The organism is Allobosea sp. 2KB_26 (genome assembly GCF_052115715.1).
In the GTDB taxonomy this organism is placed as follows: Bacteria; Pseudomonadota; Alphaproteobacteria; order Rhizobiales; family Beijerinckiaceae; genus Allobosea.
This window is the reverse complement of sequence record NZ_JBFRHE010000004.1, coordinates 396,819-454,489: the sequence shown is the minus strand read 5'-3', so window position 1 is coordinate 454,489 and position 57,671 is coordinate 396,819. Positions and strand designations below refer to the sequence as shown.

Annotated in this window: 49 protein-coding genes (2 of these 49 cut by a window edge); 37 read left to right on the top strand and 12 right to left on the bottom strand. The window is 65.5% G+C overall.

From position 1 onward, the window contains the following. Both AB4099_RS15555 and AB4099_RS15550 read right to left on the bottom strand, forming a co-directional pair. A protein-coding gene (locus AB4099_RS15555; protein ID WP_113517018.1) for an HlyD family type I secretion periplasmic adaptor subunit crosses the window boundary here: on the bottom strand, positions 1-138 show its 5' portion. The gene continues 1,218 nt to the left of window position 1, outside the view; 138 of the gene's 1,356 nt are visible here — the first part of the coding sequence; its start codon is at positions 136-138; its stop codon lies off the left edge, out of view. Beyond that, a complete protein-coding gene (locus tag AB4099_RS15550; RefSeq protein WP_441478708.1) occupies positions 135-1,883 on the bottom strand; it encodes a type I secretion system permease/ATPase in 1,749 nt (582 codons plus the stop codon). Before AB4099_RS15550 ends, AB4099_RS15555 begins: the two co-directional genes overlap by 4 nt. A gap of 339 nt (positions 1,884-2,222) precedes the next feature. Between AB4099_RS15550 and AB4099_RS15545 the strand changes: the two genes are divergently transcribed. Together AB4099_RS15545 and AB4099_RS15540 are read left to right on the top strand one after the other, a co-directional pair. Further along, a complete protein-coding gene (locus AB4099_RS15545; protein ID WP_113517016.1) occupies positions 2,223-2,843 on the top strand; it encodes a MarR family winged helix-turn-helix transcriptional regulator in 621 nt (206 codons plus the stop codon). Between the two features lie 29 nt (positions 2,844-2,872). Continuing rightward, entirely contained in the window at positions 2,873-4,030 is a 1,158-nt protein-coding gene (locus AB4099_RS15540; RefSeq protein ID WP_441478707.1) for a glycosyltransferase, read from the top strand. A 7-nt stretch (positions 4,031-4,037) separates the two neighbouring features. Here the strand turns inward: AB4099_RS15540 and AB4099_RS15535 are convergent, their stop codons facing one another. Then, positions 4,038-4,346 (bottom strand): hypothetical protein, encoded by a 309-nt coding sequence (locus tag AB4099_RS15535; protein ID WP_113517014.1) that lies wholly within the window; start codon positions 4,344-4,346, stop codon positions 4,038-4,040. Between the two features lie 325 nt (positions 4,347-4,671). Next, positions 4,672-5,823 carry an amidohydrolase/deacetylase family metallohydrolase gene (locus AB4099_RS15530; protein WP_441478706.1) on the bottom strand — a complete coding sequence of 384 codons (1,152 nt, stop codon included), beginning with the start codon at positions 5,821-5,823 and terminating at the stop codon, positions 4,672-4,674. Positions 5,824-6,003: 180 nt separating this feature from the next. Here AB4099_RS15530 and AB4099_RS15525 point away from each other — a divergent pair, with 180 nt between their 5' ends. The 6 genes from AB4099_RS15525 to AB4099_RS15500 all read left to right on the top strand — a co-directional run bounded on the left by AB4099_RS15525 (position 6,004) and on the right by AB4099_RS15500 (position 12,386). Further along, the gene (locus tag AB4099_RS15525) at positions 6,004-7,569 is read left to right on the top strand and encodes an ABC transporter substrate-binding protein (RefSeq protein ID WP_441478705.1); all 1,566 of its coding nucleotides are present in this window, start codon (positions 6,004-6,006) and stop codon (positions 7,567-7,569) included. 79 nt (positions 7,570-7,648) lie between these two features. Beyond that, complete coding sequence (locus AB4099_RS15520) at positions 7,649-8,590, top strand: ABC transporter permease (protein ID WP_069878112.1); 942 nt, start codon at positions 7,649-7,651, stop codon at positions 8,588-8,590. Next, positions 8,587-9,447, top strand: a complete 861-nt coding sequence (locus tag AB4099_RS15515; RefSeq protein ID WP_113517011.1) for an ABC transporter permease — start codon at positions 8,587-8,589, stop codon at positions 9,445-9,447. Before AB4099_RS15520 ends, AB4099_RS15515 begins: the two co-directional genes overlap by 4 nt. Position 9,448: 1 nt before the next feature. Further along, positions 9,449-10,441, top strand: coding sequence for an ABC transporter ATP-binding protein (locus AB4099_RS15510; RefSeq protein ID WP_441478704.1), 993 nt, complete (start codon positions 9,449-9,451; stop codon positions 10,439-10,441). Beyond that, positions 10,438-11,406, top strand: a complete 969-nt coding sequence (locus AB4099_RS15505) for an ABC transporter ATP-binding protein (protein WP_441478703.1) — start codon at positions 10,438-10,440, stop codon at positions 11,404-11,406. The genes AB4099_RS15510 and AB4099_RS15505 overlap by 4 nt, the downstream gene beginning before the upstream one ends. A 71-nt stretch (positions 11,407-11,477) precedes the next feature. Beyond that, positions 11,478-12,386 carry a MurR/RpiR family transcriptional regulator gene (locus AB4099_RS15500; RefSeq protein WP_441478702.1) on the top strand — a complete coding sequence of 303 codons (909 nt, stop codon included), beginning with the start codon at positions 11,478-11,480 and terminating at the stop codon, positions 12,384-12,386. A 137-nt stretch (positions 12,387-12,523) separates the two neighbouring features. Here the strand turns inward: AB4099_RS15500 and AB4099_RS15495 are convergent, their stop codons facing one another. Then, positions 12,524-12,808, bottom strand: coding sequence for an acylphosphatase (locus AB4099_RS15495; protein WP_441478701.1), 285 nt, complete (start codon positions 12,806-12,808; stop codon positions 12,524-12,526). A 207-nt stretch (positions 12,809-13,015) separates the two neighbouring features. Here AB4099_RS15495 and AB4099_RS15490 point away from each other — a divergent pair, with 207 nt between their 5' ends. Genes AB4099_RS15490 through AB4099_RS15465 form a run of 6 tightly spaced genes read left to right on the top strand, consistent with a single transcriptional unit; the run spans position 13,016 to position 19,012 of the window. Continuing rightward, positions 13,016-13,804, top strand: coding sequence for a FadR/GntR family transcriptional regulator (locus AB4099_RS15490; protein ID WP_113517007.1), 789 nt, complete (start codon positions 13,016-13,018; stop codon positions 13,802-13,804). Then, positions 13,764-14,309, top strand: a complete 546-nt coding sequence (locus AB4099_RS15485; RefSeq protein ID WP_441478700.1) for a TRAP transporter small permease — start codon at positions 13,764-13,766, stop codon at positions 14,307-14,309. The genes AB4099_RS15490 and AB4099_RS15485 overlap by 41 nt, the downstream gene beginning before the upstream one ends. Then, positions 14,306-15,589, top strand: a complete 1,284-nt coding sequence (locus tag AB4099_RS15480; protein ID WP_113517006.1) for a TRAP transporter large permease — start codon at positions 14,306-14,308, stop codon at positions 15,587-15,589. The genes AB4099_RS15485 and AB4099_RS15480 overlap by 4 nt, the downstream gene beginning before the upstream one ends. 32 nt (positions 15,590-15,621) lie before the next feature. After that, positions 15,622-16,635 carry a TRAP transporter substrate-binding protein gene (locus tag AB4099_RS15475; RefSeq protein ID WP_113517005.1) on the top strand — a complete coding sequence of 338 codons (1,014 nt, stop codon included), beginning with the start codon at positions 15,622-15,624 and terminating at the stop codon, positions 16,633-16,635. Between the two features lie 44 nt (positions 16,636-16,679). Continuing rightward, positions 16,680-17,798: a mandelate racemase/muconate lactonizing enzyme family protein gene (locus tag AB4099_RS15470; RefSeq protein ID WP_441478699.1), complete on the top strand. Its 1,119-nt coding sequence runs from the start codon at positions 16,680-16,682 to the stop codon at positions 17,796-17,798. 8 nt (positions 17,799-17,806) lie between these two features. Next, positions 17,807-19,012 carry a mandelate racemase/muconate lactonizing enzyme family protein gene (locus tag AB4099_RS15465; RefSeq protein ID WP_441478698.1) on the top strand — a complete coding sequence of 402 codons (1,206 nt, stop codon included), beginning with the start codon at positions 17,807-17,809 and terminating at the stop codon, positions 19,010-19,012. Positions 19,013-19,106: 94 nt separating this feature from the next. Here AB4099_RS15465 and AB4099_RS15460 read toward each other — a convergent pair whose 3' ends face one another. Together AB4099_RS15460 and AB4099_RS15455 are read right to left on the bottom strand one after the other, a co-directional pair. After that, positions 19,107-19,883 (bottom strand): SDR family oxidoreductase, encoded by a 777-nt coding sequence (locus tag AB4099_RS15460; RefSeq protein WP_441478697.1) that lies wholly within the window; start codon positions 19,881-19,883, stop codon positions 19,107-19,109. Between the two features lie 57 nt (positions 19,884-19,940). Then, positions 19,941-20,705: a GntR family transcriptional regulator gene (locus AB4099_RS15455; RefSeq protein WP_441478696.1), complete on the bottom strand. Its 765-nt coding sequence runs from the start codon at positions 20,703-20,705 to the stop codon at positions 19,941-19,943. A 118-nt stretch (positions 20,706-20,823) separates the two neighbouring features. Between AB4099_RS15455 and AB4099_RS15450 the strand changes: the two genes are divergently transcribed. From AB4099_RS15450 to kce, 5 genes are all read left to right on the top strand, one after another. Further along, entirely contained in the window at positions 20,824-22,089 is a 1,266-nt protein-coding gene (locus tag AB4099_RS15450; RefSeq protein ID WP_441478695.1) for an ABC transporter substrate-binding protein, read from the top strand. A gap of 198 nt (positions 22,090-22,287) precedes the next feature. Beyond that, the gene (locus AB4099_RS15445; protein WP_441478752.1) at positions 22,288-23,169 is read left to right on the top strand and encodes a branched-chain amino acid ABC transporter permease; all 882 of its coding nucleotides are present in this window, start codon (positions 22,288-22,290) and stop codon (positions 23,167-23,169) included. A gap of 7 nt (positions 23,170-23,176) precedes the next feature. Further along, a complete protein-coding gene (locus AB4099_RS15440; protein ID WP_441478694.1) occupies positions 23,177-25,702 on the top strand; it encodes a branched-chain amino acid ABC transporter ATP-binding protein/permease in 2,526 nt (841 codons plus the stop codon). 56 nt (positions 25,703-25,758) lie between these two features. After that, positions 25,759-26,697, top strand: a complete 939-nt coding sequence (locus AB4099_RS15435) for a 3-hydroxyacyl-CoA dehydrogenase (protein WP_113516997.1) — start codon at positions 25,759-25,761, stop codon at positions 26,695-26,697. A gap of 34 nt (positions 26,698-26,731) precedes the next feature. Next, positions 26,732-27,664 carry a 3,5-dioxohexanoate:acetyl-CoA acetone transferase gene (gene kce, locus AB4099_RS15430; RefSeq protein WP_441478693.1) on the top strand — a complete coding sequence of 311 codons (933 nt, stop codon included), beginning with the start codon at positions 26,732-26,734 and terminating at the stop codon, positions 27,662-27,664. Positions 27,665-27,787: 123 nt separating this feature from the next. Here kce and AB4099_RS15425 read toward each other — a convergent pair whose 3' ends face one another. The 4 genes from AB4099_RS15425 to AB4099_RS15410 form a co-directional block, all read right to left on the bottom strand. Then, a complete protein-coding gene (locus AB4099_RS15425) occupies positions 27,788-29,005 on the bottom strand; it encodes an MFS transporter (protein WP_441478692.1) in 1,218 nt (405 codons plus the stop codon). Positions 29,006-29,947: 942 nt separating this feature from the next. Then, on the bottom strand, positions 29,948-31,783 hold the full coding sequence (locus AB4099_RS15420) for an SLC13 family permease (protein ID WP_441478691.1): 1,836 nt from the start codon (positions 31,781-31,783) through the stop codon (positions 29,948-29,950). A gap of 100 nt (positions 31,784-31,883) precedes the next feature. Beyond that, positions 31,884-33,089: a M20/M25/M40 family metallo-hydrolase gene (locus tag AB4099_RS15415; RefSeq protein ID WP_441478690.1), complete on the bottom strand. Its 1,206-nt coding sequence runs from the start codon at positions 33,087-33,089 to the stop codon at positions 31,884-31,886. A 54-nt stretch (positions 33,090-33,143) separates the two neighbouring features. Further along, positions 33,144-34,694, bottom strand: a complete 1,551-nt coding sequence (locus AB4099_RS15410) for an AbgT family transporter (protein ID WP_441478689.1) — start codon at positions 34,692-34,694, stop codon at positions 33,144-33,146. 385 nt (positions 34,695-35,079) lie between these two features. On the opposite strand from AB4099_RS15410, the gene AB4099_RS15405 reads away from it, so the two are divergent. The 11 genes from AB4099_RS15405 to AB4099_RS15355 all read left to right on the top strand — a co-directional run bounded on the left by AB4099_RS15405 (position 35,080) and on the right by AB4099_RS15355 (position 50,506). Further along, positions 35,080-36,231, top strand: a complete 1,152-nt coding sequence (locus AB4099_RS15405) for an alpha/beta hydrolase (protein WP_441478688.1) — start codon at positions 35,080-35,082, stop codon at positions 36,229-36,231. A gap of 178 nt (positions 36,232-36,409) precedes the next feature. Beyond that, positions 36,410-37,492 (top strand): helix-turn-helix transcriptional regulator, encoded by a 1,083-nt coding sequence (locus AB4099_RS15400; RefSeq protein WP_441478687.1) that lies wholly within the window; start codon positions 36,410-36,412, stop codon positions 37,490-37,492. Positions 37,493-37,515: 23 nt separating this feature from the next. Beyond that, positions 37,516-38,724 (top strand): MFS transporter, encoded by a 1,209-nt coding sequence (locus AB4099_RS15395; protein ID WP_441478686.1) that lies wholly within the window; start codon positions 37,516-37,518, stop codon positions 38,722-38,724. Between the two features lie 251 nt (positions 38,725-38,975). Continuing rightward, positions 38,976-40,079, top strand: a complete 1,104-nt coding sequence (locus AB4099_RS15390) for an efflux RND transporter periplasmic adaptor subunit (RefSeq protein ID WP_441478685.1) — start codon at positions 38,976-38,978, stop codon at positions 40,077-40,079. Beyond that, on the top strand, positions 40,076-43,165 hold the full coding sequence (locus AB4099_RS15385) for an efflux RND transporter permease subunit (RefSeq protein ID WP_441478684.1): 3,090 nt from the start codon (positions 40,076-40,078) through the stop codon (positions 43,163-43,165). The genes AB4099_RS15390 and AB4099_RS15385 overlap by 4 nt, the downstream gene beginning before the upstream one ends. Then, the gene (locus tag AB4099_RS15380) at positions 43,162-44,331 is read left to right on the top strand and encodes an efflux RND transporter periplasmic adaptor subunit (protein WP_441478683.1); all 1,170 of its coding nucleotides are present in this window, start codon (positions 43,162-43,164) and stop codon (positions 44,329-44,331) included. Before AB4099_RS15385 ends, AB4099_RS15380 begins: the two co-directional genes overlap by 4 nt. A gap of 113 nt (positions 44,332-44,444) precedes the next feature. Next, positions 44,445-45,998, top strand: a complete 1,554-nt coding sequence (locus AB4099_RS15375) for a leucyl aminopeptidase (protein WP_441478682.1) — start codon at positions 44,445-44,447, stop codon at positions 45,996-45,998. Then, a complete protein-coding gene (locus tag AB4099_RS15370; protein ID WP_113516986.1) occupies positions 45,995-46,519 on the top strand; it encodes a DUF1269 domain-containing protein in 525 nt (174 codons plus the stop codon). Before AB4099_RS15375 ends, AB4099_RS15370 begins: the two co-directional genes overlap by 4 nt. After that, the gene (locus AB4099_RS15365; protein ID WP_113516985.1) at positions 46,516-48,252 is read left to right on the top strand and encodes a hypothetical protein; all 1,737 of its coding nucleotides are present in this window, start codon (positions 46,516-46,518) and stop codon (positions 48,250-48,252) included. The genes AB4099_RS15370 and AB4099_RS15365 overlap by 4 nt, the downstream gene beginning before the upstream one ends. Positions 48,253-48,289: 37 nt before the next feature. Further along, positions 48,290-49,375, top strand: coding sequence for a patatin-like phospholipase family protein (locus AB4099_RS15360; RefSeq protein ID WP_441478681.1), 1,086 nt, complete (start codon positions 48,290-48,292; stop codon positions 49,373-49,375). A 63-nt stretch (positions 49,376-49,438) separates the two neighbouring features. Next, positions 49,439-50,506: an AI-2E family transporter gene (locus AB4099_RS15355; RefSeq protein WP_441478680.1), complete on the top strand. Its 1,068-nt coding sequence runs from the start codon at positions 49,439-49,441 to the stop codon at positions 50,504-50,506. Here the strand turns inward: AB4099_RS15355 and AB4099_RS15350 are convergent. Further along, complete coding sequence (locus tag AB4099_RS15350; RefSeq protein ID WP_441478679.1) at positions 50,496-52,247, bottom strand: metallophosphoesterase family protein; 1,752 nt, start codon at positions 52,245-52,247, stop codon at positions 50,496-50,498. The genes AB4099_RS15355 and AB4099_RS15350 overlap by 11 nt on opposite strands. Before the next feature lie 571 nt (positions 52,248-52,818). Here AB4099_RS15350 and AB4099_RS15345 point away from each other — a divergent pair. The 7 genes in view from AB4099_RS15345 to AB4099_RS15315 are tightly spaced (each overlapping or abutting the next) and all read left to right on the top strand, a layout consistent with a single transcriptional unit that may run on beyond the window. After that, positions 52,819-53,322, top strand: coding sequence for a Na+/H+ antiporter subunit E (locus tag AB4099_RS15345; RefSeq protein WP_441478678.1), 504 nt, complete (start codon positions 52,819-52,821; stop codon positions 53,320-53,322). Continuing rightward, complete coding sequence (locus AB4099_RS15340) at positions 53,315-53,605, top strand: monovalent cation/H+ antiporter complex subunit F (RefSeq protein ID WP_113516981.1); 291 nt, start codon at positions 53,315-53,317, stop codon at positions 53,603-53,605. The genes AB4099_RS15345 and AB4099_RS15340 overlap by 8 nt, the downstream gene beginning before the upstream one ends. Further along, entirely contained in the window at positions 53,602-53,895 is a 294-nt protein-coding gene (locus AB4099_RS15335; protein ID WP_113516980.1) for a monovalent cation/H(+) antiporter subunit G, read from the top strand. Before AB4099_RS15340 ends, AB4099_RS15335 begins: the two co-directional genes overlap by 4 nt. Continuing rightward, positions 53,892-54,824, top strand: a complete 933-nt coding sequence (locus AB4099_RS15330; protein WP_441478677.1) for a hydrogenase subunit MbhD domain-containing protein — start codon at positions 53,892-53,894, stop codon at positions 54,822-54,824. Before AB4099_RS15335 ends, AB4099_RS15330 begins: the two co-directional genes overlap by 4 nt. Next, complete coding sequence (locus AB4099_RS15325; RefSeq protein ID WP_441478676.1) at positions 54,821-55,171, top strand: NADH-quinone oxidoreductase subunit K; 351 nt, start codon at positions 54,821-54,823, stop codon at positions 55,169-55,171. Before AB4099_RS15330 ends, AB4099_RS15325 begins: the two co-directional genes overlap by 4 nt. Further along, the gene (locus tag AB4099_RS15320; protein WP_441478675.1) at positions 55,168-56,703 is read left to right on the top strand and encodes a complex I subunit 5 family protein; all 1,536 of its coding nucleotides are present in this window, start codon (positions 55,168-55,170) and stop codon (positions 56,701-56,703) included. Before AB4099_RS15325 ends, AB4099_RS15320 begins: the two co-directional genes overlap by 4 nt. Then, positions 56,700-57,671, top strand: the 5' portion of a protein-coding gene (locus tag AB4099_RS15315) for a complex I subunit 5 family protein (RefSeq protein ID WP_441478674.1). Its footprint extends 657 nt past the window's final position; the window shows 972 of its 1,629 coding nt (coding positions 1-972); its start codon is at positions 56,700-56,702; its stop codon lies off the right edge, out of view. Before AB4099_RS15320 ends, AB4099_RS15315 begins: the two co-directional genes overlap by 4 nt.

Here is a 57,671-nt window from a genome sequence, read left to right as displayed (position 1 = left end):
GCCGAAGCCGATGGCGATCGCACTGACACCGGCCAGCACGAGATTGCGCAGCGAGGGCATCCGCTCCTCCGGCTCCTCGACGGGGGTGACCGGAACGAGCGCGCGGCTCGCGCTCAGGGGGGCTGGAAGCTTGCTCATGCCATCACCTCGCGGGGCTTGCTCGCACCGGTCTGCGGCTTGGGTTCGATCTCGACGAGGCCACCAGGCGTGATCATGCCGGCGATCGCCGAACGCGGTCCGAACTGGGCGATCCTGCCTTCGCGCAGCACCAGGATCTTGTCGACGATCTGCATCACGGAGGGGCGATGCGCGATCAGGATGACCATGGCGCCGCCCTCGCGCGCGGCGTTGATGGCGCGAATCAGGCTCTGTTCGCCTTCCGCATCAAGATTGGCATTGGGCTCGTCCAGCACCAGCAGGCGCGGCGCGCCGTATAGCGCCCGGGCAAGGCCGATACGCTGGCGCTGGCCGCCCGAGAGCTTGAAGTCGCCGTCATTGACGTTCGTGTCGTAGCCGAGCGGCATGCGCCCGATCAGTTCATGCACGCCGGCAGTCCGGGCGGCCTCGAGAATGGCCTGCGGCTCCGGAACACGCATCCGGGCGATATTGTCGGCGATGGTACCGTTCAGCAGCGAGACCGATTGCGGCAGATAGCCCACCATGGCTCCGAAGGAGGCGCGCTCCCAGAGATAGACATTGTGGCCGTCGAGATAGACGCCGCCGACATTCGGCTTCAGGACCCCGACGAGCAGTCGCGCCAGGGTTGATTTGCCGGCTCCGGACGGACCGACGATGCCAAGCACCTCGCCCGGCGACAATGAGAACGAGACACTCTTGATGACCGTCTGCTCGGCCCCGGCCGGAGCGTAGACGACGCGGTCGATCACCAGATCGCCCTGGGTCGGTGGATTGGCGGTGGTCTGGCGCCGTGACGAGCCGAGCAGCAGCAGATCGCGCACGCGCTTCCAAGCGGCGGCCGCGAGAACCCATTGCCGCCAGTCGGAGATCATCGAATCAAAGGGTGCCAGCAGGCGGCCGAGCAGGATGCTCGCCGCCATCAGCGTGCCCACCGAGACTTCGTTCTTGATGATCAGCGTGGCACCGGTCGCATAGATCGCGAGCTGCATCGTCATGCGCGAGGCGCGGGTCACGGCTGCAATCAGTTTGCCGCGGCGCGTGCCGAGATCGAGCAGCTCGATCATCGCCACCTGCTTGCCGCGCCAGCGCCTGGCCAGAGCCGGCAGCATGCCCATGGCCTCGATCGTCTCGGCGTGGCGCAGGCTGGCGCCGACATCATTGATGCTGGCGACGCCTTCTTCGTTGGCCTCCTTCAGCACACGGCGCGTCAGCACGTCGGAGAGCACGCCGAGCATCAGCAATATGACCAGCGAAATCGCGCCGACGAGCCCGTAAACCGGGTGGAAGGCAAAGAGCACGGCAAGGAAGATCGGAGACCAGGCCGCTTCGAGCGGCGTCGCGATGGCCGAGCTCGCGATGAAATAGCGGATATCGTTCAAGTCGCGAATCGCCTGGGTGGCCTGGGCCGAGCCCTGTTCGAGCGAAGCACTGACCGCCGCTTCCAGGGCCGGCAGATTGAGGCGCCGGGCAAAGCCGCTCGCCATGGTCTGGAAGGTCAGGGATCGAATGAACTCGATGACACCGTAGAGCACGAGACCACCGAACGCGATCACCAGCAGCATGGTGAGCGTGTCGAAGCTGCGGCTGACGATAACGCGGTCCTGCACCTGCACCATGAACATCGGCACGGTCAGCAGCAGGATGTTGACGCAGAAACTCAGGAAGGCCGCATAGGCAAGGCCACCGGCAAAGGAGCGCTGCAGTTCACGGATCAAACCATCGGGCGCCGAGGCTGCGACCTTCATTCATATCTCCGTTGCATAGGGGTCTGGATCGGCTGGGGTGACGGCCAACCATCAACCACGAAATATCGCTAGAAGGGACACGATCGATTACTAGCATGTTGCGCTAGGAGTGTCGTTATGATGACAGACTAAGAATCGAATATCTTCGATTATTAAAGAGGAATATGGCCAAAAAACGCAATACTTTGAATTTTGAAACAGTTTATACATATCAAAAAATTGCTACAATCTTAGTTTCCACATATCGTCGATGGCATGTGCTTTGCGTATAGGCTATTCCACTCCAGAAGGGGTTTTCTTCGGGCGGGGTGCCCATTTTCAAACCAGGCGGAGTAGAGAATGCATTCGAAACCGCAATACGGCGCCCAGTTCCTGGGTGCCGCAGTCAACGGCCAGCCCGGCCGGCCAGAGCGGAGAACTGATTCGGACAATGGAATTTCGCGGAGCACCGTCACCCAGCTCGACCTCGCCCGCCTGATCGACAGGGTCCACCGGCGCTTTCTCGACTATCTGCGCCTGGAGCTGACCAGGCTGGGCGTCGATGATGTTTCGCCCTCGCAGGTGATGGTGCTGCTGACGATCGGCACTGGGGAGATCGCGGTGCGCGACCTGCTCGACCGCGGCTATTATCTCGGCTCGAACGCCTCCTATAACCTCAAGCAGCTGGTCGAGAGCGGCTATCTCGAGCGCGGCGCCTCGCCGCGTGACCGGCGGCTTGCCCGAATCTCGCTGTCCCCCAAGGGCCAGCTTCTGGTCGAACGACTCAAGCAGCTCGATGAGAGCAATCAGTTCGGCCCGAGCCAGGATCTCGATGTCGAGCCGGATATGCGGACGACCTACGACACCTTGCGGCGTCTCGAGCAGCTCTGGAGCGACGCCCTGCGCTATGGAGGGGTTCTGCTGGCGTCATGCGCGTCTTATTCGTTCATCGTTCAGGATCTGGTCAATTCGCTCACCTGATCGGACGCCTCCTCGGCGAAGGCGCCGAGGTGACGCTGGTCACGGAACATGCGGAGGCCGTCCGTCCCGGACTGCGCCAGCTTCTCTACACAGTCAGCGGACCCGTGACGGCGAGCCCCAGCCTCGCCGCGACGGAGTATCACGTCAGGACGGGCGAAGCCGTGGCTTCCGTCCTACGGCGACTGCCACGCCATGAACGACCGGACGTCATCATCGGCCATACCGGCTGGGGTGGGCTACTCTTCGCGAAGGACGCGCTGCCAGCCACGCCGGTGCTCGGCTATTGCGAGTATTACTACAACGATCGGGACTCGGATTTTGATTTCGAACCCGCGGACGAAGCGACGGACGCGGAGCGCATGCGGCTGAGAATGCGCAATGCCGCGCAACTCCTGACCCTGCAGGCCATTGACGCCGCCTATACCCCGACGCGCTGGCAGCACCGGCAATACCCTGCCAGCATCCGGGACCGGATCGCGATCTGCCATGACGGCATCGATACGCAGCAATGCCGGCCGAATGCGGAGGCCCGTTTCACGCTGCCCGATGGCAACGTGATTCGCGCCGGCGACGAGATCGTCACCTTCGCTGCCCGCGACCTCGATCCCTATCGCGGCTATCCGCAATTCATGCGCGCCGCCGCGCTGGTCGCACAGGCAAGACCCGAGGCCCGCTTCATCGTCGTCGGCGGGGACGGCGCCGGCTATGGCCGTCCGCGCCCGGATGGGCGGCTCTGGCGAGATGCGATGCTGCAGGAAACCCGCCTTGGCGAGCGCCTCGTTCACATCTCCTGGCTGGCACATCAGGAGTTGCGGCAGCTGTTCCAGGTCTCAGCGGCTCATGCCTATCTGACTGTGCCCTTCGTGCTCTCCTGGTCCCTGCTGGAAGCGATGGCTTGCGGCTGCCTGGTCGTCGGCTCGCGCACACCGCCGGTCCAGGAGGTGATCACCGACCGCCGCAACGGGCTGCTCGCTGCGTTTCACGACGTGCCGGCCCTGGCCGCCACGATCGTACAGGCGCTTGAACGGCAGGGCGAGTTCGAGGGCCTGCGCCGCGCGGCACGCGCTACGGTGCAGGCGAGGTTCGAACTCGAAAGCTGCCTCGACCGCCAGATGCGCCTGATCGAGAGATTGGTGGCACAGGGCGATCCCACGGGGACGGAGATGCCCTGGGTCGAGGCCAGCTGAAGCGAGGCTATTGGACCATCTGGTCAGGGCCGCGCTGGAAGGTCATGGCCTCGGTGATCAGGCGCCCACGCCGCATTGGCTTCACGCCGGCCTCCTGCCAGCCATCGGCCATCATCAGTCGCGCCACCATCCTGTGAATGCGCTTGAGATGGGTATCGGGGTCGCAGGATAACCAAGTTGCGCAGGTTTCTTCGATGAGTGTGACCAAAGGCTCGAGAGGAGGATCTCCCTGCTCGGCTGCGTATTGCAGGGCCGCATAGCCGGCTGGAGAGGAAATGATCTCCCAGACTTCGAGCGGTTCAGTTCCTCTCATCATGGCTGCCGGCCTTTCCGTCTGGCCGGCAGAACCGGACCTATTACTACCGCGAGTAGAAAATCCTGCATCCGGCCGCCATCGGATGCAGAATGCAGAACTATACTACCGTTTCATTGAGGAAAGAAAGTGCCGGGCGTCATTCCGCAAGCCCCTTGGCTCGCCAGAGCCGGAAAGGCCTCGCGATCAACCTCCTGGGAAGCATAGGCGATGGACCGCCGCGGGCCTGTCGCCCGCGGCATCAGGCCAGCGGCGCGACTCAGCAGCGCCAGCTCACCCGCAAACAGCCCGAAGGCCGGGGCCGTGCCCCATCTCGAGGCGTGATGCCTCAACCCGCCTGCCTCGCCCCTTCGGAAGCCTCCAAGAAGCGGCCGCCGATCACGATTCCCGCCGCCGTCAGGCGCTCAGTGCCCTGCAGGATCGCACCGGTCGAATCGATATAGTCGAAGGCCCCGGCCTCCAGCGACAGGATCGAGATGTCGGCGATCGTCCCCGGGGCGAGCGTACCCAACTCCGGACGCTCAATCGCCTGCGCCGCATTGACCGTCACGCGCCTGATGACCTCGCCCAGCGGCATGCCGAGGCAGAGGAACTTTGACATCGTCGTCGTCAGATCGAAGGCCGGCCCCTCAATACACAAGGCGTGGACGTCGCTGGAGATCGTGTCCGGCGCAAAGCCATTGGCGAGCATCGTGCGGGCGACGTCGAAGGAGAACGAGCCCATGCCATGGCCGATATCGAAGATGATGCCGCGCTCGCGCGCCGCGCTGACGGCCGGCAGCACGCCGCCATCCCGCGTCACGGGCGAGTTCGGGAAAGGCCGGAAGCAATGGGTCAGCACATCGCCGGGACGCATCAGGGCGAGTACCTGCTCAAGAGTCGGAGGAGGATGATCGATATGCACCATCATGCGCATGTCGAGGCGCTCTGCCGTCTGGCGCGCGATTTCGAGCGGGACGAGGCCGGCAGAGCCTGAGGCGTGATGGCCGACGCGCACCTTCAGACCTGCAAGCACATCGCGATTGGCCTCGGCGACTGCGAGGGTGTCGATCGGAGCCAGCAGTCGCTGGTCACCGCTCTCACCGACCATGATGGTCTTCGAGAACGCGTAGATGCCGGCGAAGGAGATGTTGAGATAGGCGATGATCCGCACAGGGCAGGTGTCGATGACATGCCTGCGGAAGCCATCGAAATTTCCGGCCCCGGCACTGCCGGTGTCGACGAGCGTGGTGCAGCCGCGGCGCGCGAGGATCAGCGGGTCGACACCCAGCGACGTCCCGCCCCAATAGACATGGGTGTGCAGGTCGATCAGGCCGGGTGTGACGATCCGGCCGGAAACATCGTGGATCTGCGGCGCGTCCAGGCGCGGTGCCAAGGCTGCAATGCGCCCGTCCGCGATACCGATATCGAGAACCGCATCGATGCCCTGGCCGGGGTCGGCAACCCGCCCGCCGCGCAGAACCAGATCGAGAGAGGACATTGGTTACCCCTGGGTCATATGGAATTTAATTACAGGGCCAGATAGAAACATCAATCGCTTCGGCGCAAATTCATCCACATATTGCTATGCAGCATGAAATTTGACGATTGACAGATGCTATTTGCGTAATAAATTTTCACCACCCTCACAATAGGCAACGCGAACGGCAGGGAGAGGCCAATGCGGAACCGCGATCACAATCAGAATTCTGTCACCCGGCGCGGACTGGGCATCCTGGCAGCGGCCCTTGGTGCCTCGGCCGCGCTGATGCCGATGGCGGCCATGGCCCAGAGCGCATCCAGCGCCAATCTCGCCATGGTCGGCGAGCCGCAGTCGCTCGATCCGATGGCGTCGACCGCGGATCTGGTCGGAACGATCATGCAGCATGTCTACGAGCCGCTGTTCACCTTCGATGCGAACTGGGCGACCCAGCCGATGCTGGCGGCGGCACTGCCGACGGTGTCCGCGGACGGCAAGACCTACACGATCGAGCTGCGCAAGGGCGTGAAGCTGCATAACGGCCGCGACCTGGATTCCGAGGACGTCGTCGCCTCCCTGAAGCGCTGGCTCGAGATGACGCCGCGCGGCAAGGGCCTGGCGAAGAGCATCACGAGCCTGACCGCCAAGAGCCCGTCGACCGTCGAGATCCAGCTCAGCAAGGTCGAGCCGGCACTGCTCGCCCATCTGGCGCTGCCCTCAGGATTTGCCGCGATCATGGCGAAGGAATCGATCGCCACCCCGCTGACCGAATTCATCGGCACCGGCCCCTACAAATTCCGCGAGCGCAAGCCGGACCAGTTCGTCGTGCTGGTGAAGCATGATGGCTACGCCTCGCGCAGCGAGCCGGCCTCCGGCTATGCCGGCAAGCGTGAAGCCAAGATCGACGAGTTGCGCTTCATCCCGGTGCCGAGCGCCAATACCCGCGTCGAAGGCGCCATCGCCGGCCAGTATCACTTCGCCGACCAGCTGCCGGTCGAGAGCTACAAGAAGGTCTCGGCCGCGAGCGGCACGCGCCCCGTGCTGACCATGCCCTTCGGCTTCCCGTATTTTCCGACCAACACCAAGCAGGGGCCGATGGCTGACCGGAAGGTCCGCCAGGCCTTCCAGATGGCGCTCGACCTCGAAGAGGTGATGATGGCCGGGTTTGGCGAGCCGAAGTTCTTCGCGCTTGCGGCCGAGCATTTCCCGAAGGGCTCGCCGTTCTATTCGGAGGCCGGCAAGGACAAGTACAGCAAGCCGGACGTCGCCGGCGCCAAGAAGCTGCTGGCCGATGCCAAATATGACGGAACGCCGATCCGTATCCTCAACTCGAAGCAGTATGATTTCCATCACCGCATGGCGCTGGTGATGGCCGAGCAGCTCAAGGCGGCCGGTTTCAAGGTCCAGCTCGATGTCGTGGACTGGGCCACCTTGGTCCAGCGCCGCGGCGACCCGGCGCTGTGGGACATCTACATCACCCACTCGGCCTTCCTGCCCGAGCCGATGCTGTCTCCGCCACAGCTCGGCGAAGGCGCTCCGGGGTGGTGGTCGAGCCCGGCCAAGGAGGCCGCACTCAACGCCTTCAACAACGAGCCCGATCCGGCGAAGCGCGGCGCGCTCTGGGGCAAGGTCCAGCAGGTCGTCTATGACGAGGTGCCCTATATCCGTGCCGGCAACTTCGCCGCACTGGCAGGCGCCTCGCCGAAGATGTCCGGCTATGCGGCGATGCCGTGGCCGTCCTTCTGGAACGTCGCTCTCGCCAAGTAATGCGCAAGGCTGATGTGGCGGGGTGCGTTCGCGCGCCCCGCCACAGTCTTATCCGCTTCCCGCGAAAGGAGCGCATCCGGTGCTCGCACATATCGGACGTCGCCTCGCCGGCCTGCTGCTGGTCCTCTTTCTCGTTGCCGCGCTGGTCTTTTTCCTGACGCGGCTGGCGCCCGGCGACCCCGCGGCCCTGATGCTCGGCGATCAGGCGACGCCGGAGGATGTGGCGCGCCTGCGCGAGGCTTACGGGCTCGACAAGCCGCTCCTGCTGCAATTCGTGCTCTGGCTGAAGGAATGTGCGACCGGCAATCTCGGCCAGTCGATCTTCCTGCAGCAGCCCGTGACCCAGGCGCTGCTGCAGCGCGCCGAGCCGACTTTCTTCCTCGCGATGTTCTCGCTCGCCATCGCCGCGGCGATCGGCATCCCGGCCGGCATCGCCTCTGCGGTCTGGCGTGGCCGCCCCATCGACCAGGCGGTCAGCGGGCTTGCCATGCTTGCCGCCAATATCCCGAGCTTCTGGCTCGGCCTGATCTTCATCCAGCTCTTCGCCGTGCGTTTCGGCTGGTTCCCCGTTGCCGGCTATGGCGCGCCCGACGCCTCCTTCTTCGAGCGGCTCCAGCATCTGTTTCTGCCATCGGCCGTGCTCGGCGTCGTCAACTCCGCTCTCATCACGCGCTTCACCCGCGCCAGCATGCTCGATGTGCTCGATGCCGATTTCGTGCGGACGGCACGGGCGAAGGGCATCTCGGAACTGCGCGTGGTGCTGCGCCACGCCTTCGGCAATGCGCTCGTCCCGATCATCACCGTGCTCGGCCTGACGCTTGCCCTGCTGATCGGCGGCGCGATCGTCACCGAAACCGTGTTCGGCCTGCCCGGCGTCGGCAATCTCGTCGTGTCGGCGGTGCTGCGCCGCGATTATCCCGTGATCCAGGGCGCGCTTCTGGCGGTCGCGGCGATCTACGCACTGATCAACCTGGCGATCGATGTGATCTACACCCTCGTCGACCCGCGGGTGCGCCAATGAGCTCCGTCGTGACCTCAGCTCCGACACTTCTGTTCCTGCGCCGGCTCTTCCGCCGCAAGCTGGTGCTGCTTGCAGCCGTGATCCTTGTGATTGCCTTCGCGCTCGCCTTGCTGGCGCCCTGGCTATCCCCGTTCGATCCTGCCTCGATGCGCATGGCCAGGCGCTTGCGCCCGCCCGGCGAGGTGAACTGGTTCGGCACCGACGAACTCGGCCGCGACGTCTTCTCGCGGGTGATCTGGGGAGCCCGCGCCTCGCTGGGAATCGGGCTTGCGGTCGTCGTGATCTCGATCTCGATCGGCGCTGCTCTCGGCCTCGTCGCCGGCTATTTCAAGCGCGCCGATGCCGTGATCATGCGCCTGGTCGATGCGCTGATGTCGCTGCCCGACATCCTGCTCGCCATCTTCCTCGTCGCGGTGCTCGGGGCCTCTGCGGGAAATGTCGTGCTGGCGCTCGCCATCGTCTACACGCCGCGCGTCGTCCGCGTGATCCGCGCCTCGACGCTGGTGGTGCGAGAACTGCCCTTCGTCGAGGCGGCCCGCGCGCTCGGCGTCTCGATCTGGCGCATCCTCTTCGTGCATGTGCTGCTCAACGTCGCGTCGCCCCTCCTGGTGCAGGCGACCTTCATCTTCGCCTATGCGGTCCTTGCCGAGGCCGGGCTGTCCTTCCTCGGCGCTGGCGTGCCGCCGGAGACGCCGACCTGGGGCACGATGATCGCGTCGGGCCAGCAATATGCCGAAGACGCATTCTGGGTCGTCGGATTTCCCGGTGTCGCGATCGTGCTGGTCGCACTCTCGCTGCAAATCGTCGGCGACGGCCTGCGCGACATGCTCGACCCCAAGCTCAGAAAGGCGCTGTGAGATGACCGCGCCCCTTCTCGCCATCGAAGATCTCGCCGTCTCCTTCCGCACCGAGGAGGGCGAGGTGACGCCGGTGCGCGGCGTGTCACTGCAGATCTCGGAGAACGAAACCGTCGCCGTGGTCGGCGAGTCCGGCTCCGGCAAGTCAGTGACGAGTTTCGCTACCATGGGCCTGCTGCCGCGCCCGGCGGGGCGGGTCTCGCAGGGCCGCATCCTGTTCCGCCGCCGCTCCGGCGATACGATCGATCTCGCGACCGCGCCCCGGGCGACCATGCAGGCGCTGCGCGGCGCCGAGATCGCGATGATCTTCCAGGAGCCGATGACCAGCCTGAACCCCGTGCTGACCGTCGGCGAGCAGATCGCCGAGGCAGTGCGGCTGCATCTCGGCTATGACCGGCGCAAGGCCTGGGCGCACGCCGTCGAGATGCTTGGCCTCGTCGAAATCCCGGATGCCGCGCGCCGCGCCTCGGACTATCCGCATCACATGTCGGGCGGCATGCGTCAGCGCGTCATGATCGCGCTCGCGCTCTCCTGCCGGCCCGCCCTGCTGATCGCCGACGAGCCGACCACGGCGCTCGACGTCACCATCCAGGCACAGGTGCTGACGCTGCTCGACCGGCTGCGGCGCGAGCTTGGAATGGGCGTGCTCTTCATCACGCATAATCTCGGCGTCGTCGCCGAGATCGCCGACCGCGTGACGGTGATGTATGCGGGCGAAGTGGTCGAAAGCGCGCCGGTTCGGGACCTCTTCAACGCCCCGCGCCACCCCTATACGCGTGCCCTGCTCGAGTGCATGCCGTCGCGCGCGATCCAGGACGCAAGCGGTCGGCGCGTCGTGCGCTCGATTCCGGGCCAGGTCTCGCGCGTCGAGCGCGGTTGCGCCTTTGCGCCGCGCTGCACTGATGCAACGTCTGCCTGCTCCGTCGAGGCACCCATGCTGGAGAGTGATGCGGGGCGGCAAACACGCTGCCTGCGCTGGAGGGAGCTTGCATGAGCACGGAACCGCTCCTCACCATTGCAGGTCTTTCCAAGAATTTCGGCAAGGCGCCCCACCTGGTGCGCGCCGTCAACGATGTCAGCTTCTCGCTGGGGCGCGGCGAAGCGCTCGGGCTGGTCGGCGAATCCGGATCAGGCAAGAGCACGATCGGCCGGCTTGCGCTGCGCCTGATCGATGCGTCGGCAGGTCAGATCCGCTTCGAAGGACAGGACATCACGGCAGCGCCGGAACGCCGTTTGGGGCAGTTCCGCCGCCAGGCGCAGATGGTGTTCCAGGACCCCTATGCCAGCCTCAATCCACGGCTGCGGGTCAGCAGCATCGTCGGCGAGGCGCTCGATGCCCACGGCCTTGCGCGCGGGGCCGCACGCAAAGCCCGAATTGCCGAACTACTCGAACTCGTCGGCCTTCCCGCCGCACATATGGAGCGCTACCCCCACGAGTTTTCCGGCGGGCAGCGGCAGCGCATCGGCATCGCGCGGGCGCTCGCCGTCGAGCCGAGGCTGATCATCGCCGACGAGCCGGTCTCGGCCCTTGATGTCTCGGTGCAGGCGCAAGTGCTGAACCTGATGCAGGACCTGCGGCGCCGGCTCGGCCTGGCCATGCTGTTCATCTCGCATGATCTCGACGTCGTCGAGTTGATGTGCGACCGGATCGCCGTGCTCTATCTCGGCCGCATCATGGAAATCGGCACGACGGAGCAGGTCGCCCGCCATCCGCGCCATCCCTATACGCGGGCGCTGATCGCCGCCTCGCCGAGGCCCGACCCGGACGCACCACCGCGGGAGCGCATGCTGACCGGCGACATCCCGTCCCCACTCGCACCGCCCTCGGGCTGCGTCTTCCGCACCCGCTGCCTGCACGCGACGGAGCGTTGCGCCAAGGAGGTCCCGGCCTTGCGCGAGACAGGGCCAGAACATCAGTTTGCCTGTCATTTCGATATCAGCCACAGTCCGAGCGCATGACAGACATCGTCCCTGCTGACGCAGCCGGCCGCCCCAGCGGCCCTGACGATTCGATTGGCGCCTCCGACATCATGAGCTCCATTCGGCAGGGGCTCGGCGCGATGTCCGAGAGTCAGCAGAGAGTGGCGCGCCTGTTCCTCGACGAAGTCGAATGGGTGGTGAAGGCGAATGTCGAGGATATCGCGGCACGCGCCGGAGTGAGTGCGCCGACAATCGTGCGCTTTGCCCGGCTGGTCGGCTGCCAGGGCCTGAGGGACCTCAAGCTGAAGCTCGCCGGTGCGGTGGCGCTGGGCGCGCCATTCCTGCATCGCTCCGTGCGGATGGGGGAGACGGCGAGCGACGTACTGCGCAACGTCACGGGCAGCATCACGACCGTGCTCGCCGAATGGCAACGCCGCATCGACCCGCTCGATCTCGACCGCGCCGCGGCGGCGATCAGCAAGGCGCGGCGGATCGATTGCCTCGGCACCGGCGCTACATCGCATTTCCTGGCGCAGGATCTGCAGGCGCGGCTGTTCCGCCTCGGCCTGAACGCCAATGCCTTCTCCGACGCGCATTTCCAGCTCGTCGCGGCGGCAACGCTGACCTCGGAGGATGTGCTGGTCGCAATCTCCTTCGTCGGCCGTATGCCGGCATTGCTGCGCGCCGTCGAGGTCGGCAAGGCCCGCGGCGCAACGATCATCGCGCTCGCGCAAGGCGGCACGCCGCTTGCTCAACTCGCCGATGTCGCGCTGCCCCTGGATGTTCCGCACGACACCGCAATGCTGGTCGGGACGGATGCCTATGTGGTCCAGCTCATCGCCATCGAAGTGCTGATGATCCTCGTCGGCCTGCGTGAGGGCCCGCAGTTGATCGGCCGCATGAACGACGTGCAGCACGTCCTGCGCCATTACAGCGTCGACCGTGAAGACCCGTCAGTGCTGCATGCGGGCTGGCGCCAGATGCTGGACTCCGACCCGAACGCCGGTCCACAGGACTGATCGAGGGGGCCGGGGCGAGCTCTGCCAGGGCCGGCCTCTTCGAGTCCGATCCCCCAATGGCGGGCGACCGGCGCGGGAGCCCCGCCCGTCGCCGGGCCTGACCTCGTTCTCCTCCTGGCACCTTGCCCATCGCCCGTTCAGATGCTGGGTGCGATGGCGAAGCCCCGGCCGGGAACGCCGAGGTGCGAGGCATCAGCCTCGCTCCGATCGATGTGACGGACGCCGGCTCCAGGCGGTCCAACAAAGGCATCCGCGGCTAGCATCTCAATGATGTCGGACGGCCCCGAGACCACGGCCTCCACCGTGCCGTCGGCCCGGTTTCTCACCCAGCCGACCGCACCCGCAGCGCGTGCACGCTCACAGAACCACTGCCGATAGCCAACGCCCTGAACGCGGCCCGAGATGATCAGGTGAAGCTTCATGTCCCTTCCCGTGCCTTGCGCCCCCGCGATCACCGCGCGGGTACCGCACCGCTCAAAGATCGCTCCCGCAGGCTGGCCATCGCAGCCGGGCGAACGGACATGCCCATACTACCGGACGCCCTTCGACGACGCATCCTCGCAATGCCGTTGCGGGCTCGCGACCGATGGCTTGCGCGTCAATCAATCATATGATGATATGATCATATTATGGCACGCCCCTCCAATTTCCATTCGCATCTGGTCGACCGCCTTGGCCGCATGATCGTCGGAGGCCAGATCGGCAACGACGGGGCCTTGCCGCGGGAAGACGAGCTTGCCACCCAATTCGCCGTCAGCCGCACGGTGATCCGCGAAGCGACGAAGACCCTACAGGCGCTCGGACTGATCACGACGGGGCCCCGCGTCGGCTCGCGCATCCAGCCGATGTCATCGTGGCGGCTGCTCGACCCTCAGGTGATGGACTGGATCACCGATGCCGACATGGCGAGCGGGTTCGAGCGCGATCTTCTCGAGCTGCGCAGCATGATCGAACCCGCGGCAGCGGCCTTCGCCGCCGAGCGCGGCACTCCCGTTCAGATCGAGGCCGTCACGGCCGCGCTGGAGGGGATGGCGAGCGCTCCGGGCAAAGCGGAGCACGAGGCGGCGGATTTTCGCTTCCACGAAGCGATTCTGGAGGCGTCCGGGAACAGTCTGCTGCTCCAGCTCAAGCCGATCCTGCACGCCGTACTGAAAGCCTCGTTCCGGCTATCGATGCACGACCACGAGCGGGCCCAGGCCTCCGTTGCGATCCACCGCCATGTCGCATCAGCGATCACCGCGCGCAGGCCCGAGCAGGCACGCGAGAGCATGATCGCGCTGCTGAAAGTGGCCCAGGCCGATATCGACCTCGCCCCCGGACGGACGGCCTCCGTCACGGAACGGGGCGAGAGAACAAGAAACTCACGGGAAACGCACCATGCTCGCCAAAACCGAAAGATGGATCCTACGGGGGCTTGAGGCTGTCCTGGTCATCCTGCTTGGCGGGATGGTCGTGATGGTCTTTGGCAATGTCGTCCTGCGCTACGCCTTCAACTCCGGCCTCGACCTGTCCGAGGAGCTATCGCGCTATTTCTTCGTCTGGCTGACCTATATCGGCGCCGTCGTGGTGATGCGCGAGAATGGTCATCTCGGCGTCGACACGCTGGTTGGCGCGCTTGGCCGCCAGGGCCGGCTGATCTGCATGATCATCAGCGACGCCTTCATCCTGGCCTGCTGCGTGATGCTGCTCGACGGAACCTGGAAGCAGCACGAGATCAACGCTACTGCGGTCGCGCCGGTCACCGGGCTGAGCATGGGCTATGTCTATGGTGTGCTGTATTTCGCCGGCTTTGGCATCGGATTCATCACGCTTGCCCGGCTCGTTCGTGCCCTGACGGGAAAACTCGGCGAGTTCGAACTGGCTGAGTTTGCTGGCGACTACAGCGGTAACCCTTCGCATGACCTGAAGGGCCACCTCGAATGACGATCACCATCTTCCTTCTCTCGCTCTGCGGGGCGATGGCGCTCGGCATGCCGATCGCGTTTGCGCTGATCGTCTGCGCGGTCGCGTTGATGCTCTGGCTCGGCGTCTTCGACACCCAGATCATCGCCCAGAACATGATCGTCGGCGCGGATTCGTTCCAGCTCCTTGCGATCCCGTTCTTCCTGCTCGCCGGCGAGCTGATGAATGCCGGCGGCCTGTCAAAGCGCATCGTCAATTTCGCGCTCTCGCTGGTCGGCCATCTCCATGGCGGCCTGGGTTATGTCGCGATCTTCGCCTCCATCATCATGGCCTCGCTGTCAGGCTCGGCTGCGGCCGATACCGCGGCACTCGCTTCGATCCTGCTGCCGATGATGCGCCAAGCCGGCTACGACACCGGTCGCTCGGCCGGTCTGATCGCATCCGGCGGCATCATCGCCCCGATCATCCCGCCCTCGATCGGCTTCATCGTCTTCGGCGTCGCCGCCAATCTCTCGATCACGAAGCTCTTCCTCGCGGGTGTCTTTCCGGGGCTGCTGATTGGCCTGTCGCTGGTGATCGCCTGGTTCATCGTCTGCCGCCACGACAAGATCACGGTCCTGCCACGGCGCAGCGGCGCCGAGCGCCTGAAGGCGACCTGGGACGGTTCGCTTGCCCTGCTGATGCCACTCGCAATCCTCGGCGGCATTCGCTTCGGCATCGTCACGCCGACCGAGGCGGCCGTGGTCGCGACCGTCTACGCGCTCGTCGTCGGCATGTTCGTCTATCGCGAGCTCAAGCCGCGCGACCTCTATAGGGTGGCGTTGACCGCAGCCAAGACGACGAGCGCAGTCATGCTGCTGGTCGCCGCGGCCGTCGTCTCGGCCTGGCTCATCACCCAGGCCAATATCCCGGCCGAGCTGTCGAGCGTGCTCGAGCCCTTCATGGACAACAAGACGGTCCTGATGATCGTCATCATGCTGCTGGTCATGGTGGTCGGCACTGCGCTCGACTTCACGCCGACAGTGCTGATCCTGACACCGGTCTTGATGCCGGTGATCAAGCAGGCGGGCATCGACCCGATCTATTTCGGCGTGCTCTTCATCATCAACAACGCCATCGGCCTGATCACTCCGCCGGTCGGCATCGTGCTCAACGTGGTCTGTGGCGTGGCCCGCATTCCGATGACGCTGGTGATCCGCGGCGTCTGGCCATTCCTGGTCGCCCAGACCATCGCGATGTTCCTGCTGATCCTGTTCCCGCAACTCGTGACCGTTCCGCTGGCCTGGCTGAGCGGCCGCTAATCCAAAAACCAAGGCAATCAGGGAGAAAGCCCATGCTGAGCTCACGTCTCGTCTCCATCCTCGCCGGCGTCGCACTTGCAGCGCTAGCAGGGTCCGCCCAGGCGCAGATCAAGGAACGCAATATCCGCGTTTCCAACGGCATCAACGAGGACCACCCGGTCGGCAACGGCGTCGCCAAGATGCGCGCCTGCATGACTGAAAAGTCCGGCGGCAAGCTGAAGCTCCAGGGCTTCTGGGGCGGCGCGCTCGGCGGCGACCTGCAGGCGACGCAGGCGCTGCGCGCCGGCACGCAGGAGATGGTCATCACCTCCTCCTCGCCGCTGGTCGGCATCATGCCCGCGCTCGGCGTCTTCGACCTGCCGTTCCTCTTCACCAATGAGAAGGAGGCCGATGCAGTCCTCGACGGAGCCTTCGGCAAGTACATCTCCGACAAGCTGCCTGCCTTCGGCGTCGTCAACCTCTCCTACTGGGAAAACGGCTTCCGCAACCTGACGAACTCGAAGCGCGCCGTCTCCAAGGCGGAAGAGCTCACCGGGCTCAAGGTCCGCGTGATGCAGAACAACATCTTCCTCGACAGCTTCAAGAGCATGGGCGCCAATGCCACGCCGATGGCGTTCGGTGAGGTTTTCGCGGCGCTGGAGACGCATGCGATCGACGGCCAGGAGAACCCGCTCGTCACGATCGACACCTCGAAGCTCTACGAGGTCCAGAAATACCTGACGATGACGCGCCACGCCTATACCCCGTTCCTGGTGCTCTATTCCAAGAAGCTCTGGGACCAGCTCTCCGCCGAAGAACAGGCAATCCTGAACGAGTGCTCGACCGTCGGCCGCGACGAGGAGCGCCGCGTCTCGCGCACGCTCAACGACGCGTCGATGGCGAACCTGAAGAATCAGGGCATGCAGGTTTCGGATGTTTCCGCCGACGAACTGACCAAGATGCGCGAGGCCACCGCGGCGGTTTACCAGCGCCACGAGGCCACGATCGGCAAGGAGACGATCGACCGTCTCAAGGCCGATCTCACCAAGATCCGCGGCACCAACTGATCAGGAGAGCCCCGGAGCGCCGCAGCAGCTCCGGGGCTACCGCCATGCGCATCACCCGCATCGAACCCTTCATCCTGCACATCCCGGTGACGGGCGGCTCGATTGCCGACTCGACCCACCGCATCAGCCATTGGGGCGTCGTCGGCGCGAAGATCGTCACCGAGGACGGCCTCGAAGGCTACGGTTTCACCGGCACCCATGCCGATCTCGCCTCCGACCGGCTGATCACCTCCTGCATCCGCGACTGCTACGCGCCGCTGCTGATCGGCGAGGATGCGTCCGAGATCACGCGGCTCTGGCTGAAGCTCGCCCGCCACCCTGCCCTGCAGTGGGTCGGACGCGCCGGGATCACCCAGCTCGCGCTCGCCGCGGTCGATGTCGCGCTCTGGGACCTCAAGGCGAAGGCGGCCGGCGTACCGCTCTGGCACCTGCTCGGCGGCGCAACCAAGCCGAAGCTCGAAGCCTACAACACCGATATCGGCTGGCTTTCGATCCCGCGGGACGAGCTTGTCGAAGGCTGCCGCATGGCGGTCGAACGTGACGGCTTCCGGCGTCTCAAGGTCAAGGTCGGCCATTCCGACCCCGGCACGGACATCGCCCGGCTGGAAGCCGTGCGGCGTGCCATTGGCGACGAGATCGCACTCGCGATTGACGGCAACGGCAAATGGGATCTGCCGACCTGCAAGCGCTTCTGCGCGCGGGCCGAGGCGCTCGACATCTTCTGGTTCGAGGAGCCGCTCTGGTATGACGATGTCGGCTCGCATGCCGCGCTGGCGAAAGCGACCTCGATACCGATCGCGCTCGGGGAGCAGCTCTATTCGCTCGACGCCTTCCGCGCCTTCGTCACGGCTGACGCCATCCACTACGTCCAGCCCGACGTGACCCGTCTCGGCGGCATCACCGAGTACATCCAGGTCGCGGAGCTTGCCCTCGCCAGCCGCCTGCCGGTCGCGCCCCATGCTGGCGAGATGAGCCAGGTCCATGTCCATCTCGCCTACTGGCATCAGGCGACGCCGATCCTCGAGTACATTCCCTGGATCAAGGATGCCTTCGTCGAGCCCGCCAATGTCGCCGATGGCTATTTCCTAAGACCCCAGCAGCCCGGCGCCGGTACGACGCCGACCGCCGAGGCCCTCACCCGCTACGCCAAGCCGCTCGCTTGAGAAACCTCATGAAAATCACTGCTGTTGAAACCATCCGCCTGACCGAGTTCGGCAACATCATCTGGGTGCGGCTCCACACCGACGCGGGCGTCGTCGGCCTCGGCGAGACCTTCATGGGCGCCGCGGCGGTCGAAGCCTATCTGCACGAGACCGTGGCGCCGAAGCTGCTCGGCAAGGACCCGCTCCAGATCGAGGCGCGCAATGCCAGCCTGAACAACTATCTCGGCTGGCGCGGCTCGGGCGTCGAGACGCGCGGCAACTCGGCCGTCGATATCGCGCTCTGGGACATCTACGGCAAGGCGATCGGCCAGCCGGTCAGCGTCGCGCTCGGCGGCAAGACGCGTGATACGATTCGCACCTACAACACCTGTGCCGGCTACAAATATATTCGCGATGCGCGCTCTCAGGCCGTCGCCAACTGGCATGTCGGCGAGCAGGGCGGCCCCTATGAGGATCTCGAGGGCTTCCTCTATCGCGCCGACGAGCTCGCCCATTCCCTGCTCGAGCAGGGCATCACCGGCATGAAGATCTGGCCCTTCGATATCGCGGCCGAACGCTCGGCCGGCTGGGACATCACGCCTCAGGAGCTGAACACCGCGCTGGAGCCGTTCCGCAAGATCCGAAAGGCGGTCGGCGACAAGATGGACATCATGGTCGAGTTCCACTCGCTCTGGAGCCTGCCCATGGCGAAGAAGCTGGCAGAGCGCCTGGCCGAGTTCGACACCTACTGGCACGAGGACCCGTTCCGCCTCGACAATGTCCACGACCTCGGCGAATACGCCCGCCACTCCAAGGCCTGGGTCTGCGCCTCGGAAACGCTGGCCTATACCCATTCCTTCCGGGATTATCTCGAGAGCGGCGCGGCCGGGGTCGTCATGCTCGACCTGTCATGGTGCGGCGGTCTTTCCGAAGCCCGCAAGATCGCGGGCATGGCCGAGGCCTGGCACACGCCCGTCGCCCCGCATGACTGCACCGGCCCGGTCGTGTACGCGGCATCGTGCCATTTCTCGATGCATGCACGGAACACGCTGATCCAGGAATCGGTCCGCGCCTTCTATACCGGCTGGTACACCGAGCTGGTCACCGACCTGCCCAAAGCCGAGAACGGCATGATCACCGTATCGGACGCACCTGGCCTCGGACTAGAGCTGCTCCCTGGGCTGGAGAAGCGCGCCGACGCTATCGTGCGCTTCAGCCGCCTCTCCGACGTCTGAACTTCGGCATCGGCGCGCCCGTCATCGCAATCCGACCCGGCCTCCGAGCGAGGCCGGGACTCAGCAAGGATCTTGCCGCGCTGCTCTGCCCGCCTCAGCTGAGCATGCGCGTGTCACCGCAGACCGAGATTTCCTGACCCGAGATCGTCTTGGCGAAGGGGGACGCCAGGAAGACGATCTGCTTGGCGATGTCGTTCGGGTCGACGAACTGCTTGATCGAGACGCCCGCGAACAGGCGCTGCGTCATGTCCTCATGCGAGATGTTGAAGCTGCGCGCCTTATTGGCGATCACGCTCTGGATGCGGGCGCCGTCGACCAGGCCGGGACAGATCGCATTGGCCCTAATTCCAAACTCGCCGAGCTCCGCCGAGATCGCCTTGGTGAAGCCGATGACACCCCATTTGGCCGCGCCATAGGGCGAACGCAGCGGAAAACCGTGTTTGCCGGCCTGGCTCGACAGATTGACGATGCTGGCATTGGCGGATTGCTTGAGATGCTGCACGGCGAGCCGGGTGCAGTTGTACTGACCGGTCAGATCGACTGCAACGCAGGCATCCCAGTCCGCGGGGTCGATCTCGTCGACTCGGCCGGTCGGCCCGGCGATGCCGGCATTGTTGACCAGGCAATCCAGCCCGCCGAGTGCCGCCAGCGCCTCCTTGAACAGGTTGGCCACCGCGTCGCGGTCCGAGACGTCGCAGAGCGATTGCGTGATCGCCGGATCGCTGGCCGCCATCGCTGCCAGGGCCTCGCGATCGACGTCGCAGATATGGACCCTGGCGCCTTCTGCCGCAAAGGCACGCGCCGTCGCCCGGCCAATGCCGTTGGCGCCAGCCGTGACCAGAGCGCGCAGTCCCTTGATCTGCAAATCCATTGTCGTCTCCCCCCGATGCCCGCGCCGTAGCGCCTCTCAGATTGCGGCGAACCCGGACTATGGCGCCAGGTCGCCGGTGCTTTCGATATGAGCCGCGGCCGCAGCGATATCGGTTTCCAGCGCGGCCCTTGCAGCCTGCGGATCCCGGCGCCGGAGGGCATCGAGCAGAGCGGCGTGGGAAACCACGGCGCTGCCGCCATCGAGGCGACGCGGTTCGTGGCGCATATCGAGATTGAGGATGGGGCCGGCCTTGAGCCAGAGCCGCTCGATCATCTCGACCAAGGTCGGCATGCGTGCAGCCTCATAGAGCGCGAAATGCAGATTGCGGTTGGCTGCGACTGCGCCTGCGGCGTCTGGAGGATCGGCGCTTGCCGCCTGCCGGAACGCAGCCTCATGTTGGGCGATCTCGTCGATTTCGGCTTCGCTCGCAGCCTTTGCCGCCTCTTCGGCCGCAAAGCCCTCGACGACCAGACGCAGACGGGTCAGTTCGCGAAACTGTGCCAGTCGCAGCACGGGAACGCGGACGGCGCGTCCGGGCAGCACCTCCAATGCACCGTCGGCTGCAAGCCGGCTGACCGCCTCGCGCACCGGCATCATCGAGACACCGAGAGCCTCCGCGACACGCCGCAGCGAGAGCTTTTCGCCCGGAGCGAGCCGGCCGGCGACGAGAAGCGCCCGCAACTCCCCGGTCACGCGCTCGCCCAGGGTCTCACGCGTCAGCGCCCTGACCTCATCGAGCGCGGATGGATCACGACCAGCCGACACATCGCCGATCCCATCGTCGGCAGGCGGATTCGCGAAGGACTGGACAGGGGCAACCATGTCTGCCAACCTAACTGTGATCACAGATCACGACAAGTGGATATCAAGCCGCCAGCAGAGCTGACAGCAGGTCGACAATCTCCAGCGCGAAGCGCGGAACCGTTCTGGGAGGAACGCAATGGCAGACCATCAGCAGTCGAAATTTCGTTTGTCACGACGTCAGGCCCTTGCCGGCCTCGGAGCCGGTGCCGCCACCGGATTGATTGCAAGTCCGTCGCTGATCCTGGCGCAAACGCCAGATGCCATCCGCTTCGGCCACCTGACGCCGCGCACCGGCTTCCTCGGTCCGCTCGGCGAGTACGGCGTCATGGCGGTCGACCTCGCCGTCGAGGAGATCAATGCTGCGGGCGGCATCAACGGCCGCAAGCTCGAGGCCCTGAAGGAGGATTCGGTCAATCCGCAGACCGCCTCGACCAAGGCCGAGCGCATGATCGAGCGTGACAAGGTCGCGTGCATTCTCGGCGAGATTTCCTCGGCCTCCTGCCTGACGATCTCGCAGGTCGCGGCGCGCAACAAGATCCTCTTCGTCAACACCGGCGGCAATTCCGATGCCCTGCGCGGCGAGAGCTGCAACCGCTATATGTTCCATGTCGAGCACCAGAACTCGATGTATGTGAAGAGCTGCGGTCGCTCGCTGATGGTGCAGGGGCTGGTCAAGGGCAAGAAGTGGTTCTCGCTGACCGCCGACTACGCCTTCGGCCATGACCTGCTCAAGGTCGCCAAGCGCTTCATGGAGGCCAATGGCGGCCAGTTCGCCGCCGACAAGCTGGTGCCGACCGATGCGACAGATTTCTCGGCGCTCCTGATCGAAATCCGCGCCGCCAAGCCCGACATCGTGATCTCGAACCTCGCCGGCAACCAGATCACCAATTTCCTCAAGCAGTATTCCGAGTTCGGCCTGACCTTCCCGGTCGCTGGGTTCGGCTTCGACACGGCGCTCGCCTGGGCTGCCGGCAAGGACAATTTTGGCGGCGTCTGGCCCTGCGTCTGGCACCACCTGATCGACACGCCGGCGAGCAAGGCCTTCGTCTCCGCCTTCACAAAGAAATACGGCAAGCCGCCCGAGAACCAGGCCTGGGGCGACTACATGGCCGTGAAGATCATGGCCCAGTCGATGAACGAGCTGAAGAGCACCGACACCGCCAAGATCCTCGAGCATTGGGAGAAGGGCGCGAAATTCGACGTCATGAAGACGCGTGAAGGCTATTTCCGCGCCTCGGACCACCAGCTGATGAGCGAGATGTACACGATCACGGCGCTGCCGGCAGCGCAGGTCAAGAACCAGTGGGATCTCTTCACCTCCTCGCCCCCCGTACCGGGACCGAACGAAAGCCTCGAAGTGATCGCGACGACGGGCGACGAGGCAGTCTGCAAGATGAGCTGAGCGCGCTTTTGCCCCTGCCAGGTCCCCGCCGTCATTCCGGACCGGTCGCTCCAGCGGCACCGATCCGGAATTCATCACGGAGCCCGGCGCCCCGGGGTCGGTCCCGGCACTCCGCTTCGTTGCGGCCGGGATGAAGGCGCCTCCTGAACCTCTCGGGCGCGACGCGCCCCTGCCCGGCCCTGTCGATCAAGCAAAGGCATCCCCTTGCTCATTCTCTTCATCCAGCAGGTGCTGAACGGGCTGCTCGACGGCGTCTATTACCTTCTGATCGCGCTCGGCCTGTCGCTGATCTTCTCGCTCGGCGGCATCGTCAATCTCGCGCATGGCGCCTTCTATGCAATCGGCGCCTATCTCACGATCGTGCTCGCGCCTCATATCGGCTTCGGCGGCGCGATCATCGCCTCGCCGGTGCTGGTGGCGCTGATCGGCATCGTCGTCGAGCGCGGCCTGTTCCAGCGCTTCTACCGCTCGGACCCGATCCTCTCCCTGCTGCTGACCTTCGGACTCGCGATGGTGGCGGAGCAATCCCTGCGCATGATCTTCGGCGCACCGCCGCTCTCGTTCTCGATCCCGCCGGCGCTGCGCGGCCAGATCGTCCTCGGCGAGTTCATCTATTCGCGCTACCGCGCGCTGCTGCTCCTGATCGCAGCCACTTGCGTACTCGGGCTCTGGTTCCTGCTCCAGCGCACCGCGTTCGGCCGCGTCGTCCGGGCCGGCGTGCAGAACCCCGACATGGTCGGTGCGCTCGGCATTTCGCTGCAGCCCTACATGATGGCTGTGGCCGGCATCGGCATCGGGCTTGCCGGCCTGGCCGGCGTCCTGCTCGCGCCGATCTACTCGATCCATCCCGCCATGGGGCAGGAGATCATCACGCCGGCCTTCGTCGTCGTCGTCATCGGCGGGCTCGGCTCCTTCTGGGGCGTGGTCGTGGCGGCGCTGATGGTCGGTGTGGTCAAAGGCATCACCATCGGCCTCGGCTTCACGCAATGGTCGACCGCGGTGATCTACCTGATGATGCTGCTCGTCCTGCTGTTCCGGCCGCGCGGCCTGTTCGGCGAACGCATCCAGCGCTTCGAGTGAGGGCAAAATGACAGCCGCTCAGCGCGACCGCGCGCCTCTCCTCATTGCCGCCATCGGCCTCGCCGCCCTGCCCTTCCTGATGCACCTCATCGGGCTCGGCACCACCTCGGCGACCGAGATCGTCGTCTTCGCCATTGCCTGCATGGCCCTGAACATTCTCGTCGGCACGACCGGACTCGTCTCTTTCGGCCATGGCGCCTGGTTCGGGCTCGCCGCCTATGCCGCGGGCTTGATCCAGCGCAACTGGCTGCCCGGCCAGTTCGCCCTACCGGTCCTGCTCGCCGTGGTCTTCGTGGGTGTGCTCGCCTTCGCATTCGGCGCCCTGATCCTGCGCCGCAAGGGCGTGTATTTCTCGCTCCTGACCCTGGCGCTCGCCGCCATGACCTATTCGGTCGCCTTTCGCTGGACCGCCGTGACCGGCGGCGAGGACGGCCTCGGCGGCATCAAGCGCCCGCTCTTTGCCGGGGTCGATTTCGATCAAGCCCTGCCGTTCTACATCCTCGTTGCGCTGATCGGCATGGCAGTGGTCTACGGGCTCTGGCGCTTCCAGCGCTCGCCGGTCGGCACCGTTCTGGTCGCGATCCGCGAGAACGAACAGCGCGCCCGATTTCTCGGCTACCAGGCGAACCGCTACAAGCTCGTCGCCTTCACCGTCTCGGCGGCCCTGACCGGGCTCGCCGGCACGCTGCTGCTGTTCAACAACCGCATGACCTCGGCCGACCCGATCTCGGTCGCCTTCTCCGGCGAGCTGCTGGCGATGGTGGTGATCGGCGGCATGCGCTCCTTCCTGGGGCCAGCGCTTGGCGCACTCTTCTTCGTGATCTTCCGCGACTATCTCTCGAGCCTCACCCCGAACTGGCTGTTCTGGTTCGGATTGCTCTTCGTCGGCTTCATCGTCTTCTCGCCCATGGGGCTCGTTGGCGTCGGCGAGCGGCTGCTGCGGCCCTTCCGCAAACAGGCCGCCGAAGATGCGGCCATGTCGGCGCGAAAGGTCGGCGCAGTCACGCTCCCGGATTTCATGAAGCCGCAGGACTGGGTCGAGGGCGCGATCCTCACCGCTACCGGCCTCGCCAAGAGCTTTGGCGGCATCAAGGCGGTCGAGGGCGTCGATCTCGCGATACGCGACAGGTCGCTGCATGCGCTGATCGGCCCGAACGGTGCCGGTAAGACGACGGCCTTCAACCTGATCTCGGGCCAGTTCCGGCCGGATAGCGGCGAGGTTCGCCTGCGCGAGCGCGAAATCACCGGCCTCGCGCCCGAAGCGATCACTCGCGCGGGCATCGGCCGCGCCTTCCAGATCACCAATCTGTTCCCATCGCTTTCCGTCGCCGAAAATGTCCGCCTCGCCGTGCAGGCACGCGCTCCGGAGCGCTTCGGCTTCTGGCGGGCGGCTGGCTCGCTGGAACAGGTCTTGGACGAGACGCGCCAGGTCATCGAGACCATGGGCCTGCGCGGGATCGAGCGCGCCGAGGCCGGCTCGCTCAGCTATGGTGGCCAGCGTCTGCTCGACATGAGCCTCGCACTTGCGACCAGGCCGCGCGTCCTGCTCCTGGACGAACCGCTCGCGGGCCTCGCGGCAGCCGAGCGGGAGCGCGTCGGCAACCTGATCAAGTCGATCTCGACCGACCTGCCGGTGCTTCTGGTCGAGCACGATATCGACCGCGTCTTCCAGATCGCAGACCATGTCACGGTGATGAACGAGGGCAGCGTGCTGGTCGACGGAACGGTCGAGGATGCGCGCTCCTCCCCGCAGGTTCAGGAGGTCTATATCGGCTCGGGCGCGCATGCGCTGGCCGAGAAGCCGCGCCCCAGTGCGGCAGGAGAGAAGGTCCTGCTCGGGCTTTCCGGCGTCGACACCTATTACGGCAAGAGCCACATTCTCCGCGATGTCAGCTTCGACGTGCATGAAAACGAGATCGTGGCGCTGCTCGGCCGCAACGGCGCCGGCAAATCCACCTTGCTGAAGACGATCACCGGCATCGCACCGCCCGCCACGGGAACGATCGATCTGGCCGGAGCCGGTATCGCGCGCCTGCCGCCGGCCGTGATCGCGCGCGCCGGCATCGCCTATGTGCCGCAGGGGCGCGGTCTCTTCGCCGGCATGAGCGTCAAGGACAATATGGAACTCGGGCGCCTGAAGCGCCTGACCGGCAATGGCACGCGCTGGGAAGACGACAAGATCTTCGCCTTCTTTCCCCGCATCAAGCAGCGCTGGCATTCTCCGGCCGACTACCTCTCCGGTGGCGAGCAGCAGATGGTGGCGGTGGCACGCGCGCTCTCCGGTGACACGCGGGTCCTGCTACTGGACGAGCCCTTCGAGGGCCTGGCCCCGGCCGTGGTCGAAGAACTCTTCGAGGCCTTCGACAAGCTGAGACAGGAGATCGCGATCGTGATCGTCGACCACCATCTCGACCTCGCCCTGGCGCTATCGGACCGCACGGTCGTGCTCGAGCGCGGCCAGGTCACTCATGTCGGCCCATCGAAGGCTCTCAGCCAGGACCTCGCGCTACGCCGGCAGGTGCTCTGGCTGTGAGCCCCCCTGCCTAACTCTTGTCCCACCCTTCGCCGCTTCCCGCAGGATCAACACGCATGACCAAGATCGCGATCATAGGCTCCGGGCTGATCGGCCGTGCCTGGGCCACCATCTTCGCCAGCCATGGTTTCGACGTCGCATTGCATGATGTCGCGCCCGAAGCGGCCGAGGCCGCGCGCGCGCATATCGGCCGCAATCTCCAGGAGCTCTCCGGCCACGGCCTCGTCGAGGACCCGAAGGGCTCGCTCGCGCGCATCCGTGTCGCCTCAGATCTGGCGGATGCCTTGAGGGGCGCCGAGCTCGTGCAGGAAAACGGCCCGGAAGCCGTGGAAACCAAGCGCGCCCTCTTTGCCGAGATGGACAGGCTTGCCGCCGCGGGAACGATTCTCGCCTCCTCGACCTCGTTCATCATGGCGTCGGTCTTCAGCGAGACGCTCGCGGGACGGGCGCGCTGTCTCGTCGCCCATCCCGTCAATCCACCTCATCTCGTGCCGATCGTCGAGCTTGCGCCAGCGCCCTGGACGGACCCGGCCGTCCTCGCCCGGGCCAAGGCGATCTATGAACAGGCCGGGCAGGTTCCGATCATCCTGCGCAAGGAGAAGCCGGGCTTCGTCCTCAATCGCCTGCAGGCGGTGCTCCTGGCGGAGGCCTTTCGCCTCGTCGGCGAGGGCGTCGCGAGCGCGGAAGACGTCGACAAGACGATCCGCGACGGGCTCGGCCTGCGCTGGTCCTTCATGGGGCCGTTCGAGACGATCGAGCTCAATGCGCCCGGCGGCATTCCCGATTACTGCGCCCGTTACGGCGCCTCCATCGCGACCATGGCTGCGCAGGCCGTCGGCGGCGACCCCTTTGGCGCGGAAACCGTCGCCACGGTCATGAGCGAATGGCCCGGAACGCAATCGGCCGAGCGGGTGAAACGCCTGAGCGACTGGCGCGACACGCGGCTAGCCGCGCTGCAAGCCCATAAGCGCGCTGCCGCACACAAACCCGCCTGAATTCCACCATCCAGCTCGCCTGAAGGAGCCCGCCATGGCCAAGAACCGCAAAGTCATGATCACCTGCGCGGTGACCGGCGCGATCCATACGCCCTCAATGTCGCCTTACCTACCGGTGACCGCCGATGAAATCATCGACGCTGCGGTCGGCGCCGCCGAAGCGGGGGCGGCGCTTGTGCATGTCCATGCTCGCGATCCCCTAACCGGCAAGCCGGACCAGTCCCCCGAGGCTTTCGAGCCCTTCCTGAAGGTGATCAAGCAGCGCAGCAACTGCGTCATCAACATCACCACGGGCGGCGCGCCGACCATGGGTGTCGAGGAGCGCCTGCGACCCTGCGCCCATTTCAAGCCCGAGGTCGCGTCGCTCAACATGGGATCGATGAATTTCGGGCTGTATCCGATGCTGAGCCGCTTCAAGGAGTTCAAGCATGATTGGGAGCAGCCCTATCTCGAAGGCTCGAAGGACCGCATCTTCAAGAACACCTTCCAGGACATCGAGAATATCCTGACGACCTGCGCCGAGAACGGCACGCGCTTCGAGATCGAGTGCTACGATATCGGGCATCTCTACACGCTGGCGCATTTCGTCGATCGCGGGCTGGTGAAGCCGCCCTTCTTCGTCCAGTCGGTCTTCGGGCTGCTCGGCGGCATCGGCCCGCATCCGGAAGATGTCGCGCATATGAAGCGCACGGCTGACCGGCTCTTCGGCGACCAGTACCAATGGTCCGTGTTGGGCGCCGGGCGTCACCAACTGCCGATCGCCGCGATGGCGGTCGCGATGGGCGGCAACCTGCGCGTCGGCCTGGAGGATTCGCTCTGGATCGGGCCGGGGCAGCTGGCAAAATCCAACGCCGAACAGGTCCGGGCGGCGCGGATGATCATCGAAGGTCTCGGACTGGAGCTGGCGACGCCCGACGATGCCCGCGAGCTTCTGCAGCTCAAGGGGGCAGACAAGGTCGCCTTTTGAGCGGCGCGGCTGGTGCCGTCTCGAAATTGCCGCCGACATGCGGCCGGTCATTTTGACCGCGCGAAACGCCTCGATCTGCAGCCACGGAAGATGCATCGTCCCTCACGCCCCCGGCGATCCCGTTCAACGGGAGCGTTTGCTGGAATGCATGATTGAGGCAACCGCGACGGCGCCGAGGCCTAGCAGACTTGCCGAGACAATCAGGGTCGGCACGATGCCGGCCCTGTCGAACCCTGCCGCATAGATGAGCGGCATCACCGACTGTCCGAGCATCGCCGCCATCGAGTGCAGCGCCATCATGGCGCCCTGCGTATGTGGGGTGAGGGTCGCAAGATAGGTCTGGAGCGGAATGGCGGCGCTGCGATAGGCAAAGCCGAATGCCAGCAATGCGCCGAACTGGAACGGCCAGGGAAGATGGGCGCTCAGGCTTGCCATGGCGAGCGTCATGACCAGCCCGCCAACCAGAGTGAGGTGCGTCGGCCTTATCCAGCGCAGGGTGCGGCGCAGGCTTACTCCATAGGCAATGCTGCCGATCATGAAGCCGGAGAGCACGATGCCGACGGTCGAGGCGCTGGCCCCGACGAGAAAGGCGATGTGCGGGAACAGGCCCTGTGTCAGCCCGGTCAGGGCCAGCTGAAGCCCCAGCCCGCGGCGGGCGCTCGCCAGCCCCAGAATCCTGCGATAGGCAGAGAACGCCGAGCCGAACCCCGCGCGCGATGACGAGGCGTCACGGGCATCGCGCAGCGCCACCGTCACGACAGCGAAACAGGTCAGACCGATCAGGCCGGCCGCGAGCAGGCTGCCGCGCCAGCCGAGCGCATCGGCGACAAAGCCGGACCCAATGGCCCCGGCCAGCGACCCTGTAACCGAAGCCGCACTGGCCTTGCCGAAAGCCTCCTGATGTCCATCGGGTGCGATCCGCTCCGCCAGGATGGCAAAGCACAGCGGGAATGTGCCGGCTGTGAAGAAGCCGACGACAAGCCGGGTGGCGAGCAGCAGCTCGAAACTGGGGGCCACGCTCCCGAGCAATGTTCCAAGTGCGCTCGCCCCCAGGCAGAAGCGCATCACCCGCAACTTGCCGAGCTGGTCGCCGAGTGCGCCGGCAATCGGCTGTGCCAGGGCATAGGCGAGCGCGAAGGCCGTCGCCATCGCGACAACCTGGCTCCGCGGCACCGCAAAATCCCGGCTGAGCATGGGCAGCACCGGGTCGAACAGGAACACACCGAGCGAAGAGCCGAAGCAGGCGAGGCCGAGAATACGCAGCAATGCATGCTGTTGGTCGGGCGGTGGCTTCTGGCATGGGGCGTGGCCTCCTGGAGTGCCGACGGGCAGATTGGTCATCGGCTTGCGCAGACCCCTTTCATCGTCATCGGCTGCCCAAATCGGCGATAGACCGTCCCGGGCACCGCAATTAGCAGCACGGGGGCTATGTGATTTGACCCCGCGCCGACCGAACAAGATGCTCGATATCGCCGGATTCCGAGCGGATCGGCCGTTCTGGCCGCTCTTTCGGCAGCATCTTTCAGGGAGGGACGTGGCTCAGAAGAGCGGGGTGACGGGTGCTTGGGTTATCGGTGCATCCATCGCGACATCGCTCTCAATGCAAGACAGCCGGCGACACTGTCATCACACGCCACTGTCTCGGAGGATCGAGCGACGCCCGAAGGCCGGAACATCCTGGATCGGTGCGGTTCGGAGTTTGAGCCCGGGGTAGCGGCAGCTCCTGCCGATCAGATGTGGTGCGCCGAGAAGCGTGGGAGTTCTTGGCGCTTCTCGGCGTCTGCATCCTGGCCCCAAGGCCAGCTGGACATACGACACTACGCCGCGTCATCCCTGCGCGGCGACCGCCCGCAGTGGTCCGGGGGCGCGCCCCGGATGGTTCGATCAGCGGCGGCAGACCTGCACGCGGCGGACGACCCAGCGACCACGATGGTCGCGCACGCGCCGGTTTTCCCACCAGCAGCGGCCATGGCGTGGCGCGACATGCCGCGGGGGCGAACGGTGCCATTGTGCGAGTTCGACGCCGGGATTGGTGGCAACGCTACCACTCGAAGAAACCGGGGCAGCAAAGGCAGTGCCCGAACACAGTGCTCCGATAACCATTCCAGCAGCCAGTGCCGCTCCGCGAATATCAACCAATTGATCCTCCTTAGCCTCAAGCCAGATGTCGGCCCGACGCATTACCACGCCAGGCAATCGATCGGCCGCTGTCGCGACCGATCGTTCCTGCTCCGCCCGCTTTGACCGCGAGATCGGCGAAAACGCCAGGCGATCGGGCAGAATTCAGAAGCGCCAGATGAGCGGCACGATGAAGACGGCCACCACGAAGAACCAGATCAGCAGCGGCAGGCCGAGCTTCCAATAATCGCTGAAGGCATAGCCACCCGGCCCCATCACCATCAGGTTGGTCGGCGTTGCGATCGGGGTGAGGAAGGCTCCGGCCGCGGCAACTGCCGTGCTCATCAAGACCGGCCGCGGCGAAATCCCCATGCTGGCGGCCGCAGCGACCCCGATCGGAATGACGATGAGCGCAGTCGCGGTATTGCTGATCAACTGCCCCATGACGGCGGTCAGCACGAACAGTCCGGCAAGCAATGCGACGGGCCCGGCATCGCCAACCATATAGACGAGCCGCTCCGCCATCAGCTTCGCCGCACCGGTTTCCACCATCGCGGTCGAGAGCGGCATCATGGCGCCGACGAGGATCACGGTGGTCCAGCCGATCGCGCGGTAGGACTGCTCGACATTCATGATGCCCGACAGGATGATCGCGCCTGCAGCCAGCAAACCTGCGACGGCGGGCGGGACGACGCCTGTGGCAAGCAGCAGAACCATCGCGACGAGAATGATGACGGCCTGCTTCGCGCCGGGGCCCATCGGCACGGCCTGACGGCGCACCAGTTCGGGCGAGCTCACGACGAGGACATCGGGATCGTCGAGATGGACGTCGAGCGCCTTCCAGGTGCCCTGCAGCAGCATCGTATCGCCGGCCTGCAGCACGATGCCGCCGGAATCCTTGGTTGCATTCGCGGCGGCGAGTTCCGCCCCCGCGCGCTGCACGGCCAGAACGATCAGATCGCCACTGTCGGTGACCATCCCAGGGAAGACGGTCTGGCCGATCAGGCCGGAGCGCGGCGGGATCACGACTTCGGCCAGACCGGAGCGCTGGTTGAACAGCGTCTCCGCGCCCTGCCCCTGCTTTGCCTCCTCACGGAAGGCGAGATGCATCTCCGCCGCCAGTGTCGCGGCAGCGTCAGCCTCACCGCGAACCAAAAGATGATCGCCATCGGCAATGACCGAGCGGCGGATGGGGCTTGCGGTTTCGCCCTCCTGAATGGCGACCAGCTGCAGCCCCGGATAGGCCGACAGGTCGATGCTGGCGGGCGCAGCGCCGAGATAAGGCGAACTGGCACGCACGCGCATCTGATAGATGCCGCTGGCAAGGCCGTATTGCTCGACCAGCGTCTTGGCATGCCGGCTGAAATCGGCGGGCATGGTCGCGCCATTGCGCTCGGGCAGCAGGCGCTGGCCGAAGAGGATGATGATCGCCATCGTGCCCGCCAGCAGCGGCACGCCGACCAGCGCGAATTCGAAGAAGCCGAAGCTGCCCATCCCTGCATCGCTACTGGCCTCGGAGACCAGCACGTTCACGGGAGTTCCCGTCAGCGCCAGCATCGAACCCGCATGCGCGGCGAAGACCAGCGGCATCAGCAGTTGCGAAGAATTGCGCTTGAGCCGCACCGCGATGACGACAACAACCGGCAGCAATGCAGCGACGGCGCCGTTGAGGCTGATCACGGCGGTCAGCAGCGAAACGAGAATCATGGTGAGAATTAGAAGGCGGGTTCGACTTTCCTCGCCCGCTCCCTTGATCAGGAGTTGGCCTGCCCAGGCGGTGACGCCGGTGACCTCGAGCCCGGAGCTGACGACGAAGAGCGAGGCGATGAAGATGACGGCGGGGTCGCCGAAACCGCCCAGAGCCTGGGGCAGGGTCAGGACCCCGGTCGCCCAAAGGGCAAGCGCTACTCCCATCGCGACCAGAACGACGGGAATCTTGTTCCAGATGAACAAGACCACGGCAACGGCGATGATGGTGCCGGTATAGGCTATCGGGCTCAATCGCTCAGCTCCCTATTGGGCCCTGCCAGGCCGCAGAAATGCGTAGGGCGCAGCATGCCGGCGCAGGCTACGCCCCGGCACACCGCACCCAGCCAAGGCCTCAGTCTTCCAGGGTCGCCATCAGGATACCGATGCGGCAACCCTTTTCGTATTCGGTGAGATTCACATACTCCTTGATGGTATGGATCTCGGCCTGCCCGGCGCCGATGGTGATGGTCGGAACCCCGTGCTTGTCAAACCAGTTGGCGTCGAGACCACCATTGGAGAACAGATAGGTCGGCTCGATACCGAGCAGCTTGAGCGCCTTGGTGGCACGCTTCACCACCGGAGCATCCTGGCCCAGTTCGAAGGGCGGATAAGCCGGCTTCTGGCTGAACTTCACCTCCGCGGTGTTGCCCTCGTGATCCTTCACCTCGCCCTGCGCCTTGGCGAAGGCCTCCTTGTAGCCGTTCGCGATCTTGGTCGCGAAGGCAGCTTCGGGGCTGCGCGCCTCGCCCCGGATATAGACATAGTCGGTGACCACATTGGTCGCATCGCCGGCCGGGACCGTGCCGCCCTTGCCGCCGAAGATGCCGACATTGCTGGTGCCGCGACCATCGGCTTTGACGACCTTGCCGAACCAGCCGTTGCGCTGGGCCTCGGCGATCGCGATGGCGCCGACCAGCGTCGCCGAGATGCCCTTTTCCGGGGCCACACCGGCATGGGATGCCTTGCCCTTGATCTCGACTTCCCAGTTCTCCTGACCGACTGCACCGACGAGCAGTTCCGAGGCGAGCTGGCCATCGACATTGATGCACATGGCGGCCCCGCCGAGATCGGCCGGGTTGAGTTCACGGGCACCGTGCAGGCCGCTCTCCTCGCGGACGGTGAAGAGCAGGGTGATCGGCGGATGCGGCAGCTTGTGCTTGATCAGCGTCTCGGCGAGCACGACCAGGAGCGCGACGCCGGTGCGGGCATCGCCGCCGAGCGCGGTCGTGCCGTCGGAGACGATGCGGTCGCCCTCACGCCGGGGTTTGGCGCCGGCGCAAAGCGGCACGGTGTCGAGATGGGTGGAGAACAGCAGGCGTGGCCCCGGCCGCGTGCCCGGCAGATCGACGAAGAGATTGCCTGTCTCCGTCGGCACCGGGATGCGCTTATTGGCATCGTCGAAGCGGATTGCGGAAGCAGGCACTCCGACCCTCTTCAGGGCCTCGCTGACGGCGGCCCCGATCTTGGCTTCCTGGCCGGTCACGCCTTCGACCGAGAGGAAATTCATCAGGTGGTCGATCGCACTGGCGACGTCGAGTGGGATTGAGGGGCTGCTCATGATGTCCATCCGATCAGGTCAAGGTTATTTCGTTTCGGGCTGCGGGACCGGCCGTCACAATCCCCAGGGCAGGCCGAGCATTTTCCAGACGGCGAAGAGCGCCGTCCACAGCACGAACATCCAGACGACATAGGGCAGCATCAGGGAGACGATCGTGCCGACACCCGCGGTCTTGTCGTATTTCTGGGCGAAGCCCACGACGAGTGCGAAATAGGCGTTGAGCGGGGTGATCGCGTTCATCGGGGAATCGCCGACGCGATAGGCAGCCAGCACCGCTTCCGGCTCGACGCCGAGCTTCATCAGCAGCGGCACGAACACGGGGGCGAAGATCGCCCATTTTGCGATCGCCCCGGTCAGCAGGAGGTCGATGATCGCCACGACGACGATGAAGCCGAGCAGCAGCGGCAGCGCGCCGATATTGGCCGACTGCAGCACGCCGGACAGGCTGAGCGCCATGACCGTGCCCATGTTCGTGTACGTGAAGTAGGCGACGAACTGGCTGAGCACGAAGAACAGGAAGATCGTGCCACCGAGATTCTTGATCGACTTCTCGATCGCCGCGATCACCTCCGGGAGGGTCCGCAAGGTCCCGGCCCCGATGCCATAGGCCCAGCCCGTGGTGAGGAACATCAGCATGATCAGGGCGATCAGCCCGTTCATGAAGGGTGAATTGCCGATCAGCTCGCCGGTTGTCGGATTGCGCAGCGGCGCTCCCGACGGCAGCGTCAGCAGGCAGAACACGGCAACCAGCGCCAGCAGGCCGAACCCGGCATAGCGCAGGCCACGCGATTCCTGATCGGACAGCGAGGCGCCCTGCTCCGTCGTGGTGCCTTCGGCCGCCAGCTTCGGATCGTAGACGCCAAGGCGCGGCGCAATCATCTTGTCGGTGATGAAGGCGATGACGACGGTGAGGAACAACACCGACGCGATCGAGAACCAGACATTGGAGGCCAGGCCGATCGAGCGATTCGGATCGACGAGATGGGCGGCGTCATTGGTGAATTCGACGAGGACGGCGTCGAGCGGCTTGATCAGCATATTGACCGTGAAGGCGCCGGCCACCGCAGCAAAGCCGAGCGCGAGGCCGGCGAGCGGATGCCGCCCGACTGCGAGGTAGGCAATACCGGCGAGCGGGATCAGCACCAGATAGCCCGCATCCGCCGCAATGCTGGCGAGGATGCCGACGAAGGCCAGGATATAGGTCAGAGCCCAGCCCGGCGACACGATGACGAGCTTGCGGATGAGCGCCGTCACCAGGCCGGATTCCTCGGCGACGCCAGCGCCGATCATCGCAACGATCATCAGCCCGACGGCGGTGAAGCTCATGAAGTTCGGAATCAGCGACGAATAGATGAAGCGAATGCCTTCGACGTTGAGCAGGCTGCGTATCGCCGTGCTCGCCATCTCGACCTTATGGGTATCGGGATTGATGCGCTCGAAGGTGACCGCCGCGCCGAACAGGCTGAGCACAGCCGACAGCACCATGACGATGGCGATGAGAATGAGGAAGATGACGACGGGATGGGGAACCATGTTCCCCACTTTCTCGACCGTATCGAGAAATCTCTGCATCGTGGTCTTTGACGCGACGTTCCCGGTAGCCATGTCTTGCCTCCCCTAAGCCTTAGACTTCCGCCCCACGGGGGGTCGCGATAAGCAGGTAGGCCGCCGGAATCGTTGCCGAGGCGGTCATCCCGGCAACTTAATTCGCTGCGCGCCGAGAGCATCGGCACAGAATCCCAAAGCTTGGACCGCCTGTCCCAAAGTTGATGGCGAGGCGTCTGCGCGACGGAAAGGCATCCAGCAAGCTTGCTGCCACCGGATGGCTTCTTTATCCTGACGCAGCCGTTCGAGATCCTCCGATCTCCTATTCGCAGATTGGGGACGTCGACGTGACGCCGACGCACGGTAAGGCATGCAAGAGCAATCCGGTAAGCCCGTTACTGCCTGCAATGCCCGGCACGCGCCCGAATTCTGGAGCTCTTTGACCATGGGCCGCCGCCTCGACACCTTGCGGATGAGCCTGGCAGGACTTGCTGTCGCGTTCGGCCTCAGCGCTTGCGCTTCGGCGCCCCGCGGATTGCTTCAACCGGTCGAGCCCGTTGCCGGCACCGACCGCGTGAACATGCTTGCCGCGACGACGCGCGCGCCCTCGACGGAAGCGGGTGTTCTGTTCAGCGGCGAGCGCGGAGATACGGTCTCTTTCAGCAATATCGTCGTCTCGATCCCCAGGGATCGAGAGGTCGGCACGATCCAGCTGCCGCGCGCGGCTCCCGGCAATCCGGCTACCGATTTTGTCGTCACCTCGACCGCGCCGGTCGCCAAGACGGATCTCGTCAAATGGTTCAAGTCGACGGGCGGTCGAAAGCGCCGGGTCTTCGTGTTCGTCCACGGCTTCAACACGCCTTTCGACCGCGCAGTCTTTCGTTTCGCGCAGTTGACCCATGACGCCGATGCCGACGCGTCCCCGGTGCTGTTCTCGTGGCCGTCGCGCGGCCATTTGCTCGACTACAGCCGGGATTTCGACAATGCATCCTATTCCCGCTCGGATCTCGCCTATCTGCTGAAGGCGGCTGCAAGCAGCCCCTCCGTCGGCGAAATCGTCATCCTCGCCCATTCCATGGGGAGCTGGCCTGCCGTCGAGGCCGTCAGGCAGATCGCTCTCGAGCAGGGCGGGGTCCCCCGGAAGATCAACAATCTCATTCTGGCCTCGCCCGATCTCGATGTCGGCGTGTTCCGCCGGCAAGTCGAGGACATGGGCTCCCAGCGTCCGCAGATCACGCTTTTCGTCTCGCAGAACGACCGGGCGCTGCAGCTCTCCCGCTTCATTTCCCGCGGAGCGACGCGCCTCGGCGGCATCGACCTGACGCGCGACGAGTACCAGCAGCAGCTGGCGGGGTTGTCAGGCATCACGGTGCTGGACCTCAGCGCCATCAATGCAGGCGATCGCATCAATCACGACCTCTTTGCCGCCAGCCCCGATGCGGTCCGCCTCATTGGAGGCCGGCTGCTCCAAGGCCAGGTCATCACCGATTCCGACATTTCCACTCCGCTGATGGCTGCGGATGCGCTTGGTTCGGCCGCCAGCCTCATTGTTACCGCGCCAATTCGCGTCTTCGACGCAGCGTCCCCGCGCCAGTAGCGAGCCAACTGCCGCAAAAGGACCAGCTGCTTTGGCCTGTTAACGACAATTCTCAGCGGTTTATTGCTTGCCATTGCTAACTCTGAGCGTCACAGTTTCTTCACGGCACTGAGAAACATTGACATCCCGTTGGTACGCGGGGCCAAGATTAACGCAACGCTATCGCGAGGAGAATGCCGTGTCGGCTCTCTCTAGTACCAATTCAGGGCCCCCAGGCGGAGCGGTCTTCGTTCAGAACTTCTCGACCAAGGGACTGCCCCCCGAGGATCAGTTCGACGCGTGGCGTTCGCTGCTCTCCGAGACGATCGATCTCTTGCCTACGCCAGACGGGTCCGAGGCGTTTGAAGCCGAGTTCTCGTCGTGGAGCTTCGGCGACGTCGTTCTGACCAGGACACTCTACGCCGACGCCCCTGCCCGCCATTGGCGGCACAGGCCGCGATCCTTCATGGATCACTGGTGCGTCGTGCTCGCCCACTCCTTTTCGCCAGAATGCAACCTGCTTTCCCTGAGCCCTCCAGAGCGGCCAGGCAATCTCAGCTTCCGCTCGCTCGCCATGCCGTTCGAAGGCCAGGCCGAGGACACGGAAGTCCTAACGCTGTTCCTGCCTCGGAACTTCTGCCACGAGGAACTCGTCGATTTCGAGCGGGCGCACGATCTGGAAATCAACCCAGAGCTGGGGGCGCTGCTCACTGGCTATATGGAGAACCTGGCCCGACAGCTGCCCCACATCTCGGCAGAGCATGCCCAGGGCCTCGCCACCGCGACACGTTCGCTGGTCGCCGCCTGCATCGCGCCACGCGTCGAGCGCTCCGAGGCTGCGGAGGTGCCGCTGACCTCCCTTCTGATCGATCGTGCCCGGCGCGTCGTCCGACAGAACATGGCCTCCCCCGAATTTGGTCCCGAGCGTCTGGCACGCCTCATGGCGATGTCCCGCTCCAAACTCTACCGGCTGTTCGAGAGCACCGGTGGCGTTGCTCATTTCATCAATCGAGAGAGGCTGCGCGAGGCGCATCGCCGGCTCGCATCGACCCGCGATGCCCTGTCGATCCACGTCATCGGCAATGAAGTGGGTTTCGTCGATCATTCGACGTTCAGCCGCGCATTCCGGCGCGAGTTCGGCTACAGCCCAACCGAGGCGCGCGAGAAGCACCTGACCAAGTTCTCTGCCCTGCCATCCGGACTTGCCCAGCAGGATGCGTCGCTGGACGGTGCACTGGGAGGGCCTGGAGTCGAACGCGCCGCGCGCAGCCTTGCCGACTAGCCGAAGAGCATGAGGGTCTTGGCATGAAGGGGGCGACGGGGCGCCTCTCCTTTCTCTATGCGGCTCTTTTCTTCGAGCTCGGCGTCAATCTGCCGTTCTTTCCGCTCTGGTTGCGCGCGCAATCGCTTGGTGACGATGCGATCGGCATCGTGCTTGCCGCACCGCTGCTGACCCGCATCATCGCAAATCCGGTCGTTGGCGCCCTCGCGGACCGGAGCTTGCGCATGACCCTCGCGCTGGTTGCCTGCGCGGCGGCTGTCGTCGTCGGCACGGGTTTTCTCGCCTTTGCCGCAGGCTTCCTGCCAATCCTGCTGCTGGTGATCGCCATCGCGCTCGCCCAAGGTCCCCTGATCGCCCTGACCGACGCCGTAACCCTGCGCAGTCTCGATGGCCTGCGCTCGGCGGAGCTGCGCTATGGGCGAATTCGCTTGTGGGGATCGGCGGGGTTCGCACTCGCCAATCTCTCGGCTGGCTGGATGCTCGACTGGCTGCCGATCTCGTCCATTATCGGAATGCTACTGCTCTCGGCGCTTGCCACGACCCTCGCCGCGATGGCCGTCGCAACCATCCGCCTGCCGGAGAGATCGGCCGCTCCCGACGAAGCAGCCAGGACGGTGGAACGGCCGTATCTGCTGATCCTGACCATTGCGGGCGCCGCGCTTGTCCAGGCGAGCCACGCCGCCGTCTACGGCTTCAGCACATTGCACTGGCAAAGCCTCGGCATTTCCGGGGGGACCATGGGAAGCCTCTGGGCGGCTGGCATCGCCTCCGAGATCACGTTCTTCAGCCTGCTCGGATATGTCGTCCGTGGCTCGGCCGGAGCAGGTGCGCTGCTGGTCGTCAGCGGCGCTGCCGCGACATTGCGCTGGGCTGGCATGGCTCTCGATCCAGATATCGCCTTCGTCATCCTGCTGCAGCTGACACATGGCCTGACCTTCGGCGCGACGCATCTGGGCAGCATCTTCCTGCTCGCGAGGCTCGCGCCGCGTAGCATGCTGGCCCGGGCCCAGGCCTGGCTTGCCGCCGGCTGGGCCGGGGTGATGGCGGCTCTGACGACCCTTGCCGGCTATCTCTACGGTTCGTGGGGCGAGCACGTCTATGGCCTGATGGCGATCGCTTCCGGTGCCGGTTTCCTCCTGCTGATCCCTGTCGCAGCCAACCTGAGACGGGAGGATCCGGCCCCGCAACCAGGCGTTCCGGATGCCCAGCACCCTGTCCCAAAATTGGGATGACCAGCGCAAACTTGGGATTCTGAGCTAATCCGCGCTTCCCGGACAGTTGGTAGCGTCCGTCCCTGCCGCCCGAAGAAATTGGCGACGGACCCTTGTCTTGCGCCCGAGGTTCCACGGCCTCTGCCTTGCGGGTGCCAGAGGAAGAACATGATGCTTTTGAACGGCTTGCGGGAGAACCCGTTCCGTAGGAATGGCAGGATCGGCGCAAGAACTCCGCATCGTGCGAGGGTGGCGTTCGGGGGGCAGCAGGCATGAGCCCGCGCCGCAGCCCTGGTTCCGCCCGGTTGCACGCCGCCGCGCTGACCGTGATTGCCCTCGCTTCCGCGGGCTGCCAGCGCGAGGCCGACGAGGCCCCGCCACCCGTGCGGATCGTCCGCACCATCACGGTCGACAAGCCCCGCGAGGCGGCGGACATCAATTTCACCGGCCATATCGAAGCGCAGGACCAGGCGTCGCTCTCCTTCCGCATCGGTGGCCGCCTGGCGGAGAGAAGCGTCGCGGTCGGCGCGACTATCCGCGAGGGCGAGGTGGTTGCCCGCCTCGACCCCGAGAACGAACTCAACGATCTGCGCTCGGCGCGCGCAGCGCTCACGGCTGCGCAGGGCCTTCTGAGGAAGGCCGACAACCAGTTGCAGCGGCAGAGCCATCTGCTCCAGCGCAATGTCACGACGCAGGCCGATTTCGAGGCCGCCGAGCAAGGCCGCACAGCCGCCCAGGCTCAGGTCGACGCGGCACAAGCCCGCGTCAATTCGGCGGAAGATGTCGTCGGTTTCACAACCCTGAAAGCTGACGCACCGGGCGTCGTGACCAGGATCGGAGCAGAGCCAGGCGAGGTCGTTGCGGCCGGCCGGACGATCGTGCAGCTCGCGAGGCGCGAGGGGCGCGATGCCGTCTTCGAGGTGCCCGCTGCAATGATGCGCGCCCTCCCTGCCGATGCGCGCGTGTATGTGGCGCTCACCGGCGATCCCGGCACCACCGTCAAGGGCCGGGTACGCGAGGTCTCGCCCCAGGCCGACCCGGTGACACGGACCTTCCGGGTCAGGGTCGGTCTGTCGGAGCCTCCGCAGTCCTACCGGCTTGGCACGACCGTCACGGGCACCATTCGCGGCAGCGAAAGCGCCGCCATCGCCATTCCGTCGACGGCGCTGGTGCGGCGCGCGCAGGATACAGGAGCCTGGGTCGTCGATCCCAAGAATCTCACCGTATCGCTGCGCAAGCTCGACGTTCTCAGCGCCGACCCCGCGACGGCCCTGATCGGCAAGGGCCTGGCACTTGGCGACGTCATTGTCACGGCCGGCGCGAGCCTCTTGCAGGAAGGCCAGCATGTGCGGCTGACCGGGACGGAAACACGATGAGCTTCAACCTCTCGGAATGGGCCCTCAAGAACCGCTCGGTCGTGATCTATCTGATGATTGTCGCCGTCGCGGCCGGCGTGCTCGCCTTCGTGCGGCTCGGCCGCAATGAAGACCCCTCCTTCGTCATCAAGTCGATGGTCGTTTCCGCCGCCTGGCCGGGCGCGACCATGGAGGACACGCTGACGCAGATCACCGAGCGGCTCGAGCGCCAGCTCGAGGAGACGCCCGGCCTCGATTTCGTCCGCAGCTTCACGACGCCCGGCGTGACGACGATCTTCGTCAACCTGAAGCAGTCGGTCCCGGCGCGTCAGGTACAGGACACCTGGTACCGGGTCCGCAATCTCGTCGGGGACATCCGCCATACCCTGCCCCAGGGCGCGGTTGGGCCGTTCTTCAACGATCGCTTCGGCGACACGTTCGGCATCATCTATGGCTTCACCGCCGATGGCTTCACCAGCCGTGAGCTGCGCGACCATGTCGAAGCGGCCCGTTCGCGCCTGCTCCTCGTGCCCGATGTCTCGAAGATCGAGATCATCGGCGCCCAGGACGAGCGCATCTTCGTCGAATTCTCTGTCAGGGAACTCGCCAATCTCGGCATCGATCGCTCCGCCCTGCTCGGCGCCCTGCAGAGCCAGAACGTCGTGCGCCCCGCCGGCATCATCCAGACCGAGGACGAGAAGGTCTCGCTGCGCGTCTCGGGTGCCTTCCAGTCGGAAGCCGACCTGCTGAACGTCAACTTTCCCGTCGGCGATCGCATGGTTCGCCTCGCCGACATCGCTACCGTGCGCCGCGGTCACGCGGACCCGCCTCAACCGATGTTCCGCGTCAACGGACAAGAAGCGATCGGGCTGGGCATCGCGATGCGCGATGGAGGCGATATCCTGGCGCTCGGCAAGAACATCCAGAAGGCGATGGCGACCATCACCGCCAATCTTCCGCTCGGCATCGAACCACGGCTGGTGGCCGATCAGGCCGTGACGGTCGATCACGCGATCGACGACTTCATGACCTCGCTCTGGCAGTCGATCGCCATCATCATGGCGGTGAGCTTCATCAGCCTCGGCGTGCGCCCCGGCCTCGTCGTTGCGCTGTCCATTCCGCTGACGCTTGCGGTGGTCTTCGCCGTGATGCTTGTCGCCGGCATCGACATGCAGCGGATCTCGCTCGGTGCGCTGATCATCGCGCTCGCCCTGCTGGTCGACGACGCCATGACGACGACCGACGCGATGGTGACGCGTCTTGCCGCAGGGGAGGAAAAGGCGAAGGCGGCGACCTACGCCTTCAAGAAATACGCGATGGCGATGCTTGCCGGGACGCTGGTGACGATCGCCGGCTTCGTACCGATCGGTTTTGCGGCCAGCTCGGCGGGTGAATACACCTTCACCCTCTTCGCCGTGGTCAGCATTGCCCTCGTGGTGTCCTGGTTCGTGGCGGTGATCTTCGCGCCCGTGCTTGGCGTCGCGATGCTCAAGGCGCCGGACCCGGCAGCGAGCACTGCCGGCCCCGGCAGGGTCGAGCGGACATTCCGGCAGCTGCTGTCTGGTGCCATCAAGCTGCGCTGGGCGACCATCGCGGTGACGCTCGCATTGTTCGTCGCATCCCTCCTCGCCCTGCCCCTCGTACCGCGCCAGTTCTTCCCAGCCTCCGACCGGCCCGAGCTTCTGGTCGACCTGACTTTGCCGCAGAACGCCTCGATCTACGCCAGCGAGCAGCTCGCGACCCGGTTCGACGCGGCACTGAAGGGCAACCCGGATGTGGATCGCTGGAGCACCTATGTCGGACGCGGCGCAATCCGCTTCTATCTGCCGCTCAATGCGCAGCTGCCCAACGACTTCTTCAGCCAGGCCGTGATCGTCGCCAAGGACGTGCCGGCTCGCGACCGCCTGCAGGCCAAACTGGAAGAGCTCCTGGCCAAGGAGTTTCCGAACGTCGTCGCTCGCGTCTATCCCCTCGAACTCGGGCCGCCGGTCGGCTGGCCCGTGCAGTACCGCGTCAGCGGACCGGACATCGCCGAGGTGCGCTCGATTGCGATGAAGCTGGCGCAGGTCGTCGCGACGAGCCCCAAGACCGAGCAGATCAATTTCGACTGGATCGAACCTGCGCGCGAGCTGCGCCTGCGCGTCGATCAGGACGAGGCACGCCGCCTCGGCCTGAGTTCGCAAGCGCTGGCCGCGGTCCTGAACACCGTCGTTTCCGGCACCGTCGTGACCCAGGTGCGCGACGATATCTATCTCGTCGATGTGGTCGTGCGGGCCCAGGACGCCGACCGCGTCTCGCTTGATACGCTGCGGACCATGCAGGTCGCATTGCCCGGTGGACGCTCGGTGCCGGTGTCGCAGTTCGTCACGTTCAGCTACGGGCTGGACGCGCCGCTGATCTGGCGGCGCGACCGGGTTCCGAACCTGACCGTCGCCGCAGACGTCAAGCCGGGAACGCTGCCGGAGACAGTCGTTTCCGCCTTGCAGCCCTCCATCGAAGAGTTGCGGAAGACGTTGCCACCCGCCTACAGCATCGCCGTCGGCGGAACCGTCGAGGAAAGCGCCAAGTCGCAATCCTCGGTCATCGCCGTCGTGCCGGTCATGCTGCTGATCATGTTCACCGTGCTGATGGCCCAGCTGCGGAGCTTCAGGCTGTTCGCCATCGTGCTCAGCATCGCCCCTCTCGGCCTCATCGGCGTGGTCAGTGCACTGCTCGTGTCGGGCAAGCCACTGGGTTTCGTCGCGCTGCTCGGCATCCTGGCGCTGATCGGCATCATCACCAAGAACGCGGTGATCCTGGTCGGCCAGATCGAGGCGGAGCGGGCCAGCGGCAAGAGCGTCGTCGAGGCCGCGCTCGACGCCAGCAGCACGCGCTTCCGGCCGATCATGCTGACCGCGGTCTCGACCGTGCTTGGCATGATCCCGATCGCTCCGACCGTGTTCTGGGGCCCGATGGCCTTCGCCATCATGGGCGGCCTGCTGGTCGCGACCGTGCTGACCCTCATCCTGCTGCCCGTGCTCTATGTCACCGTCTTCGGCGCAGGCTCCCCGACACCGGGCAAGACGAAAGCCCGGGCGACAGCCGCTGCGGGAGTTTCTTCGCGATGAGACCGATTCCAGCCATCCGGTTCAAGCCCTCGGCCGTGCGAATTCTCCGCGCCGCGGCCGTCTCGATGCTCGTCCTGACGCTGGCTGCTTGCCAGAACCAGGAGACCGCCCCTTCCGAGGGCCGCCCCGTCCGGGTGGTCAAGGTCGAGGCCGGCAAACTCGCCAACGACATCAGGTTGAGCGGCGAGATCCAGGCCGAGAAGAATGTCGGGCTTGGCTTCCGCATCGGCGGCCGCGTCGCCGAGCGGCCGGTCAATGTCGGAGATCGCGTCGCCGCCGGGCAGATCGTTGCCCGCCTTGACCCCTCGCTCGAACGCAACGCGCTGACAGCGGCCAAGGCAGCGCTCGAAGCGGCCCGCGGCGAGGTGAACACGACGCGCAATACGTTCGAGCGTCAGGAACGGCTGATGGCGCAGGGCTTCACCACCCGGCCTCGTTTCGATCAGTCACTCAAGGCGCAAGAGGCCGCGCAGGCCCAGCTCGAGAACGCCGAAGCGCAAGTCGAGCTGGCACAGGATCGGCTCGGCTTCACAGAGTTGCGGGCAGGCGTCTCGGGCGTCGTGACCGCCCGCAACATCGAGCCGGGCGAGGTCGTGCAGGCCGGGCAAGTCGTGGTTCAACTGGCGCGCGAGGACGGCCGTGACGCGGTCTTCAACGTCCCGGCCAGGCTGCTGGAGACGCTGCAGGGCGACATTCCGATCCGGGTCTCGCTCGCCGAGTCTCCGACTGTGAGCGCATTTGGTCGTATTCGCGAAGTGGCTCCGCAAGCCGACCCCGTGACGCGGACCTTTGCGGTCAGGATTGGCCTGATCGATCCACCGGAGGACATGCGGCTGGGGTCGACTGTGGTCGGGACCGTGGAGCTCACATCGGCCGCGATCGTCTCCATTCCGGCCAGCGCCCTGACCCAGCAGGGCCTGTCGCCGGCCGTCTGGATCGTCGATCCGGTGAAATCGACGGTATCGCTGCGCAATGTCGATGTCCTGCGCTTTGACCCTGGCCTCGTCGTCGTCTCGCAAGGACTTGAGCCCGGGGAGGTCATTGTCTCCGGCGGCATTCAGGTGCTGCACCCGGGCCAGCGCGTGCGACCGCTTGCCGCCGCGCGCGAGGCGGGCCGCACTGCGGCGGCTCAGCCGCCGGGAGGCCCCGTGCTTCCGCCTTCGTGACATATGACAATCTTTCTCCGCAGCGAGCGGGGCCCTGCAACCAAAGAGCTTCCCGGCGGGATCACGCCATTCTCCAGCCAAGCGATGCCATGATGTCCTCTTGGAGACATTCTATGGAGATCATCCCCGCGGTCGGTGAGGCGGAAAGGCTCAGGACCGAGCTCCTCGTCGTCGGCGTATTCAGCGGCGGCGCGCTGACCGGGTCGGCTCGCCGTCTCGACGACCGGACGGGTGGCAGGCTTTCCACGATCGTCGGGCGCGGCGAACTGGGCGAGGCGCCCGGCGCAACCTTGCTGATCCATCATTTGCCGGGCTCCGTCGCGGCCCGCATCCTGCTCGTCAGCCTCGGCAAACCCGAAGCCTTCTCCGACCGCGCCTATTTGCGGGCACTTTCGGCAACGGCGAAGATCATCGCGGAGAGTGTCGTCTCCGAAGCCGTCATCGCCCTGGCTGAACACGAGGTCCCCAAGCGCAGCTTGAACTGGCAGGTTCAACAGGCCGCACAAATTCTGGCCGATGGCGGATACGTCTTCGTCCTGCCCGGAGCCCATCCTCACGGCCAGAAAGCGCGGGCCCGCCCGCTGCGCAGCATCATGCTGCTCGTTCCGCAAACCCTTACGTCGGAGCTCGTTGGCGCGCTGCGTCAGGGCATCGCCGTCGCTGAAGGTGTCGCCCTTGCGAAGGATCTTGGCAACCTCCCGGGCAATATCTGCACGCCGGCCTTCCTCGCCAGCACGGCGCAGGAGATGGGGAGGGAATTCGGCTTCGATGTTGAAGTCCTGGAGCGCGAGAAGCTCGAAGCGCTCGGCATGGGCGCCTTTCTCGTCGTCGGCAGGAGCTCCGCCAATCCCTGCAAGCTCATCGTGATGCAGTCCAATGGGCGCAAAGCCCGGAGCCGGCCCATCGTCCTCATCGGCAAGGGCATCACCTTCGATATCGGAGGCACGCCGCTGACCCCGGGAGCCGACCCCGACGAAATGAAATTCAACATGAGCGGTGCCGGCAGCGTTCTCGGGGTGATGCGCACGGTCGCCCGCCTGGAGCTGCCGATCAACGTCGTCGGACTGATTGCTGCGGCCGAGAACATGCCCAGCGGCAGCGCCAGCCGCCCGGGAGACATCGTCACCTCGATGTCGGGCCAGACCATCGAGATCCGCACCCACGAGGCCGAAGGACGGCTCCTGCTTTGCGATGTCCTGACCTATGCCGAGCGCTTCTCGCCGGCCTGCGTCATCGACGTCGCGACCCTGACCGAGGCCTGCGTCGTGGCTCTCGGCTCGCATGCCAGCGGCCTCTTCGCCAATGACGAGGCGCTCGCCGCCGAGCTTCTGCGATGCGGGGGCGTGTCTGGTGATCGCGTCTGGCAGCTCCCGATCTGGGACGACTATTTCGGCCAGCTCGGCAGCAGCTTTGCCGATACCAGCAATCTCGGCGGGCGCGCGGCCGGCGCGATCACCGCCGCCTGCTTTCTTGCCCGCTTCGCCAGGGCTTATCCCTGGGCCCATCTGGACATTGCCGGCACCGCGTCGATCTCGGGCGCCACCAAGGCCTCGACCGGCCGGCCTGTTCCGCTGCTCGCCGAATTCCTCATCAGCCGCGCCGCGGAAGCAGCGTCGCCGAATGGCCTGCCCCTTCCCTCCCCCTCAGCAATGGAGCTGCACTCATGAGCGATCTGGTTTTCATCGCCTTCCCGACCGAACAGAAGGCCGAAGAGGTCCGTCAGAAGGTCCTTTCCCTCCAGCGCGAATATCTGATCGAGCTCGGCGACGCGGTCGTCGTCGTCAAGGACGAGAAGGGGCAGGTCAAACTCAACCAGATGATGAACCTGACGGCAGCCGGCGCCGCATCGGGCGCCTTGTGGGGCACCTTGATCGGTTTCATCTTCCTGGCCCCGCTGCTGGGCACGGCTCTCGGAGCCGCTTCGGGCGCGCTCGGCGGAAAGCTCAGCGATGTCGGGATCAACGACCAGTTCATGAAGGACGCGGCCAGCGCATTGCAACCCAACACCGCCGGGCTCTTCCTGCTGATCCGCAAGATGACCACCGACAAGGTCCTCGCCGATCTGAAGGGCGTCGGCGGTACGCTGATGAGCACATCTTTCGACGAGACCAAGGAGGCTGCGCTGCGGGAAGCCCTGGCGGCCACTGCAAGCGCCAGCGCCGAAGCCGCCCCTCCGGCCGCCACATGATGCAGGACTGGGGCGCCGAAGCGGGAGCAGAACGAGCCCAATGGGCCATCGCGACGGCGCGCCTCGACGATTTCCGCCCCCTGCTGCCAGCAGAGGAGGAGGTCGTCGCCAAGCTTCTCAGCGGTAACTTCGACCGTCTGGGAGACGGCTCGCGCCCGGAGAAACCCGACCCGGCGCGGGTCATCCGGGCGCCCTTCCTGCGCTTTCTCATGCTGGGAGGCGAGGAAGGCTGCCGCCCCCACGAGAAGGGCGTCAGGATCAGCGGCGCCTGGATCACGGATGTTCTCGACCTCGAAGCCTGTCGTGTCTTCCGCGACATCGGCCTGAACGACTGCCATTTCGAGGCCGCGCCGATCTTCAGGGCTGCGATCATCAACCGCCTGTTCCTGGACGGCTCCTCGCTTCCCGGGCTCCAGGCGGAGCGGCTCGAGGCGCGCGGCGGCGTCTATCTGCGCGGCGCGGAGGTCACTGGTGAGGTTGATCTCGTTCAGTCGCGTCTCGGCGGTAATCTTGAATGCGATGGTGCCACCATTCGCGCACCGAGCGGCTACGCGCTGCTCGCCCCAAGCCTGGAGGCCCGCAACGTCCTGGCGCGGGGAGCGACGCTGCGCGGCGGCATCAACCTGTCCGGCGCAGTGCTGGCCGCCGATCTCGACTGCGCCGGCGCTACCATCACCCGGACCGACGGCAGCGCAATCGATGCGAGTGAAATCGAGAACCGCGGCAGCGTCGTGCTGCGTAGCGCGCGTATCGAAGGCGAGATCCGGCTGATCGCCTCGCAGATCGGCGGCGACATCGACTGCTCAGGCGCGGTTCTTGGCGCCGCCGGCCAGACTACGCTGGACATGAGCCGCAGTGCGATCAAGGGCGCGTTCTTCCTGCGCCGGGATGCCCAGGTGAACGGCGCGCTGGTGCTGACCGGCGCTTCGATCGGGACCATCCATGACGAGGCAGCCTGCTGGCCCAAGCAGGGCGATCTTCTCCTGAATCGCTGCCGCTATGGCGCCTTCATCGACGGGCCAGTCGATGCCGAGAGCCGGCTCGACTGGCTGGGGCGGCAGGCGCCCGAGCGCTGGGGCGAGGATTTCTGGCCCCAGCCCTATGAGCAGCTGGCCTCCGTCTTCCGCGAGATGGGACATGGCGAGGATGCTCGCGCCGTGCTCGTCGTCAAGGAGCGCCTGCAAAGGCAGGCCCGGCGCAAACGGGCCGCCAATCCCGTGCTGCGGGGGCTTCTGACAGCCGCCGACGGTGTGCTTGGAATCACCCTAGCCTATGGTCGCCAGCCGCTGTTGGCCTTTGTCTGGCTCCTGTTCTTCTGGTTTCTGGGCGTCGCCATCTTCGGTTATGCCGAGCACCGGGGGGCCGTGATGCCCAATAGCGCCGTAGTTCTGCGTTCGCCCGAATGGACCTTGTGCGGCATCGAACGATCCGAGCAGCGCTCCCTGATCGCCACCCAGCAGACGAGCGGCCTGGCCGAGCCCGGCCAGACCCAGCTCGCCTGCTTTCGCCAGCGCTGGGAGGCGTCGAGCTACCCGGCCTTCAGCCCTTGGATGTACTCGCTCGATACGCTGCTGCCGGTGCTCGACATGGGGCAAAGAACCTTCTGGCGGCCTAATCCGTCCAAGCCGGGCGGTCGCATTGCCATCACCTATTTCTACTTCCAGTCGATCGTCGGCTGGGCTTTGAGCCTGCTGGCTGTTGCCGGTTTTTCGGGGTTGGTGAAGTCGCCGTGACCCGGCCGGCTCGCCTCGCATTCAGGATGGGACCGACGTGAGCAAAGCACCGACATCTGCACGCGCGCTCCGCAGCGGCGACGACAGCGCCAAGGACAATCGCACCAAGCGCGAGCCCCTCGCGATCGACCTGGCGCTTCAGGGTGGCGGGGCTCACGGCGCCTTCACCTGGGGCGTGTTGTGCCGGATCCTGGAGGAGGACTGGCTCGAGATCGAGGCGATCTCGGGAACCTCGGCCGGCGCCATGAATGCGGCCGTACTGGCCTCGGGATATGCCAAGGGCGGCCGCGCTGGCGCACGCGAGGCACTCGAGCTGTTCTGGCGAAAGGTTTCGGACGCGGCGCGCTTCAGCCCATTCCAGCGCAGCCCGCTGGACATCCTGCTCGGCCGCTGGACGCTAGACAACTCGCCGCTCTTCGTCGCCATGGACATGATGTCGAGGGTGGTCTCTCCCTACAGCCTGAATCCGGGCGGCTCGAACCCGCTTAGCGATATCCTCGCCGAGGTGATCGATTTCGGCAGCCTGACCACAAGCCCGATCAAGCTCTTCATTACCGCCACCAATGTGCGCACAGGCCGGGGGCGGGTGTTCCGCAATGCCGAGATCACGCCCGACGTGCTCCTGGCCTCCGCCTGCCTGCCGACGCTGTTCCAGGCCGTCGAGATCGACGGCGAGAGCTACTGGGACGGCGGCTATTCCGGCAATCCGACGATGACGCCGCTGATCAAGCACAGCGATGCGCTCGACACCATCCTGGTTCAGATCAACCCGGTCGAGCGACCGGGGACACCGCGTACCGCGCGTGACATCCTCAACCGGCTGAACGAGGTGTCGTTCAACGCGGTGCTGCTGAAGGAATTGCGGATGATGGCGCTGCTGCGCCAGAAGGCCAATCCCGAGAGCGGTGAGGGCGCGCGCTGGGCCCGCATGCGCCTTCACCGCATCACCAGCGACGCCATGACCGAGCTCGGCTACTCCTCCAAGCTCAATGCCGAATGGGAGTTCCTGACCATGCTCCACAACGAAGGAAGGCGCTCAGCAGAGTCCTTCTATCGGGAGCATCGGGACAACATCGGCAGGACCTCGACACTCGATCTCGACGAGTTGACCGAAGGCATCTGAGAGGAGCGGCCGCATTTGCCGCGCACCTCAGCACCGACCTCCCGACACCAAGCCTCACCAGGAATGCAGATGACCTCCGGCAAGATCTATCAAGGCGCCCTGATTCTGATTGCGACGATCATGGCGGTCGCCGCGCTGTCGATCGCCAGTTCGGTCTTCGCGCCGGTCGCCTTTGCGCTTTTCATCATCGCGCTCGTCTGGCCGCTTCAGAAGAGCCTGCAGACCTTTCTGCCCCGCCTGCTCGCGCTCGCGATCAGTGTCGTGGTCATGGTCGTCGCCTTCTTCGCCTTCGGGTCGCTGATCGTCTGGGCCTTCGGCCGCGTCGGCCGCTGGATCGTCAGCGACGCTGCGCGCTTCCAGTCGTTCTACGACCAGATCACGATCTGGCTGGAAGGGCATGGCGTGGCCGTGGCCGGTGTCTGGTCGGAGAACTTCAATGTCAGCTGGATGCTGCGCACCGCCCAGACCATCACCGGCCGCCTCAACAGCACGATGAGCTTCTGGCTCGTGGTCCTCGTCTACGTCATCCTCGGCCTGCTGGAAGTCGACGATTTCGGGCGGAAGCTGCGCAGCATGCGCAACCGCGAGACCGGCCAGGTCCTGCTCCAGGGCAGCACGGCCACCGCCAGCAAGATCCGCCGGTACATGGTGGTCAGGACCGCGATGAGCCTCATCACCGGCCTGCTGGTCTGGGCCTTTGCCAAGGCGGTCGGGCTTCAGCTTGCGGAGGAATGGGGCTTCATCGCCTTTTCCTTGAACTACATTCCCTTCTTGGGCCCGCTCGTCGCCACAGTCTTCCCGACCTTGTTTGCGATGACGCAGTTCGGATCCTGGCAGGCGGTGATTGCGGTCTTTGCCTGCCTCAACCTGATCCAGTTCATCGTCGGCAGCTATATCGAGCCGCGCGTCGCCGGCAGCGCGCTCTCGATCTCTCCGGCGACCGTGCTGTTCTCCGTGTTCTTCTGGAGCTATCTCTGGGGCGTCTTCGGCGCCTTCATCGGCGTGCCGATCACGATCGCATTCCTGACCTTCTGCGCCCAGCATCCCTCGAGCCTGTGGCTTGCCGAGCTCTTCGGTTCGCCCCAGAAGGACACGGCGGCGGTCCCGATCGAGGCACCCGTCAAGAGATGAGGCCGGCATCCGGCCTGGGCGCGACCTCGATCCGCTGCGGCTCGAGGAGGGCAAGACCGCCATCCGTGGCGGCTGCCAGCGTATGAATATAGAAGCTGGTCGCCTCGTCATCCGTCGCCTCCATCACAGGAGACGGCGCCGAAATGATTTTCAGCGGACCGCAGCGCCCGATCCAGTCGACATGGCGGTGTCCGTGCATCGCGACGAGCCGATGCGACATCGGCTTGAGCTGGCGCACGAATCGGCTGCCATTGATCAGCGCCGTGCCGATGCGCTCCGAGAAGGCCTTGGCCGGCTTCGGATATTCCACGGGATGGTGATGCAGGGCGATGACCCAGCGCGCCTTCGGATATTGGCGCAGAATCGCGAGCATCGCCCGCATGTCCTCTTCCGAGACGAGGCCCAACGCATTGGTGAAGGAGAAATGCGTTTCGGCGTTCGAGTTCAGGAGCACGAGCCCTAACCCGTCCTCTCCCGTCGGCGGCAGCACCATCGGGAAGATATCGTCCCAGATATTGGCCAGCCCGGCCGACAGGCGCAGCGAGCCGGCATCGGCGAAGGCGGCAATCGTCTTTCGATGAGGCTCCAGCGCCGCCGACAAGGTGCGACCCAGTCCAGTCCGGCCCTGGTCGACGACCCGGACCCGGTCTCCCTGGATGGCGGCCATGGCCGACAGCGTCCGCATCTGTCTCAGGCGTTTTCCGGGGCTCGTCGGCAATTCCAGCCGCGCCGGATTCGCGCGATCCACGATGTTCACGTCGTGGTTGCCGGGAAGGATGAAGCTCCTTTCGGCCAGCGCCGGATGTCGCGCCATCGCGTCGAGAAATTCCGCCCATTCGGCCGACCGGCCCGCATCGGTCATGTCACCGGTGATCAAGACGAAATCGAGCGGTTCCTGGGCGTGGATCTCGTCCAGTCTCTCGAGAACCTGGGCAAGCCGCTCATTGCCACGCGGGCCGGCGCGTCCGCTCTCGATCCGGAAACCATAGCGCTCCCCCACGACATGGATGTCGGAGAGATGCACGACCCGCCATGTGCGCGCTGACGCAGGCATCTCGTCAAAGACGCCAAGATCGCGCGGCTGATCCATCAGCCCATCGGCAAGGCCCCAGGCGAGCGAAGCAACCGCGAGATATCCGCTCATGACGGTCACGGTATTAGCAAGCGCGGGAACGACCAGTCGCAAGGGATTGGCAAGATCGGCGATCTCGCCCGACCAGCGGGTCGCGGGCCAGGCAAGCGCGGCAATGCCAGCGGCCATGAGGAAGGCAGCAAGGCCGGCACCAATGGCGGTCGCGGCCCGCAGGCCCGCGCGCTTGTCCTCGCTGGCCTCCGCTGTGAGGAAGCGCTCCGCCAGATGCCGCAGCCCCTCGCGGCACAGGGCATAGCCTGGCTGGACGGCGAGCGAATTCAGCGACCAGAAGCTGCGCTCGGCAGCACGAAACAACGGCCTGAAGCCGAACCAGCCAAGAGCCGCGATCAGCGCCAGGAGAATGAGCGGCCCGATTCCTGCCAGCGCATAGATCCGGCCCGACATCGAGGTGAACCAGGCCGTGGCGACAAGCGGGGCGAGCCCGAGCAGAACACCTGGCAAGAGAGCGAGGATGACCCAGGCCAGCGCAAGCTTGGGCAGGTTGATCTCCCCCAGCATGCTTCCGGCGATGGCAATCAGGGAGCGCTTCTTCGTGCTGCTGGCGTCGTCCTCTGCGTCTCCGGCACGCGGTTCGATAATCATCGGCATGGTCAGTCACGATCCAGGGAAGCTGCGCTCGCAAGGGCAGATCGGCGTCGAATACTCATGCCTTGCCCCCGCGGCAACGTCAGGATGCACGCAACTCAGTTGCCTCGAAGGACATAGCCTTGATGCCAGCGTCATGCACGCCTTCACGGCCAATCTTTCATGCCCAAACCGAGAATGGGACGCCGAGCACAGAAGTGAGACACGGGGCTGATGACCAGGGAAAGAGCAGATGCTACTTTAAAATCAGATACTTATGAAATGAACAACGTGTTTTGAAGAGAATTGAGCGCACAATTTCAATGCACGAGAGACAGGGTTGCATCGATATTTCAGGCATCATTCGCCAGCAGCAGCGTTGGTGGAATCCTGATTGCTATGCTCCAATATTCCATCAGCCACCGCCACGCCGGAAGATGAGATCATCATCTTCGATATCCATTCTTTACAGATTTCAAATCGAACGAAATACTTGTACGCTGGCTTGGTCTCAAGATTGCGCCCGATATGCGATCATCAGGCCACCGGCCCCGCCCGCCCCTGTCTCGCGACCTCCGGCCCACAGGGCATGGTCATGACCACCGAAATCGGCGGGACGCCGCTCCTTGCCAGGCTCACGAGAGGTCTCGGCTTTCTCGCGCTATGGCTGATCCTGATGGATCCCGCCCTGACGGATCTGCCCATCGGCCTGATTGCGGCAGCCGCCGCGACCTGGACCAGCACGGCGCTTTGGCCGGAAAACGGAAAACTATCCGCTTCTGGCCTCGTGCGCTTCCTGATCCGTTTCGTGCCGCAATCAGCCGTCGCCGGCATCGATGTCGCGCGCCGCGCCTTTGCCCCGCGGCCGGCCTTGTCGCCAGGTTTTGTCACCTATCGCACCTTGCTGCCTCCCGGCATGGCCCGCAGCGCCTCATGCGCGGTCATGAGCCTCCAGCCCGGCAAGCTGCCCGTCGCGGCGGATGCGGATGGCACGCTTCACATCCATTGCCTCGATCTGCGCGAACCCGTGGCGGAACAGATCGCCGCGGATGAAGCAGCCTTTTGCGACACCCTGCAAAGCGGGGGCGTTCATGGCTGACCTCTTCACGGGAGCAGCACTCTTCATTCTGACCGTCACGGCGCTCGGGCTGTTCAAGGTGCTGCGCTCCGAGATCGCGGTCGAACGCATGATGGCCGTTCAGTTGCTGGGCACGGGTGGCGCTGCCGCGGTTCTGCTGCTCGGCGCCGCGACCAGTTCCCCCGCCATGACGGATGTCGCCTTGCTGCTGATGCTGCTGGCCGCCGTCTCCTGCGCGGCCTTCACCTCCGGGCAGTCCAGTCACACCGCCGACGCATCCGAGCAGGCGGAGGACGAGGCGTGACATCGCTCGCCAATGCGTTCACGCTCGTCGCCGTCGGCTGCGGCGCTCTTCTGTTTCTCGCCGGCACGCTCGGCCTGCTGCGTTTCCCCGATACGCTCAGCCGCCTTCACGCGCTGAGCAAGGCCGACAATCTGGGGCTCGGATTGATCGTGCTTGGGCTCCTGCCGCAGGCCGAGAGCTTCGCGGGCGGCCTGAAGCTGGTCTGCGTCTGGCTGCTGGCCCAGATCTCGGCCGCAACGGCGAGCCAGTTGATCGCCGGGGTGCTCTATCGGCGCAAGTCCCGCCCATGACCATGCTTCTGGATCTCGCGATCGTCGCATGGCTTCTCGCGCTGGCCATCCATGTCGCCAGGGCCAGGGATGATCAAGGTGCGATCATCGCCTTCATTGCCTTCGGGCTGCTGCTCGGACTGGGCTGGACGCGGCTCTCGGCGATCGACGTTGCCATGACCGAGGCTGCGATTGGCGGCGGCGTCACCGGCATGCTGCTGCTTCGGGCCGAAGCCCGGCTGCGCCAGCACTCATCCCAGCCCCAGACCCCGAACAGAACCACCAAGGCCGCCGCCGCCATCGGCTGCACGGTCGTGGCGGCTGGCCTTGCGCTCGCCGTGCTTTCCTTCCCCTCGCCCGCCCCGACGCTCGCACCTGCCGCCGCCGCAGCACTCGACTCAACCGGTCTCGGCAATCCTGTCACGGCCGTCCTGTTGGCTTACCGGGCTCTGGATACGCTGCTCGAAAAGGTCGTTCTGCTGCTCGCCCTCCTGGGGGTGTGGTCGCTGGCGCCCGATCAGCTCTGGGGTGGTGCGCCAGAGTTGAGGCAAACGGTTGCGCCGCCGCCCTTCGTCTACCTCGCCCGCATATTGCCGCCCTTTGGCGTTCTGATCGCCGTCTATATGTGCTGGGTGGGTGCCGACGCGCCGGGCGGGACTTTCCAGGCGGGTACCGTGCTTGCCGCGATGTGGCTGCTCGTCATGCTGGCGGGCCTGCGCCCGGCCCCCGAGACGAGACGGACGACGCTGCGGCTTCTGCTTGTCGGGGGGCCCGTCTTGTTCTTCACGGTCGGCTTCCTCGGCTTTGCGGTGGCCGACGGCTTCCTCTCCTATCCGGAGGGCGCAGCCAAACCCGTCATCGTCGGCATCGAGGCGGCGCTGACGGTATCCATCGCCCTGACGCTTGGCCTGCTCGTGGCCGGCCCCTCCAGCAGGGCGCCGGCCCCATGAGCCTTGCGTCCCTCGACTCTGCCACCCTGTTTGGCCTAGCCGGCGCGGCGCTGGCCGGTATCGGCCTGTTCATCGTGATCGCCCATGCCGGCCTCCTGCGCAGGATCGTCGGGTTCAACATTCTCGGCGCGGGCATCTTCCTGGTCTTTGGCGCAGCGGCGCGGCGCGGAGCAGCCGCCGGTTTCTCCGGCGACCCGGTTCCGCAGGCCATGGTGATCACCGGCATTGTCGTCGCATTCTCAGCAACCGCCCTTGCCGTCGCGCTGCTGCAACGCCTGTTCGACCTCACCGGCCGGGAAAGCCTGGACGCGCCAGCGGCCAGCGACAAGCAGCAGGCCGAGCCATGACCCCTCTCGCGCCCGCCTCCGTTCACCTTGCCACCCCCGGCGGCTATCTGCTTGTCCTTGCCGTGACCTTGCCCGTCCTCGGCGTGCTGGCCATGCTGGTCGTCGCGCCTCGCCACGCCAGGCAGGTTGCCCTTGTGACCATGGCCGCGGGCCTCGTGACCGCGATCGCCATCGTGGCCGAGTTGATCCGGACCGGCACCGCGCTCACCTATGTCGTCGGCGGCTGGCAGCCGCCGCTCGGAATCGCGCTACGCGCCGACGGGCTCTCCGCGACGATGATCGCGATGACGGCGATGGTGATCACGGCGACAGGCCTGTTTGCGCGGGGCCTTTATGCGCTGGGCCCGAAGGCGCAGGACGGCCGGGCTCCGACGACCTTCTGGGGCTTGCTGCTGGCGACCTGGAGCGCGCTGAACGCGGTCTTCGTCGGCGAGGACCTGTTCAATCTCTATGTCGCTCTAGAGTTGCTGACATTCGCCGCAGTCCCGCTGGTCTGCCTCGATGGCCGCGCCGAGACCGTCGCCGCAGCGTTGCGCTACCTGATGTTCGCGCTGCTCGGGTCCCTGCTCTACCTGCTCGGCACGGGGCTGCTCTATGGCAGTTACGGAACGCTCGATATCCAGATGCTGTCGCGCCTGAGCGAAGGCGGGCCGGCCCTCTCGGTGGCACTTGCCCTGATGATCGTAGGGCTTCTCGCCAAAGCAGCCCTGTTTCCGCTGCATCTCTGGTTGCCCCTGGCCCATGCCGGCGCGCCCGCAGCCGCGAGCGCGGTGCTCTCGGCTCTCGTCATCAAGGCGCCGGTCTTCCTGATCCTGCGTCTCGTGCTCGACATCGCCCCCCCGCAGGCAGCGATCCTGGCCGGTCAGATCCTGGCGGTTCTCGGCGCGTCCTCGATCCTGTTCTGCAGCGTCATGGCGCTTCGGCAGGAGCGGCTGAAGCTGATGATCGCGTATTCGACCGTGGCGCAGATCGGCTATCTCTTCATCGTCTTTCCGCTCGCCGCCGGAAACGAGGCGCAGGCCCCCTGGGAAACCATCGCCTGGACCGGAGGCGCCCTCCAGTTGGTTTCTCACGCATTCGCCAAGGCTGCGATGTTCCTCGCGGCGGGCGTCATCGCCGAGGCCTTTGGCCACGACCGGATTGCCGATCTCGGCGGATTCGGCCGCGTACTCCCGATCAGCGCGGCGGCCTTCGGCCTCGCCGGCCTGTCCCTGATGGGGATTCCACCGAGCGGTGGCTTCATTGCGAAGTGCCTCTTGCTGACGGCCGCGGTGCTGAACGGCCACCCATGGCTTGCCGCCACCATTCTGGCCGGAGGCCTGCTTGCTGCGGGCTATGTCTTTCGCGTCGTCGACCGCGCCCTGGCAACGCCGGCCATCGCGCTCGTCGCACAGAAACCGATCCCGCGCCGCCTCGAGCTCGTAGCCCTTGCTCTGGCGCTGGCCGCCATGCTGCTTGGCTTCGTGCCGCTCGAGCCCTTCGGCTTTCTGCAGCTGGGACGCTCCGGTGCCATGGCAGGGGTGGCGCCATGAACGCTTCCGGCCTGCTCCTTGCCGCTTCGGTGCTCCTCCCGCTCGCAATGGCGGCCTGCTGCATCGTCAGGCCCTTCCGGGCCCGCGCGCTGTCGCTGCTCGGTGTCGCGCCCCTGCCAGCGTTGCTCGCGGCGCTTCTGGTGCCGGACGGAACCTCGGCCTTCTTCCCGCCGCCGTTCCGGATGTCGCTCCTCCTCGACCGGCCGGGTGCAATCCTGCTCGGCGGCGCCGCCCTGCTCTGGAGCGCAGCGGGCGCCTTCGCGTCCTCCTATATGGGCCGCGAACCGGCGGCTGCCCGCTTCGCAATCTGGTGGCTGCTGACGCTGACAGGCAGCCTCGGCCTCTTCATCGTCGCCGACATCGCGAATTTCTACCTGCTCTTCACGCTGGCGAGCCTCGCCGCCTATGGGTTGATCGTGCATGAGCAGAGCGCCCGCGCTCACAGAGCCGGCATCGTCTATGTCGTGCTGGCACTGCTCGCAGAAGCGTTTCTGCTGCTTGCCTTCGTCATGCTCGCAGCCGGCCACCCGGACGCGAATCCTGCAATCCGGGACGTGGTCGCATCCCTGCCGTCATCCCCGATGCGTGACGGCATCGTTGCCCTGCTCATCCTCGGCTTTGCCTTGAAGATGGGGCTCGTGCCGCTGCATGTCTGGCTGCCGCTCGCCCACCCCGCGGCGCCGATGCCCGCTTCCGCGGTGCTCAGCGGCGTGGTCGTCAAAGCAGGCGTGATCGGATTGATCCGCTTCCTGCCCTTCGAAGCCGGCCTGCCCTTCTGGGGCAATGTGCTGATCGCGGCCGGCATCGTCACCGCGTATTTCGGCGTCATCGTCGGCGTGACCCAGACCCGCGCCAAGACCATCCTGGCCTATTCCACCGTCAGCCAGATGGGTCTGCTCGCGGTGCTCCTCGGTGTCGGGCTCGACACTGCCGATGCCGGTGCCACGAGCCTCGTTGCCTATTACGGG

Excerpts from the sequence above, each read along its gene's own strand:
- AB4099_RS15500 (WP_441478702.1), top strand. The coding sequence starts at position 11,478 with ATGAGCTCCATTCGGCAGGGGCTCGGCGCGATGTCCGAGAGTCAGCAG.
- AB4099_RS15495 (WP_441478701.1), bottom strand. The coding sequence starts at position 12,808 with ATGAAGCTTCACCTGATCATCTCGGGCCGCGTTCAGGGCGTTGGCTAT.
- AB4099_RS15390 (WP_441478685.1), top strand. The coding sequence starts at position 38,976 with ATGAGCCCGCGCCGCAGCCCTGGTTCCGCCCGGTTGCACGCCGCCGCG.
- AB4099_RS15535 (WP_113517014.1), bottom strand. The coding sequence starts at position 4,346 with ATGATGAGAGGAACTGAACCGCTCGAAGTCTGGGAGATCATTTCCTCT.
- AB4099_RS15320 (WP_441478675.1), top strand. The coding sequence starts at position 55,168 with ATGACCCCTCTCGCGCCCGCCTCCGTTCACCTTGCCACCCCCGGCGGC.
- AB4099_RS15385 (WP_441478684.1), top strand. The coding sequence starts at position 40,076 with ATGAGCTTCAACCTCTCGGAATGGGCCCTCAAGAACCGCTCGGTCGTG.
- AB4099_RS15395 (WP_441478686.1), top strand. The coding sequence starts at position 37,516 with ATGAAGGGGGCGACGGGGCGCCTCTCCTTTCTCTATGCGGCTCTTTTC.
- AB4099_RS15355 (WP_441478680.1), top strand. The coding sequence starts at position 49,439 with ATGCAGATGACCTCCGGCAAGATCTATCAAGGCGCCCTGATTCTGATT.
- AB4099_RS15475 (WP_113517005.1), top strand. The coding sequence starts at position 15,622 with ATGCTGAGCTCACGTCTCGTCTCCATCCTCGCCGGCGTCGCACTTGCA.
- AB4099_RS15435 (WP_113516997.1), top strand. The coding sequence starts at position 25,759 with ATGACCAAGATCGCGATCATAGGCTCCGGGCTGATCGGCCGTGCCTGG.
- AB4099_RS15340 (WP_113516981.1), top strand. The coding sequence starts at position 53,315 with ATGGCTGACCTCTTCACGGGAGCAGCACTCTTCATTCTGACCGTCACG.
- AB4099_RS15345 (WP_441478678.1), top strand. The coding sequence starts at position 52,819 with ATGACCACCGAAATCGGCGGGACGCCGCTCCTTGCCAGGCTCACGAGA.
- AB4099_RS15380 (WP_441478683.1), top strand. The coding sequence starts at position 43,162 with ATGAGACCGATTCCAGCCATCCGGTTCAAGCCCTCGGCCGTGCGAATT.
- AB4099_RS15455 (WP_441478696.1), bottom strand. The coding sequence starts at position 20,705 with ATGGTTGCCCCTGTCCAGTCCTTCGCGAATCCGCCTGCCGACGATGGG.
- AB4099_RS15460 (WP_441478697.1), bottom strand. The coding sequence starts at position 19,883 with ATGGATTTGCAGATCAAGGGACTGCGCGCTCTGGTCACGGCTGGCGCC.
- AB4099_RS15425 (WP_441478692.1), bottom strand. The coding sequence starts at position 29,005 with ATGACCAATCTGCCCGTCGGCACTCCAGGAGGCCACGCCCCATGCCAG.
- AB4099_RS15450 (WP_441478695.1), top strand. The coding sequence starts at position 20,824 with ATGGCAGACCATCAGCAGTCGAAATTTCGTTTGTCACGACGTCAGGCC.
- AB4099_RS15330 (WP_441478677.1), top strand. The coding sequence starts at position 53,892 with ATGACCATGCTTCTGGATCTCGCGATCGTCGCATGGCTTCTCGCGCTG.
- AB4099_RS15545 (WP_113517016.1), top strand. The coding sequence starts at position 2,223 with ATGCATTCGAAACCGCAATACGGCGCCCAGTTCCTGGGTGCCGCAGTC.
- AB4099_RS15480 (WP_113517006.1), top strand. The coding sequence starts at position 14,306 with ATGACGATCACCATCTTCCTTCTCTCGCTCTGCGGGGCGATGGCGCTC.
- AB4099_RS15370 (WP_113516986.1), top strand. The coding sequence starts at position 45,995 with ATGAGCGATCTGGTTTTCATCGCCTTCCCGACCGAACAGAAGGCCGAA.
- AB4099_RS15410 (WP_441478689.1), bottom strand. The coding sequence starts at position 34,694 with ATGGCTACCGGGAACGTCGCGTCAAAGACCACGATGCAGAGATTTCTC.
- AB4099_RS15440 (WP_441478694.1), top strand. The coding sequence starts at position 23,177 with ATGACAGCCGCTCAGCGCGACCGCGCGCCTCTCCTCATTGCCGCCATC.
- AB4099_RS15325 (WP_441478676.1), top strand. The coding sequence starts at position 54,821 with ATGAGCCTTGCGTCCCTCGACTCTGCCACCCTGTTTGGCCTAGCCGGC.
- AB4099_RS15515 (WP_113517011.1), top strand. The coding sequence starts at position 8,587 with ATGAGCTCCGTCGTGACCTCAGCTCCGACACTTCTGTTCCTGCGCCGG.
- AB4099_RS15365 (WP_113516985.1), top strand. The coding sequence starts at position 46,516 with ATGATGCAGGACTGGGGCGCCGAAGCGGGAGCAGAACGAGCCCAATGG.
- AB4099_RS15405 (WP_441478688.1), top strand. The coding sequence starts at position 35,080 with ATGGGCCGCCGCCTCGACACCTTGCGGATGAGCCTGGCAGGACTTGCT.
- AB4099_RS15465 (WP_441478698.1), top strand. The coding sequence starts at position 17,807 with ATGAAAATCACTGCTGTTGAAACCATCCGCCTGACCGAGTTCGGCAAC.
- AB4099_RS15550 (WP_441478708.1), bottom strand. The coding sequence starts at position 1,883 with ATGAAGGTCGCAGCCTCGGCGCCCGATGGTTTGATCCGTGAACTGCAG.
- AB4099_RS15375 (WP_441478682.1), top strand. The coding sequence starts at position 44,445 with ATGGAGATCATCCCCGCGGTCGGTGAGGCGGAAAGGCTCAGGACCGAG.
- kce (WP_441478693.1), top strand. The coding sequence starts at position 26,732 with ATGGCCAAGAACCGCAAAGTCATGATCACCTGCGCGGTGACCGGCGCG.
- AB4099_RS15470 (WP_441478699.1), top strand. The coding sequence starts at position 16,680 with ATGCGCATCACCCGCATCGAACCCTTCATCCTGCACATCCCGGTGACG.
- AB4099_RS15350 (WP_441478679.1), bottom strand. The coding sequence starts at position 52,247 with ATGCCGATGATTATCGAACCGCGTGCCGGAGACGCAGAGGACGACGCC.
- AB4099_RS15505 (WP_441478703.1), top strand. The coding sequence starts at position 10,438 with ATGAGCACGGAACCGCTCCTCACCATTGCAGGTCTTTCCAAGAATTTC.
- AB4099_RS15510 (WP_441478704.1), top strand. The coding sequence starts at position 9,449 with ATGACCGCGCCCCTTCTCGCCATCGAAGATCTCGCCGTCTCCTTCCGC.
- AB4099_RS15485 (WP_441478700.1), top strand. The coding sequence starts at position 13,764 with ATGCTCGCCAAAACCGAAAGATGGATCCTACGGGGGCTTGAGGCTGTC.
- AB4099_RS15525 (WP_441478705.1), top strand. The coding sequence starts at position 6,004 with ATGCGGAACCGCGATCACAATCAGAATTCTGTCACCCGGCGCGGACTG.
- AB4099_RS15490 (WP_113517007.1), top strand. The coding sequence starts at position 13,016 with ATGGCACGCCCCTCCAATTTCCATTCGCATCTGGTCGACCGCCTTGGC.
- AB4099_RS15530 (WP_441478706.1), bottom strand. The coding sequence starts at position 5,823 with ATGTCCTCTCTCGATCTGGTTCTGCGCGGCGGGCGGGTTGCCGACCCC.
- AB4099_RS15415 (WP_441478690.1), bottom strand. The coding sequence starts at position 33,089 with ATGAGCAGCCCCTCAATCCCACTCGACGTCGCCAGTGCGATCGACCAC.